Annotated in this window: 56 protein-coding genes and 1 riboswitch (2 of these 57 only partly in view); of the genes, 31 read left to right on the forward strand and 25 right to left on the reverse strand. The window is 65.0% G+C overall.

Features of this window, described 5'->3' with window-relative positions:
• The 3 genes in view from JQ507_24875 to JQ507_24885 are tightly spaced (at most 20 nt apart) and all read left to right on the forward strand, a layout consistent with a single transcriptional unit that may run on beyond the window.
• A protein-coding gene (locus JQ507_24875; protein QRI68147.1) for an autotransporter-associated beta strand repeat-containing protein crosses the window boundary here: on the forward strand, window positions 1–3,288 show its final stretch. Its footprint begins 3,681 nt before the window's first position; the window shows 3,288 of its 6,969 coding nt (coding positions 3,682–6,969); its start codon lies beyond the left edge, outside the window; it ends in the stop codon at window positions 3,286–3,288.
• Between the two features lie 20 nt (window positions 3,289–3,308).
• Complete coding sequence (locus JQ507_24880; GenBank protein ID QRI68148.1) at window positions 3,309–4,097, forward strand: SapC family protein; 789 nt, start codon at window positions 3,309–3,311, stop codon at window positions 4,095–4,097.
• Window positions 4,097–4,747 (forward strand): invasion associated locus B family protein, encoded by a 651-nt coding sequence (locus JQ507_24885; protein ID QRI68149.1) that lies wholly within the window; start codon window positions 4,097–4,099, stop codon window positions 4,745–4,747. The genes JQ507_24880 and JQ507_24885 overlap by 1 nt, the downstream gene beginning before the upstream one ends.
• Window positions 4,748–5,144: 397 nt before the next feature.
• Here JQ507_24885 and JQ507_24890 read toward each other — a convergent pair whose 3' ends face one another.
• Both JQ507_24890 and JQ507_24895 read right to left on the reverse strand, forming a co-directional pair.
• Window positions 5,145–5,663 carry a PRC-barrel domain-containing protein gene (locus tag JQ507_24890; GenBank protein ID QRI68150.1) on the reverse strand — a complete coding sequence of 173 codons (519 nt, stop codon included), beginning with the start codon at window positions 5,661–5,663 and terminating at the stop codon, window positions 5,145–5,147.
• A gap of 373 nt (window positions 5,664–6,036) precedes the next feature.
• On the reverse strand, window positions 6,037–6,414 hold the full coding sequence (locus JQ507_24895; protein QRI68151.1) for a PRC-barrel domain-containing protein: 378 nt from the start codon (window positions 6,412–6,414) through the stop codon (window positions 6,037–6,039).
• Window positions 6,415–6,700: 286 nt separating this feature from the next.
• Between JQ507_24895 and JQ507_24900 the strand changes: the two genes are divergently transcribed.
• Complete coding sequence (locus JQ507_24900; GenBank protein QRI68152.1) at window positions 6,701–7,438, forward strand: response regulator; 738 nt, start codon at window positions 6,701–6,703, stop codon at window positions 7,436–7,438.
• 2 nt (window positions 7,439–7,440) lie between these two features.
• Window positions 7,441–8,799 (forward strand): HAMP domain-containing protein, encoded by a 1,359-nt coding sequence (locus JQ507_24905; protein ID QRI68153.1) that lies wholly within the window; start codon window positions 7,441–7,443, stop codon window positions 8,797–8,799.
• A gap of 45 nt (window positions 8,800–8,844) precedes the next feature.
• Here the strand turns inward: JQ507_24905 and JQ507_24910 are convergent, their stop codons facing one another.
• Window positions 8,845–9,054, reverse strand: a complete 210-nt coding sequence (locus JQ507_24910) for a hypothetical protein (protein ID QRI68154.1) — start codon at window positions 9,052–9,054, stop codon at window positions 8,845–8,847.
• Between the two features lie 374 nt (window positions 9,055–9,428).
• Between JQ507_24910 and JQ507_24915 the strand changes: the two genes are divergently transcribed.
• From JQ507_24915 to JQ507_24945, 7 genes are all read left to right on the forward strand, one after another.
• Complete coding sequence (locus JQ507_24915) at window positions 9,429–9,953, forward strand: lytic transglycosylase domain-containing protein (protein ID QRI68155.1); 525 nt, start codon at window positions 9,429–9,431, stop codon at window positions 9,951–9,953.
• 59 nt (window positions 9,954–10,012) lie between these two features.
• Window positions 10,013–10,155: riboswitch (TPP riboswitch) on the forward strand.
• Complete coding sequence (locus JQ507_24920; protein QRI68156.1) at window positions 10,143–11,156, forward strand: FAD-dependent oxidoreductase; 1,014 nt, start codon at window positions 10,143–10,145, stop codon at window positions 11,154–11,156. It overlaps the preceding riboswitch by 13 nt.
• Window positions 11,147–11,344, forward strand: coding sequence for a sulfur carrier protein ThiS (gene thiS, locus JQ507_24925; GenBank protein QRI68157.1), 198 nt, complete (start codon window positions 11,147–11,149; stop codon window positions 11,342–11,344). The genes JQ507_24920 and thiS overlap by 10 nt, the downstream gene beginning before the upstream one ends.
• A gap of 173 nt (window positions 11,345–11,517) precedes the next feature.
• On the forward strand, window positions 11,518–12,300 hold the full coding sequence (locus JQ507_24930; protein QRI68158.1) for a thiazole synthase: 783 nt from the start codon (window positions 11,518–11,520) through the stop codon (window positions 12,298–12,300).
• Window positions 12,287–12,895: a thiamine phosphate synthase gene (locus JQ507_24935; protein ID QRI68159.1), complete on the forward strand. Its 609-nt coding sequence runs from the start codon at window positions 12,287–12,289 to the stop codon at window positions 12,893–12,895. The genes JQ507_24930 and JQ507_24935 overlap by 14 nt, the downstream gene beginning before the upstream one ends.
• A gap of 203 nt (window positions 12,896–13,098) precedes the next feature.
• Complete coding sequence (gene thiC / locus JQ507_24940; GenBank protein ID QRI68160.1) at window positions 13,099–14,997, forward strand: phosphomethylpyrimidine synthase ThiC; 1,899 nt, start codon at window positions 13,099–13,101, stop codon at window positions 14,995–14,997.
• 120 nt (window positions 14,998–15,117) lie between these two features.
• Window positions 15,118–15,837 (forward strand): hypothetical protein, encoded by a 720-nt coding sequence (locus tag JQ507_24945; protein QRI68161.1) that lies wholly within the window; start codon window positions 15,118–15,120, stop codon window positions 15,835–15,837.
• A gap of 185 nt (window positions 15,838–16,022) precedes the next feature.
• On the opposite strand, the gene JQ507_24950 is transcribed toward JQ507_24945, so the two are convergent.
• Window positions 16,023–17,693, reverse strand: a complete 1,671-nt coding sequence (locus tag JQ507_24950) for an NAD(P)/FAD-dependent oxidoreductase (protein ID QRI68162.1) — start codon at window positions 17,691–17,693, stop codon at window positions 16,023–16,025.
• Between the two features lie 155 nt (window positions 17,694–17,848).
• Here JQ507_24950 and JQ507_24955 point away from each other — a divergent pair, with 155 nt between their 5' ends.
• Window positions 17,849–18,244 carry a hypothetical protein gene (locus JQ507_24955; protein ID QRI68163.1) on the forward strand — a complete coding sequence of 132 codons (396 nt, stop codon included), beginning with the start codon at window positions 17,849–17,851 and terminating at the stop codon, window positions 18,242–18,244.
• Between the two features lie 304 nt (window positions 18,245–18,548).
• Window positions 18,549–19,058, forward strand: a complete 510-nt coding sequence (locus JQ507_24960) for a mismatch-specific DNA-glycosylase (protein ID QRI68164.1) — start codon at window positions 18,549–18,551, stop codon at window positions 19,056–19,058.
• 159 nt (window positions 19,059–19,217) lie between these two features.
• Here the strand turns inward: JQ507_24960 and JQ507_24965 are convergent, their stop codons facing one another.
• Window positions 19,218–19,652 (reverse strand): hypothetical protein, encoded by a 435-nt coding sequence (locus JQ507_24965; protein QRI68165.1) that lies wholly within the window; start codon window positions 19,650–19,652, stop codon window positions 19,218–19,220.
• A 214-nt stretch (window positions 19,653–19,866) separates the two neighbouring features.
• On the opposite strand from JQ507_24965, the gene JQ507_24970 reads away from it, so the two are divergent.
• Genes JQ507_24970 through JQ507_24980 form a run of 3 tightly spaced genes read left to right on the forward strand, consistent with a single transcriptional unit; the run spans window position 19,867 to window position 21,165 of the window.
• Complete coding sequence (locus tag JQ507_24970; protein QRI68166.1) at window positions 19,867–20,292, forward strand: YeeE/YedE family protein; 426 nt, start codon at window positions 19,867–19,869, stop codon at window positions 20,290–20,292.
• A 2-nt stretch (window positions 20,293–20,294) separates the two neighbouring features.
• A complete protein-coding gene (locus tag JQ507_24975) occupies window positions 20,295–20,774 on the forward strand; it encodes a YeeE/YedE family protein (GenBank protein ID QRI68167.1) in 480 nt (159 codons plus the stop codon).
• A gap of 4 nt (window positions 20,775–20,778) precedes the next feature.
• Entirely contained in the window at window positions 20,779–21,165 is a 387-nt protein-coding gene (locus tag JQ507_24980) for a RidA family protein (GenBank protein QRI68168.1), read from the forward strand.
• Window positions 21,166–21,355: 190 nt separating this feature from the next.
• Here JQ507_24980 and JQ507_24985 read toward each other — a convergent pair whose 3' ends face one another.
• Window positions 21,356–22,117: an SOS response-associated peptidase gene (locus JQ507_24985; GenBank protein QRI68169.1), complete on the reverse strand. Its 762-nt coding sequence runs from the start codon at window positions 22,115–22,117 to the stop codon at window positions 21,356–21,358.
• A 62-nt stretch (window positions 22,118–22,179) separates the two neighbouring features.
• On the opposite strand from JQ507_24985, the gene JQ507_24990 reads away from it, so the two are divergent.
• The 5 genes from JQ507_24990 (at window position 22,180) to JQ507_25010 (ending at window position 24,673) form a co-directional block, all read left to right on the forward strand.
• Window positions 22,180–22,680 (forward strand): hypothetical protein, encoded by a 501-nt coding sequence (locus JQ507_24990; protein ID QRI68170.1) that lies wholly within the window; start codon window positions 22,180–22,182, stop codon window positions 22,678–22,680.
• A 39-nt stretch (window positions 22,681–22,719) separates the two neighbouring features.
• The gene (locus tag JQ507_24995) at window positions 22,720–23,139 is read left to right on the forward strand and encodes an NUDIX hydrolase (protein QRI68171.1); all 420 of its coding nucleotides are present in this window, start codon (window positions 22,720–22,722) and stop codon (window positions 23,137–23,139) included.
• Between the two features lie 85 nt (window positions 23,140–23,224).
• On the forward strand, window positions 23,225–23,602 hold the full coding sequence (locus JQ507_25000) for a TIGR02301 family protein (protein ID QRI68172.1): 378 nt from the start codon (window positions 23,225–23,227) through the stop codon (window positions 23,600–23,602).
• A complete protein-coding gene (locus JQ507_25005; GenBank protein ID QRI68173.1) occupies window positions 23,592–24,248 on the forward strand; it encodes an HAD family hydrolase in 657 nt (218 codons plus the stop codon). The genes JQ507_25000 and JQ507_25005 overlap by 11 nt, the downstream gene beginning before the upstream one ends.
• Window positions 24,249–24,403: 155 nt before the next feature.
• Complete coding sequence (locus JQ507_25010) at window positions 24,404–24,673, forward strand: hypothetical protein (GenBank protein QRI68174.1); 270 nt, start codon at window positions 24,404–24,406, stop codon at window positions 24,671–24,673.
• A 12-nt stretch (window positions 24,674–24,685) separates the two neighbouring features.
• On the opposite strand, the gene JQ507_25015 is transcribed toward JQ507_25010, so the two are convergent.
• Complete coding sequence (locus JQ507_25015; GenBank protein QRI68175.1) at window positions 24,686–26,020, reverse strand: dihydroorotase; 1,335 nt, start codon at window positions 26,018–26,020, stop codon at window positions 24,686–24,688.
• Between the two features lie 129 nt (window positions 26,021–26,149).
• Here JQ507_25015 and JQ507_25020 point away from each other — a divergent pair, with 129 nt between their 5' ends.
• The 5 genes from JQ507_25020 to JQ507_25040 all read left to right on the forward strand — a co-directional run bounded on the left by JQ507_25020 (window position 26,150) and on the right by JQ507_25040 (window position 31,700).
• Complete coding sequence (locus JQ507_25020) at window positions 26,150–27,031, forward strand: folate-binding protein YgfZ (GenBank protein QRI68176.1); 882 nt, start codon at window positions 26,150–26,152, stop codon at window positions 27,029–27,031.
• Entirely contained in the window at window positions 27,028–27,654 is a 627-nt protein-coding gene (locus JQ507_25025) for a DNA-3-methyladenine glycosylase I (GenBank protein QRI68177.1), read from the forward strand. The genes JQ507_25020 and JQ507_25025 overlap by 4 nt, the downstream gene beginning before the upstream one ends.
• Complete coding sequence (locus JQ507_25030) at window positions 27,651–28,262, forward strand: HD family hydrolase (protein QRI68178.1); 612 nt, start codon at window positions 27,651–27,653, stop codon at window positions 28,260–28,262. The genes JQ507_25025 and JQ507_25030 overlap by 4 nt, the downstream gene beginning before the upstream one ends.
• A gap of 115 nt (window positions 28,263–28,377) precedes the next feature.
• Complete coding sequence (locus JQ507_25035) at window positions 28,378–28,884, forward strand: protein tyrosine phosphatase (protein QRI68179.1); 507 nt, start codon at window positions 28,378–28,380, stop codon at window positions 28,882–28,884.
• A gap of 110 nt (window positions 28,885–28,994) precedes the next feature.
• Window positions 28,995–31,700, forward strand: coding sequence for a DUF2339 domain-containing protein (locus tag JQ507_25040; GenBank protein QRI68180.1), 2,706 nt, complete (start codon window positions 28,995–28,997; stop codon window positions 31,698–31,700).
• 121 nt (window positions 31,701–31,821) lie between these two features.
• On the opposite strand, the gene JQ507_25045 is transcribed toward JQ507_25040, so the two are convergent.
• The 7 genes from JQ507_25045 to JQ507_25075 form a co-directional block, all read right to left on the reverse strand.
• Window positions 31,822–32,058 carry a hypothetical protein gene (locus JQ507_25045; protein QRI68181.1) on the reverse strand — a complete coding sequence of 79 codons (237 nt, stop codon included), beginning with the start codon at window positions 32,056–32,058 and terminating at the stop codon, window positions 31,822–31,824.
• Window positions 32,059–32,320: 262 nt separating this feature from the next.
• Window positions 32,321–32,899: a hypothetical protein gene (locus tag JQ507_25050; GenBank protein ID QRI68182.1), complete on the reverse strand. Its 579-nt coding sequence runs from the start codon at window positions 32,897–32,899 to the stop codon at window positions 32,321–32,323.
• Window positions 32,900–33,086: 187 nt separating this feature from the next.
• Entirely contained in the window at window positions 33,087–34,073 is a 987-nt protein-coding gene (locus JQ507_25055) for an oxidoreductase (GenBank protein QRI68183.1), read from the reverse strand.
• Window positions 34,074–34,118: 45 nt separating this feature from the next.
• Window positions 34,119–35,363, reverse strand: coding sequence for an MFS transporter (locus tag JQ507_25060; protein QRI68184.1), 1,245 nt, complete (start codon window positions 35,361–35,363; stop codon window positions 34,119–34,121).
• Between the two features lie 191 nt (window positions 35,364–35,554).
• Window positions 35,555–37,045, reverse strand: coding sequence for a cell wall hydrolase (locus JQ507_25065; GenBank protein ID QRI68185.1), 1,491 nt, complete (start codon window positions 37,043–37,045; stop codon window positions 35,555–35,557).
• 406 nt (window positions 37,046–37,451) lie between these two features.
• On the reverse strand, window positions 37,452–40,367 hold the full coding sequence (locus JQ507_25070; protein QRI68186.1) for a pyruvate, phosphate dikinase: 2,916 nt from the start codon (window positions 40,365–40,367) through the stop codon (window positions 37,452–37,454).
• 91 nt (window positions 40,368–40,458) lie between these two features.
• Window positions 40,459–40,614, reverse strand: a complete 156-nt coding sequence (locus JQ507_25075; protein ID QRI68187.1) for a DUF3096 domain-containing protein — start codon at window positions 40,612–40,614, stop codon at window positions 40,459–40,461.
• A gap of 233 nt (window positions 40,615–40,847) precedes the next feature.
• Here JQ507_25075 and JQ507_25080 point away from each other — a divergent pair, with 233 nt between their 5' ends.
• Complete coding sequence (locus JQ507_25080; protein ID QRI68188.1) at window positions 40,848–41,207, forward strand: DUF1236 domain-containing protein; 360 nt, start codon at window positions 40,848–40,850, stop codon at window positions 41,205–41,207.
• 368 nt (window positions 41,208–41,575) lie between these two features.
• Here the strand turns inward: JQ507_25080 and JQ507_25085 are convergent, their stop codons facing one another.
• From JQ507_25085 to JQ507_25120, 8 genes are all read right to left on the reverse strand, one after another.
• Entirely contained in the window at window positions 41,576–42,673 is a 1,098-nt protein-coding gene (locus tag JQ507_25085; GenBank protein ID QRI68189.1) for a hypothetical protein, read from the reverse strand.
• Between the two features lie 118 nt (window positions 42,674–42,791).
• Window positions 42,792–43,385 carry a class I SAM-dependent methyltransferase gene (locus tag JQ507_25090; GenBank protein ID QRI68190.1) on the reverse strand — a complete coding sequence of 198 codons (594 nt, stop codon included), beginning with the start codon at window positions 43,383–43,385 and terminating at the stop codon, window positions 42,792–42,794.
• 3 nt (window positions 43,386–43,388) lie between these two features.
• Window positions 43,389–45,485 (reverse strand): glycine--tRNA ligase subunit beta, encoded by a 2,097-nt coding sequence (locus JQ507_25095; protein ID QRI68191.1) that lies wholly within the window; start codon window positions 45,483–45,485, stop codon window positions 43,389–43,391.
• Window positions 45,485–46,420 (reverse strand): glycine--tRNA ligase subunit alpha, encoded by a 936-nt coding sequence (locus JQ507_25100; protein ID QRI68192.1) that lies wholly within the window; start codon window positions 46,418–46,420, stop codon window positions 45,485–45,487. Before JQ507_25100 ends, JQ507_25095 begins: the two co-directional genes overlap by 1 nt.
• 118 nt (window positions 46,421–46,538) lie before the next feature.
• Window positions 46,539–46,730, reverse strand: a complete 192-nt coding sequence (locus JQ507_25105; protein QRI68193.1) for a hypothetical protein — start codon at window positions 46,728–46,730, stop codon at window positions 46,539–46,541.
• A 114-nt stretch (window positions 46,731–46,844) separates the two neighbouring features.
• Window positions 46,845–47,768: a S49 family peptidase gene (locus tag JQ507_25110; GenBank protein QRI68194.1), complete on the reverse strand. Its 924-nt coding sequence runs from the start codon at window positions 47,766–47,768 to the stop codon at window positions 46,845–46,847.
• Window positions 47,769–48,011: 243 nt separating this feature from the next.
• Window positions 48,012–48,815, reverse strand: coding sequence for a methyltransferase (locus JQ507_25115; GenBank protein QRI73503.1), 804 nt, complete (start codon window positions 48,813–48,815; stop codon window positions 48,012–48,014).
• Window positions 48,816–48,831: 16 nt separating this feature from the next.
• The gene (locus JQ507_25120; GenBank protein ID QRI68195.1) at window positions 48,832–49,059 is read right to left on the reverse strand and encodes a DUF2007 domain-containing protein; all 228 of its coding nucleotides are present in this window, start codon (window positions 49,057–49,059) and stop codon (window positions 48,832–48,834) included.
• 135 nt (window positions 49,060–49,194) lie between these two features.
• Here JQ507_25120 and JQ507_25125 point away from each other — a divergent pair, with 135 nt between their 5' ends.
• Complete coding sequence (locus tag JQ507_25125) at window positions 49,195–50,205, forward strand: polyprenyl synthetase family protein (GenBank protein QRI68196.1); 1,011 nt, start codon at window positions 49,195–49,197, stop codon at window positions 50,203–50,205.
• A 189-nt stretch (window positions 50,206–50,394) separates the two neighbouring features.
• Here JQ507_25125 and JQ507_25130 read toward each other — a convergent pair whose 3' ends face one another.
• Together JQ507_25130 and JQ507_25135 are read right to left on the reverse strand one after the other, a co-directional pair.
• The gene (locus tag JQ507_25130) at window positions 50,395–51,708 is read right to left on the reverse strand and encodes a cation:dicarboxylase symporter family transporter (protein QRI68197.1); all 1,314 of its coding nucleotides are present in this window, start codon (window positions 51,706–51,708) and stop codon (window positions 50,395–50,397) included.
• Window positions 51,709–51,773: 65 nt separating this feature from the next.
• A complete protein-coding gene (locus tag JQ507_25135) occupies window positions 51,774–53,138 on the reverse strand; it encodes an adenylosuccinate lyase family protein (protein ID QRI68198.1) in 1,365 nt (454 codons plus the stop codon).
• Window positions 53,139–53,256: 118 nt separating this feature from the next.
• On the opposite strand from JQ507_25135, the gene JQ507_25140 reads away from it, so the two are divergent.
• Window positions 53,257–53,991 (forward strand): GntR family transcriptional regulator, encoded by a 735-nt coding sequence (locus tag JQ507_25140; GenBank protein ID QRI68199.1) that lies wholly within the window; start codon window positions 53,257–53,259, stop codon window positions 53,989–53,991.
• 31 nt (window positions 53,992–54,022) lie between these two features.
• Here the strand turns inward: JQ507_25140 and JQ507_25145 are convergent, their stop codons facing one another.
• A complete protein-coding gene (locus JQ507_25145; GenBank protein QRI68200.1) occupies window positions 54,023–54,862 on the reverse strand; it encodes an AraC family transcriptional regulator in 840 nt (279 codons plus the stop codon).
• Between the two features lie 237 nt (window positions 54,863–55,099).
• On the opposite strand from JQ507_25145, the gene JQ507_25150 reads away from it, so the two are divergent.
• A protein-coding gene (locus JQ507_25150; GenBank protein QRI73504.1) for an ABC transporter substrate-binding protein crosses the window boundary here: on the forward strand, window positions 55,100–55,830 show its 5' portion. It continues 511 nt past the right edge of the window; only the first 731 of its 1,242 coding nucleotides appear in the window; its start codon is at window positions 55,100–55,102; its stop codon lies beyond the right edge, outside the window.

Raw genomic sequence — 55,830 nt, forward strand, 5'->3', positions numbered from 1 at the left:
AATCTCGGCACCGGCGGCACGCTCGCCCTTCTGAACGGCACGACGCTGGCCTTCACCCAGGGCGGCGTTTACACTCACGCGATCACCGTCGGGGGCGATCCCACCTTCGATGTCGCCGCGGGCCAGACCGTGACGCAGAGCGGCGTGATTTCGAATGGGTCGAGCCCCGGCGATGTCGTCAAGACCGGCGCGGGCACGCTGACCTTGATCGCGAACAATACTTATACCGGCGGCACGACGATTTCGGCGGGCACCCTGCAACTCGGCAATGGAGGGAATACCGGCTCGCTTCTTGGCGATGTCGTCAACAACGGCACGCTCGCCTTCAATCGCTCGGACATGGCGACCTACTCCGGCAATATCTCCGGCACGGGCACAGTGCAGCAGATAGGCATGGGCACCACGATCCTGACCGGCACGAACAGCTACACCGGCGACACCCTTGTCTCCAGCGGGACGTTGCAATTTGGAAACGGCAGCGCGGGCGGAAGCAACAATCTCGGCGGCAACCTGACCGTGACCGGCGGCACGCTGGCGATCCAGACACCGGCGACCGCAAATGTCGCGCGGGCTGTGACCTTTGCCGACAACACCACGCTCTCGATCGTCGCGGGCACTAAGAGTCCGGCGCTATCGGCGGGCAGCGTTTCGATCGGCAGCGGCGTCACCTTCAACATCGGCGGCATCGACAGTGCGAGCCAGCTCGACAAAGTGCTGATCGACACCCGTTCCGGCATCAGCGGCGACTTCGCCAACGTCACCGTGGGCGGCTTTAGCGGCACGGTGGACTATCTCACCGTCTCGACTCACAAGTCAGCCGACAATTTGCAATATCTCGCCAGCTACGGCCTGAGCTGGTTCGCCGGCAACAATCTCGCCCGCGGCACCTTCACGCTGACCAACGCGACCGACACATTCACGGTCGGAACAGCGCTCACCGACCAGGCCGCCAATCCCGCGACCGGCTGGAACGGCTCGTCGCTGATCAAGGCCGGCGTGGGCACGCTCACCCTAACCGCTGACAACACCTATACCGGAGGCACCACCATCGCCGGCGGTGTGCTGTCGGTGTCGCGCGACGCGAATCTCGGCGCGGCGCCGGGCGGCCTGACCTTCACCGGCGGCACGCTCGCGACTACCGCGAGCTTCGATACCGCCCGTTTGATCGCGCTGACGCAGGCCGGCAACTTCGACGTCGCTAATGGAACCGAACTCGGTCTGACCGGCGTGGTTTCCGGAGGCGGCAATCTCGTCAAGCAGGGCGGTGGCACGCTGCGGCTCGATAACGGAGCCAACGCCTACGGCAACACCCTTGTCGCAGCCGGCACGCTGATCGGACATGCCGGCTCGATCTCAGGCAACATCGGCAATGCCGGCACGGTGATATTCAATCAGGCAACGGACGCCAGTTTCGCCGGCGACGTTGGCGCACTCAATGGCACGCGCGGTACGATGGTCAAGCGGGGCGCTGGCACGTTGACCTTGACCGGCATGTCCTCGCTCGACTGGACGATTTCGGCAGGAAGCCTTGTCTCTTCGGCCGGACGCTTCGGCGGCAACGCCGCCATCGCTTCAGGCGCGTCCTTCACCTTCAACCAGACTGCCAACGCCGCCTATGCCGGCGTGCTGTCGGGCAATGGCGGCTTCAACAAGACCGGCACCGGCCTGTTGAACCTTACCGGCGACTCCTCCGCATTTTCGGGCACGACCTTGGTTCAGGTCGGCACGCTCGCGGTGAACGGTCTGCTCGGCGGCATGCTCGATGTGCTTGCCGGAGGCCGCCTTCAGGGCATCGGCACGGTCGGCAGCACCACCGTCAATGGCACGGTCGCACCGGGCAACTCGATCGGGACGCTCACCATTGCCGGTAGCATCACCTTCAATCCTGGCTCGATCTACGAAGTAGAGATTAACGCACAGGGGCAATCCGACAAGATCGTCGCTTCGGGCACGGCAACGATCAACGGCGGCACGGTGCAGGTGCTGGCCGGCGCAGGCAACTACGCGCCGCAAACGAGGTACAATATCCTCACAGCGACCGGCGGGCTCACGGCCAACAGCACCTTCTCCGGCGTGACTACCAATCTGGCCTTCCTCACGCCCTCGCTCAGCTATGACGCCAGCAATGTCTGGCTGACGATGACCCGTAACAATATAGACTTCAAAGCCATCGGCGTCACGCCCAACCAGATCGCCGCAGGCGGCGGGGTCGAAAGCCTCGGCTTCGGCAATTCGATCTACAATGCCGTGTCGAACCTTTCCGCCCCGCAGGCGCGGTCGGCTTTCGGCCAGCTCTCGGGCGAGATCAACGCCTCGGCGAAGACGACGATGATCGACGACAGCCGCTTCGTTCGCGGCGCCGTCAACGACCGCATCCGGGCCGCCTTCGACCGTGTCGGCGCCGCGAACGGCGCGGTCACGACCTATATCGACGGCAAACCGGTCACCGTCGCTGCGACCACGGACCACCTTGCGGTCTGGGGCCAGGGTTTCGGCTCCTGGGGCAACACCAATGGCGACGGCAACGCCACGCGCCTCAACCGTTCGATCGACGGTTTCTTCATCGGGGCGGATGCGCCCGCTTTCGACAACTGGCGCTTTGGCGCGGTGGCCGGCTATAGCGCCACCCACTTCGACGTGAAGGATTACCGTTCATCCGGCTGGAGCGACAATTATCATGTCGGCCTCTATGGCGGCACGACCTGGGGCGCTCTCGCTTTCCGCACTGGCACGGCCTTCACCGTTCACGACATCACCGCGACCCGCAGCGTGATCCTCCCCGGCCTCAGTGACACGCTGACGGGCCACTACAACGCCGGTACGGCCCAGGTCTTCGGTGAGCTCGGCTACGGCATCAATGCCGGCGCTGCCCGGTTCGAGCCCTTCGCCAACCTCGCTTATGTGAGCCTGCATACCGACGCCTTCACCGAGAAGGGCGGCGCGGCGGCGCTGACGAGCGCAGCCACCGCAACGGATACGACCTTCTCCACGCTCGGCCTGCGCACATCGACCACTTTCGACATTGGCGGAACCGTTCTGACGGCGAGAAGCGTGGTCGGCTGGCGTCACGCTTTCGGGGACGCCACGCCGTTCTCGACGATGCGTTTCGCAAGCGGCGGTGACTTCACCATCGGCGGCGTTCCAATCGCCCGCAATGCCTCGGTGGTCGAGGCCGGCATCGACTACGCGCTGTCGCCCAAGGCCACCCTCAGCGTCACCTATGGTGGCCAGTTCGGCTCCGGAGTTTCCGATCAGTCCGGCCGCTCCAATTTCAACGTCAAATTCTGAGCTGCAATCCAAGGTTGACGATGACCAAAAATACGCACGCAGCAACAGGGGCGCCAACGCTTCCTCTCTTTTATAAAGACCCGGTGCTCCTGCGCTTCGAGGACCACGGCGATGTGGGGCTCGCTCCGCCCGCCGATTTCGGGTTCGCGAGCGAGGCCGTCGTCATTCCGCTTTGCGTTGGCGAGTTCGTTCCCGCCATGCGCCACTATCCGATCGTCTTCGCGGCGGACGGTTCGGCTTCGCCACTTGTTGTCGTCGGCATTCGGCAAGGTCACAACCTCTTCGTCGAACGCGACGGAGGATGGCGCGCGGGCACCTACATTCCGGCCTATGTGCGCCGCTATCCTTTCATCGGTGTCGAGACGCCCGACAAGGCGCAGCAACTCCTGACTATCGACCGGAAGTCGAACCGTTTCGTCGCCTCGGCATCGGCGCGGACGGACGCGGAACGCCTGTTCGGCGCGGACGGCAAGCCGACTTCGACGGCGCAGTCGGCCATGGCCTTCTGCCAAGCCTACCATGCCGATATCGTCAATACGCTCGCCTTCGCAAAGGCGCTTGGCGAGGCGAAGCTTCTTACTCCGAACCACGTTCAGATGCAGTTTCCCGACGGCGGTCAACAGACGCTCGACGGCTTCTGCGTGGTGGATGAGAAGGCATTCCGGGCATTGCCTGCAAAAACAGTCGCCGACTGGCACGCTAGAGGCTGGCTTGATCTCGCCACGCTGCATCTAGCTTCGCTTCAGAATTTTCAAAGCCTGCTCGGCCTCAATGCGCAGCGCGCAGACGAACGAAAGGCGCTCGCATGATGAGCCGCAAAGTCTGCCTTATTGGAATCTCGTCCGCCGCCGCGATCGCGGCAGGCGTGACGCTGTACCTCGTGCCCGAACTTGCGTCTTCGACGCCTTCCCAGGCCGCATCCATCACTGACAATCGCGACGAGCCGGCGCCCCAACGCTTCCAACTGGCTCAGGCGCAATCCGGAAGCCAACCCGCCGGCGCAACGGCATCGTCCCTGCCGGGCGGCGCGTCCTCCCTCAACGAGACCTACAAGGACTGGGGCGTGGTCTGCGCACAAGACGGCAGCACAAAGCGCTGTGCGCTGTCGCAGCTCCAGTCCCAGCAAAACGGACAGCGGGTGCTGGCGATCGAACTGAATGCACCGTCGGGTAATACCGTGTCGGGCACTCTCGTTCTGCCATTCGGCCTCGCGCTCGACTCCGGCGTCACTTTCCAGATCGACGACAAGCCAGCCCTGTCGCCAATCCGCTTCCGGACCTGCCTGCCGGCCGGTTGCCTCGTCAATGTCACCTTCGACGCGGCCACGCTGGTGGCCGTTCGGGCGGGCACGGCACTCAAGGTCAAGGCCGTCGCCGATGGCGGGGCTCTGGCAAATTTCTCGATCTCGCTTCAGGGCTTCAGCACCGCGCTTGATCGCGTGGCGGCGCTGGCCCGCTGATGACGATCATTATGCGCCTGGCCGGGTAAACCTCGATCGCCGCCTATCCGGGTGACCGGAACGACCAGGCCGCCCTTCAGCGGCCATGGCTTTATGTCAGATTTGGTCCTTATAATCGTGCTGGAGGCGCCGCAGCTGGAGCGTTAACCGTCAACCGTCAACAAATGTCGGTCTCGGTCTAAACCTGTCCTCCTCTGAAGCAGAAAAAGCCCCGCCGGCGACGGCGGGGCTTTTCATTTCCGATGTCCGCCAGGGAGACCGATCCTCGGCCGCCCACTCCGCGATCATCTGAGGACGCCTCCGCGAACGGCGTCGCGAGGCGTCCCTTGGGTTGACTCGGCTTTTACGCTTTTGACTCACGTTCTACGCAGTTGGACATTCGGGCGCACAATCCGCGTTAGTCGGTCGAGTACTTGAACTCCGGCATCGCCTTCAGCTCATCCTTGGTCGCGCTGAACACCGCGTGATCCGGGTACCAGGGATTCGGCTTCGACGCCGTCGCAGCAGGCGCCGCGCCGGTGGTGGTCTGCTTGGTCGTGCTGCCGGTGTTGGCGGCACTGGTCAAAGAGACCGGCTCGTTGACGAACTTCACCTTGTCGATCGGCACGGCGACCAGATGCTCGCCGACGCCAAGGAAGCCGCCGACGCCGATCACGACCGCCTTGATGGTACCGCCCTTGTCCATCAAGAGGTCGTTGATCGAGCCGACGCTCTCGTTGCCGTCATTGTACACGCTGAGGCCGACGACCTTGGACGCGCGCCATTCGCCCGTGTACGCGGTGGGCGTCGTGGTCGACGTTGTCGTCGACGCCGCAGGAGCCATCTTGTCGGCCCTCTCGGCGGGTGTCTGCGCAACCGCGACGGTTGCGAGCAGGGCGGAACCGGCGACGCCGGCAACGATGGATTTGATCAACATTATGCGCTCTCCTCAGTTCGCAAAATCGATGCCGGGAGAACCCGTGATGTAGGCGTCCGTTCCTATTTCGCGTGCGCTCAAAAGCCGCCCCGATGCCTGCGAACGCGATCCTGGAACGCCATGAATACGACGCGGCAAGCAGCGCGTGCGTTTCCAACGCATGGAACGTCGCGCTCCTTGACGAACGCGACCGTCACCTCTCAATTGGGTTTGCGGTTGAGCCTCACGACTGCGCCGGACCCGCAGTCCCGGATGTGACGATGTTTGGCTCACTAAGTCGTCCCGGCGAACCGCGCTGCACAAGCCGGCACGCGCCCACGCTGCGGCATCGTCGATCGACATGCGTCGATCACGCGCACGCCCAGCCCTGCGATCAGAAGCCGCCCCAATAGGGCGGCACGCCGTAGAAGCGATGCAGCTCGACTTCCTGCGAACGGTCGCCCCAATCGAAATCCTTGTCGGCGCGGAACGACGGCGCGCGCTTCAGCTCGTCGTCCTCGATGTCGAGCTCGTAGGCTTCGAATTTCGGGTTGTAGTGCAGCCGGCCCCACGGCAGCGGAATCAGATTGGTTCCGATCCCGAGGAAGCCCCCAAAGCTCAGCACGGCGTACGACACCTTGCCCGAGATCTTGTCAATCATCAGCCGCTCAATGTGGCCGATCATGTCGCCATTGGCCCGGCGCACCGCGGTCCCCTCGACGCGATCGCTGGCAATCAGTTGATGCGGCCTCGTCCTGACCTCGACAGCCATCTCACCCTCCCTGGCCTGAAAGAGAAACAACGCATCGCCGGGGGAACCGGTTCCGCCGCTGGATATGGCAGCTGCCCTTCCCTTTTCCGGTGACCGCAGCAGCGCAGGACGGTGCCATGCCGAAGGCGACTTCGATCTGTATTTCAACGCACTAGCTGGATGACAGAACGATAACTTTTCTCCGCACCGCCGACCTGTTAACTCGTTATTCCGGGCAAAATTTCAGACATATACTGAAACAAAATTCCTGAGCCGCTTCCCCCGAATCACGGACAAAAGAGTCGGTATGACCCAGGCTGCGCCCAATATCCTCGTCGTCGAGGACGACCGCGAAACGCGATCCCTGATCGCAAAATATCTCCGCACCAATTCCTGTCATGTCACGACCGCCTCCGACGGCCGCGAGATGGCGAAGGCCATGACCGACCACCGGGTCGATCTCCTGGTGCTCGACGTCATGCTGCCGGGAGAGGACGGCCTCAGCCTGTGCCGCAAGGTGCGCGCGGAGTCGCAGACGCCGATCATCATGCTGACCGCGCGCGGCGAGGATGTCGACCGCATCCTCGGCCTCGAGATGGGCGCCGACGACTACCTGGCCAAGCCCTTCAACCCGCGCGAGTTGCTGGCGCGGATCAACGCCGTGCTGCGCCGCCAGGCCGCCGCGCGCAACGCCAGCGCGATCGAGGGCGCGACCACGCTGACCTTCCTCGGCTGGCGCATCGACATCCGCCTGCGCGAGCTGCGCAATCCCGAAGGCGCGCGCGTCGCAATGACCAGCGCCGAGTTCGACCTGCTGCGCACCTTCTGCGAACGACCCGGCCGCGTGCTGTCGCGTGACAGCCTGCTCGACCTGACGCAGGGCCGCAGCGCCGGTTCGTTCGAGCGTTCGATCGACGTGCTGGTCAGCCGTATCAGACGCAAGATCGAGCCCGATCCGCAGGAAGCCACCATGATCAAGACGGTGCGCTCCGGCGGCTATGTGTTCACTCCGAGGGTGGAGGCGGTTGCCGCCACGAGCAACTGACCATGAAGCTGCTGCGTGTGCTGAGTCTGCGGGGGATCGGCGCCCAGATGGCGGCGCTGGTCGTCGTCTCGATCGTCGCGCTGCACCTGATCATCACCGCGACCTTCCTGATCCATCGCCCCGACCGGCCGGAGCCGTCGGATCGCTGGCACACCCAGCTCGCCGCCGCCGCGCAACTGCTGGGACATGCCCCGGCATCGGAGCGGCCGCGGCTGCAGGCCGATATCATCAGGGCCTTCCCGCAGCTTGCGATCAGCGACCTGTCGGCCGATATCGGCCCGCTCACCGAAACCGAAACGCCGAGCCTGCATGCGCTGCGCCGGCTCGGTGCCGGCTACCATGTCTTCTCGCTGCCGCGCGAGGCGGGCAGCACGCCGCATGAGGGCGAGATCCGCCGCGTCGCGATCCGCCTGCCGGATGGCGCCATGTTCGCCGCGAACCTGATGCCGGATCAGCACATGCGGCCGTTCTGGGGCGGGCCCTGGATGATGACGGTGCTGTTCGCCGTCATCAGCGTCACCCTGCTCGGCCTGTGGGCGGCGTGGGCGCTGACCGCGCCGCTGTCGTCCTTCGTCAAGGCCGCAGAGACCTTCAGCCTGAACGGCGCCGCCGCGCCGCTGCCCGAGCGCGGCCCCGAGGAGATCCGTTCGCTGGCCAAGGCGCTGAACCGGATGCGCGAGCGCATCACGGCACTGATCGACGACCGCACCAAGATGCTGGCCGCGATCAGCCACGACTTGCGCACGCCGATCACGCGAATGCGGCTGCGCGCCGAATTCATCGAGGACGAGACCCATCGCCACCGCATGCTGCGCGACCTCGACCAGATGCGCTCGATGCTGGAATCGGTGCTGTCGTTCCTGCGCAACGACCGCAAGCTCGAGGAGATGACGCTGGTCGACATCGCAAGCACGCTGCATCTCGTCACCGACCAGTTCGCCGACATGGGCCACAAGGTCAGCTACGAGGGTCCGCAGCATGCGATGGCGACCGCGCGGCCCGCCGATCTGCATCGCAGCATCACTAATCTGGTCGACAATGCCGTGCGCTTCGGCGGCGAAGTCACCGTCCGGCTCGACGTCGAGCCGGAGCGCCTCGTCATCGACATCGAGGACGACGGCCCCGGCATTTCCGAGGCGCACAAGGCGAGCGTGCTGGAGCCGTTCGTGCGCGGCGACCAGGCGCGCAACATGGATGAGGCCGAAGGCTTCGGCCTCGGCCTGTCGATCGCCAACGCCATCGTGCTCGCGCATGGCGGCACGCTGTCGCTGCACGATCGCAAGCCGCACGGGCTCGTGGTCCGGATCGAATTGCCGGCGCGGCAACAGCAGTTGCAGCAGCCGCAGAAGTCCGCGGCCTGATCAGCTGCGGCTGACCGGCGACGCAACGGACCGGCGACTAACGCATCAGGCGGCGAGTGGCGTGAGCTGCGTCAGGTCGTAGATCGCGACGGCCTCGAAGCGGTAATTGCAGGCGCGGCAATTCCACAGGAACGACGTGCGTCCCTCGCTGTGCTCCACCCAATCGGGGCGTGCAATCGGCTTGCCGCATTGCGCGCAGGGATTTTCGCGAGGCATGTAGCCAATGTCCTGACGGACTGAATCTTGACGATTCATGGCGCATCTCCCGAATGTTGTTTCTTGCGTGCTTTGGAATGGGCAGACGTGCTGACTCACCGCGCGCGCTCTGCCTTGCCACCAAGTGTAAACCTTCATCGAGTCGTTTGCACGACAATCAGCTGTGGATAGCGTGCATCAAAGCGCGGCCGCGAAAACTGAAAGCCAGGATGTGACAGAACAATTCCTGGCTGAGTCGATCGAAGCAGACAATTTGAAGCATTTCGCAATCGCGTCGTCCGCCTCGCCCAGATCCGGACAATCACGGACGCAGAACGTTCGCTGATGCGAAGGTTTTGCCACATTCCTGCCCGCTCGCCGTACCAATGAGACCGCAGAACCGACGCGCATTGATTACCCCGAGCGTATCAGACATGAAGACCGTTCAGACCCTTAGCTGCCTTGCCGCGATCGCGTGGCTTGTGTCCTGCGCCGGCGCGCAGGCGCAGTCTCGCGCGCAATATGAGGCGATGGTGGCAGCCGAGGCGCAGGCCAATCTGGTGCCGGAAGAGCTGGTGCATCGCGTCATCGTCCGTGAGAGCAAGTACCAGCCGCATTTGATCGGGCGCGGCGGCGCCATCGGCATGATGCAGATCAAGCTCGCGACCGCCCGTGGGGTCGGCTACACCGGTACCGCCGAAGGTCTGCGCGACGCCGCGACCAACCTCCGATACGGCGTCAAATACCTCGCCGGCGCCTACCGTGCCGCCAACGGCGATTTCGACCGAGCCGTGCGTTATTTCGCGGGCGGGTATTACTACGTCGCAAAGCGGCAGCGCGGCGGCCACCTCAAGGAGGCGATGCATGGCGCCGCCGGTGCGCCGCCGAAAGAGCTCGCCAGGCAGGATCAGGTGGCGGCCGAACCCGCCGAGCCGAAGCCGGAACAGGCCGAAAAATAACCGATCGCGGCCCCCCGCTGGCATACACGTTGACACGTCAGCCCATCCGCCTACATTAGGGGCGTTCCGAGGGGTGCTCCGAAGGAGGAGCTGAGATACCGCAAGCTTGGGCCTCGCCATCAGGCGAACAGTCCGGGACCGCGGTGACCCTTTGAACCTGATCCGGGTCATGCCGGCGAAGGGACAGGGATGTATCAGACGTTGCGACCGCGGGGGGATTCCCCCGTCACCATCATCGGCGCAGGCATAACCGGCGCCTGGCATGCGCTATTGCTCGCAGAGGCCGGACGTGCCGTCACCCTGCATGAGCGCAGTGACGCGGCGATGACGGAATCCACAAGCCACTGGGCCGGCGGAATGCTGGCGCCCTGGTGCGAGGAGGAGGCCGCGGAGCCTGTCATCACCCGCCTCGGCATTCGCTCGCTCGCGCTGTGGCGACAGCATCTCCCGGAAACCCCATTCAACGGCTCGCTGGTGGTGGCGCATCCGCGCGACCGCGCCGATTTCGAGCGCTTTGCCCGCCTCACGTCAGGCCATCGCCGGCTCGATGCCGAGGGCGTTCGCGCGCTCGAGCCGGCGCTCGAGGGCCGCTTCGGCGCCGGCCTGTTCTATCCCGAGGAGGGCCATGTCGAGCCGCGCCGCGTGCTGCCGCGGCTGCATGCCGCGATCGCCAAGGCCGGCGGCGCCATCAAGTTCGGCAGCGATGCCGAAGCTGACGATCTCGACGGCCTCGTGATCGACTGCCGCGGGCTTGCCGCACGCGACCGCGAGCCGAGCCTGCGCGGCGTCAAGGGTGAGATGATCATCATCGAGACGTCGGAGGTCGAGCTGTCGCGCCCGGTGCGGCTGATCCATCCTCGCTGGCCGCTCTACGTGATCCCGCGCGGCGACGGCCGCTTCATGCTGGGCGCGACCACGATCGAGGCCGAGGACAATGGCGTCAGCGTGCGCTCGGCGCTGGAGCTGCTGGGGGCGGCTTACGTCGTGCATCCGGCGTTCGGCGAGGCGCGCATCGTCGAGTTCGGCGCCGGTTTGCGTCCGGCCTTTCCGGACAATCTGCCGAAAATCAGGATCGAGCAGGAACGCATCACGGTGAACGGACTCTACCGTCATGGCTTCCTGCTGGCTCCGGCGCTGGCCGAGCTGACGCTCGCCTATCTCCAGCGCGGCGAAATCGACAATGAGGTGATGCTATGCGCGTGATCGTGAACGGCGAGCAGCGCGAGATCAACGCAGCGAGCGTCGACGCGCTGCTGGCCGAGCTCGACTACGAGGGCAGCCATTTCGCGATCGCGCTGAATTACGACGTGGTGCCGAAGAGCCGCTGGGCCGAGACTGCACTGAAAGCCGGCGACGAGATCGAGATCATCACGCCGCGGCAGGGAGGGTGATGTGATGACTGCACGCGCTCTCCTCCCGTCGTCCCGGCGCAGGCCGGGACCCATAACCACGACCGGTTATTGGCGGAAAGAACGACGCCCCGCGTGCCTCGTTGAAGGGCCGCGGCGTATGGGTCCCGGCCTTCGCCGGGACGACGGCACGGTTTGAGGAGACACCACGGACCATGGTCACCTTCTACGGCAAATCCTTCCCGTCCCGCCTGCTGATCGGCACGGCGCTCTACGCCTCGCCTGCGATCATGCAGAACGCGATCCGCGCCTCCGGCGCCAGCATCGTCACCGTATCGCTCCGCCGTGAAGCCGCTGGCGGCAAGACCGGCGATGCGTTCTGGTCCTTGATCCGCGAGCTCGGCGTCACCGTGCTGCCGAACACCGCGGGCTGCCGCAGCGTGCGCGAGGCGGTCACCACTGCCAAGCTCGCGCGCGAATTGTTCGGCACGCCCTGGATCAAGCTCGAGGTGATCGCCGACAACGACACGCTGCAGCCCGACGTCGTCGGCCTGGTCGAGGCCGCCACTGTCCTGATCAAGGACGGCTTTGAAGTGTTCCCCTATTGCACCGAGGATTTCTCGGTCGCCTCGCGCCTGGTCGAAGCCGGCTGCAAGGTGGTGATGCCGTGGGCAGCTCCAATCGGCAGCGCCAAAGGCATCACCAACCGCGACGCGTTGAAACTTCTGCGCGACCGCCTGCCCGACATCACGCTGGTGGTCGATGCCGGCTTGGGCGCGCCGTCGCATGCGGCACAGGCGCTCGAGCTCGGCTATGACGCCGTGCTGCTCAACACCGCCGTCGCAAAGGCCGCCGACCCGGTTGCGATGGCCAATGCCTTCCGCCTCGGCGTCGAGGCCGGCCGCACCGCCTATGAAGCCGGGCTGATGGAAGCCCGCGACTTCGCCTCCCCCTCCACCCCTGTCGTTGGGACCCCGTTCTGGCATGCCGTATCCTGATCCGTTCTATCCCGTCGTCGACAGCATCAACTGGGTCGAGCGACTGACCAAGCTCGGCGTCGGCACCATCCAGCTGCGCGCCAAGGACCTCGACGATTCCGCGGCGTTGCAGATCGTCACCGACGCGCTGGCCGTGACGAAGGGCACGCCCACAAAGCTCGTGGTCAACGACTACTGGCGCGCGGCTGTTGTCGCCGGTGCCGAGCATCTGCATCTCGGCCAGGAAGACCTCGCCGACGCCGACCTCGCCGAGATCCGCAAAGCCAAGCTCACGCTCGGTATCTCCACCCATGACGATGCCGAACTCGCCACCGCGCTCGCCGCCAAGCCGGACTACGTCGCGCTCGGCCCGATCTTCTTCACCACGCTGAAGTCGATGCGGTTCGAGCCGCAGGGCATTCCGAAGATCACCGAGTGGAAGAAGCGGATCGGCAATATCCCGCTTGTCGCGATCGGCGGCATCAAGTTCGAGCAATCAGCCGAGATCTTCGCCGCCGGCGCCGATTCGATCGCCGTCGTCAGTGACGTCACCCAGAACGCCGACCCCGACGCGCGGGTGCGGCAATGGCTCGGCATCCCTGCGGAGGCCGCGTGATGCAAACTCTCGTCCCACACACTCTGCTGTCATCGCCCGGCCTGTGCGCAATTGCGCACATGGACCGGGCGATCCAGTACGCCGCGGCGTCTCCGTATCGCCCCGCGGCCTCTGGAATACTGGATCCCCGCTTTCGCGGGGATGACAGCGGTAATTGTTTCTCGCGCAGCAATGCCAACGAATTGAAGTAAGGAGGATCCCTCATGAACATCCGCTCCAACCCCGACACCACGCTCCCCGCCGTCACCACCGGCTCGCTGCCCGCCTCGCGCAAGATCTTCGCGACGCCCGCAAGCGCGCCCGACGTTCGCGTGCCGCTGCGCGAGATCATCCTGTCGGAAGGCGCCGGCGAGCCGAACCTGCCGGTCTATGACACCTCGGGTCCCTACACCGATCCGGCCGTCACGATCGACGTCAACTCCGGCCTGCCGCGCAATCGCCTCGCCTGGGTGAAAGAGCGCGGCGGCGTCGAGGAATATGAGGGCCGCACCATCAAGCCGGAGGACAACGGCAATGTCGGCGCATCCCACGCCGCCAAGGCGTTCACCGCGCACCACAAGCCGCTGCGCGGCCTCGACGGCCACAAGATCACCCAGCTCGAATTCGCCCGCGCCGGCATCATCACCAAGGAGATGATCTACGTCGCCGAGCGCGAGAATCTCGGCCGCAAGCAGCAACTCGAGCGTGCCGAAGCCGCGCTCGCCGATGGCGAGAGCTTCGGCGCCTCGGTGCCGGCCTTCATCACCCCGGAATTCGTCCGCGACGAGATCGCGCGCGGCCGCGCCATCATCCCCTCCAACATCAACCATGCCGAGCTCGAGCCGATGATCATCGGCCGCAACTTCCTGACCAAGATCAACGCCAATATCGGCAACTCGGCGGTGACGTCATCAGTGGAGGAAGAAGTCGACAAGATGGTGTGGGCGATCCGTTGGGGCGCCGACACCGTGATGGACCTCTCGACCGGGCGCAACATCCACACCACCCGCGAATGGATCCTGCGCAACTCGCCGGTGCCGATCGGCACCGTGCCGATCTACCAGGCGCTGGAGAAGTGCGACGGCGATCCCGTCAAGCTGACCTGGGAGCTCTACAAGGACACCCTGATCGAGCAGTGCGAACAGGGCGTCGACTATTTCACGATCCACGCCGGCGTGCGGCTGCCCTACATCCACCTCACGGCGAACCGCGTCACCGGCATCGTCTCGCGCGGCGGCTCGATCATGGCGAAGTGGTGCCTCGCGCATCACAAGGAGAGCTTCCTCTACACCCATTTCGACGAGATCTGCGACCTCATGCGCAAGTATGACGTCTCGTTCTCGCTCGGCGACGGCCTGCGGCCGGGCTCGATCGCCGACGCCAACGACCGCGCGCAATTCGCGGAGCTCGAGACGCTCGGCGAGCTGACGAAAATCGCGTGGGACAAGGGCTGCCAGGTCATGATCGAGGGTCCCGGCCACGTGCCGATGCACAAGATCAAGATCAACATGGACAAGCAGCTCAAGGAATGCGGCGAGGCGCCGTTCTATACGTTGGGCCCGCTGACGACCGACATCGCGCCGGGCTATGACCATATCACCTCGGGCATTGGTGCTGCGATGATCGGCTGGTTCGGCTGCGCGATGCTCTGCTACGTCACGCCGAAGGAGCATCTCGGCCTGCCCGATCGCAACGACGTCAAGGTCGGCGTCATCACCTACAAGATCGCAGCCCACGCGGCTGACTTGGCCAAGGGCCACCCGGCTGCGCAGCTCCGCGACGACGCGCTGAGCCGCGCCCGCTTCGACTTCCGCTGGCAGGACCAGTTCAACCTCGGCCTCGATCCCGAGACCGCGAAGAACTTCCACGACGAGACCCTGCCGAAGGAAGCCCACAAGGTCGCGCATTTCTGCTCGATGTGCGGCCCGAAGTTCTGCTCGATGAAGATCACCCAGGACGTCCGCGACTACGCCGCGACGCTCAACGACCCCTCGGGCGTCGGCGCATCGATGTCAGGCACCATCGAGGACGGCATGGCGACGATGAGCGCCAAGTTCAAGGAGATGGGCGAGAACCTGTATCTCGACGCGGAGAAGGTGAAGGAGAGCAATCGGGTGTTGTGAGGCATGCGACGGTCAGGCGGCTTCGGTAATCTAAGCTAGGTATCACTGAAGCCGCACATTCTCCATTTGATTAAGCCCCTTTCGGCGCTATCTTAGGTAGTCATGAAGGGGGCCTAGCGCATGGCACTATCAGACATCTACTACGTAACCGTATCAATTTCAGCCGTCGCAGCAACGGCCGCATTTATTATCTCACTCATCGATCAAGCTCGCGAGCGGCGCAATTTAGCGATCCAGAAATGGCAACGAGCTGTGATTCAGCAAATATTTCAGGGAACAGTTCGCGTCTTGTCATTCGACGAGATTGCACAACGATATAGAAACGAGGCCGTTGGTTACGGCAAGTACAACCTTAAGGCAGAGGAGCTCTCGCCGCAGGCGTTGCGGCTCGTACTCTTGGAAATGGTGGAACAAGATATCCTCGAGCAAAGGAAAGAGGACAAGTACAGCCTCAAATCATTTGACAGCGGCGTCGAGAGCTACAAAGAAGCCCAGGCTGAGCTCATGAATAACCACAACAGCGCTATGGCGGCGTTGCAGAAATCGAACGCGGCTACCATGATCTCCGAAATGACTAACCAGCTGCAAACTCACATGGCGTTCGCGACGCGAATATCCAACGACGTCTTCAATATCATAGGGGATGAACCTTTTCGATATGCTGTCTCCGATCTTTCAATAAAAGTATCTCAGAAAATGAATGCTCCTATTGATGTGGTGCGGGGAATAGTGATGGAGCTGATTGCTCGCAAGATGCTTGAGGCGAACGACCGCGGAAAGGTCGGCCTTGGTACTAACGTCAACCGGTCAGGCATGACCGATCTTGAAAGAGAGGACTGACTTCACGTTGCGCCATTTATTCAACCGAACGATCGCGATCGACGATTTTCTGTGTCCGTTGTGCGCTATGTTCGGTCGGCTCCTCCCGGCGCTGCCGACCGGGCGAGTGGAGTCACTCGCAAGAATGTAGCCCGGCTATGCGAAGTGACGTCTGGGTATTTAACCGCACATTGCCTCTCTCGAAGCTAAGCCGACGTACCAACCGCCGCCCCTTGCACGTTGCGCTGCGAGCCACCGCCAAATGCGATCTCCTGATACCCTCCCGCCGCCACGCCGTTGATGATCCCCAGAAACTTCGGTGTCCCTCCGTTGTACACGAAGTAGCGCACAGTCCCCTCTTCGTGGCCGGCGACGTTGGAGTTGTAGCCCGTGAACCAGGACTTGGCTTTGCGCATCAGCATGATCTCGTACATCTTGACGACATGCGCGGTCCAACGCTGCTCGGCTTCCAGCGTGGCGTCGGCGCGGGTCAGGCCGCGGTCCCACATGTATTGCAGCAGGTTGGTGCACCAGTTGACGCCGTTCTCGATGCCGCGCGGGAAGTTGGTCGACGCGGAGGCGCTTTGCGGGCCGGTCGGCATCAGCAGGTTCGGGAAGCCGTGCACGAGCATGCCGAGGAAGGTCGACGGCGCCTGCTTCCATTTGTCGGCGAGGCGTTCGCCGCCGATGCCCCTGATGTCGATCAGATCGTAGGCGCCGGTGATGGCGTCGAAGCCGGTGGCGTAGACGATGATATCGAACTCGTAGTCGCGCGCCGTGGTGCGCAGGCCGGTCTCGGTGATCCGCACCAGCGGCGTCTCGCTGAGATCGACGAGATGGACGTTGTCGCGGTTGTAGGCCTCGAAATACCGCGTCTCCAGCGGCAGGCGCTGCACCCCAAATCCGTGATCCCGCGGGATCAGTTTTTCGGCGACCTTGGGATCGTTCACGCGCTGCCGGATGCGGCCTGCGATATATTCCGACAGCTCGGCGTTGGCGGCTTCATCCATGAAGATCTCGCGGAAGTTCGCCAGCCAGATGCCGAAGCCGGGCTCGTCATAGAGCTTGTCCCAGGTCTTGAGCCGCTCCTCGCGGCTGACCTCGTAGAAGCCGCGCTTGTCGGGGCCGTGCACAAAGCTGCCCGGTGTCAGTGCGCAGGCGGCAAAAATCTCGTCATAGCGCGCGCGGATGTCGGCCATTTCAGCGTCCGATATCTCGCTGTTGTTGAGCGGCGCGCTCCAGTTCGGCCGGCGCTGGAACACGGTGAGTTGGCCTACCTTGTCGGCGATTTCGCCGATCAACTGGATGCCGGTGGCGCCGGTGCCGATCACGGCGACCTTCTTAGCCGTTAGATCGACCGGCTCGTGCGGCCAGTAATAGGTATGGAACGAGCGACCCTTGAAGTCCTCGATCCCGGGCACGCGCGGCATGGTCGGCGCCGACAATAGCCCGATCGCGAGCACCACGAAGCGGCAGGTCAGTTCGCGGCCGTCACCGAGCCTGAGTTGCCAGAGATCGCGCGTCTCGTCGAACTGCATGGCCTCGACCTTGCAATTGAACTGCATGTGCCGGCGCAGGTCGAACTTGTCGGCGACGTAGTTGAGGTAGCGCAGATTCTCGGGCTGGCCGGAGAAGCGCTCCTTCCAGTGCCACTCGTCGAGCAGCTCGCGCGAGAACGAGAAGCCGTAGGTGTAGCTCTCCGAGTCGAAACGACAGCCGGGATAGCGGTTCCAGTACCAGGTGCCGCCGAGATCGGGCGCGGCTTCCAGCACGGTGGCATCGATGCCGAGATCGGCGAGCCGCTTGATCTGGTAGATGCCGGCGACGCCGGCGCCGACCACGATCACCTCGTAATGGGTTTTCGCCTCTCCCGTCATGCTCCGCTCCAAAATTCTTCTTGATCTGTTGGGCTGGATTACAGACCCTTTTGCCGGATCAGGCAACCGGGCGCGGCGCGCGCGACTTGCGTTGAGACGCTGCGAGCGCCACATCGATCACTGCATTGCAATGCGCGGAAATCCGGACGAGCGACATGGACGACAATCTCACCGGCGTCTGGGACGGCAGCTACGTTCAGCCTGGCGGCATGGTCACGTTCCTGGCGACGCTGATCGATGCCGGCGGCGCGCTCGGCGGCAGCGTGACCGAGCCTTGCGTCGCACCGGGCTGCCCGATCAGCACTCACGATGCTTCGCTGTCCGGTCACCGCTCCGGCAGCGCGGTCACATTCGTCAAGCGCTACGAGCCGGCCGGTTACGGCTACGGCACCGTGCACTATGAAGGCGCGGTCAATGCCGACGCGACCGAGATCGACGGCCGCTGGAGCATCCACGGCACGGCGTTTTCGGGACGGTTTTTGATGGTGCGTGCGACGGGGCCGGCGCAGGCGGTGACGACCGAAGACGAGACCAGGGAGCCGGTGCGCTAGCGCGTATTGGGACGCCAAATGCGCGGGCCCGGCGGGCGAGGGAATGCTCACGCGATTTCGGAATATTGGAAATCTATCCCTGATTTGCCCGACGTGTCAAGGTGTCGTATCGGACGGCGGCAGCCGCCGGCTCCTTTGCATGGGGTTGTTTTCGATATTTTGGCCCCGCGCATCTGCGGCGAACGGCTCGGCGCGGCTGCGATCCGACCTCCCCGCAAGCGAGAGAGGGAGCGCAGCGCTGTCGCTATTCGACCTGATCTCATCACACGTTAACGCGCGTATGCTCTGCTCGGTCTCCCATCAGATGCCTGACAACAATTCCCACCGCCTCCCCGACCAGCTCCGCGCCGATCTCCGTCTGGTGTTCGTCGGCACCGCGGCCAGCACGCGCTCAGCCGAGGTCGGGCACTACTACGCGCATCCCGGCAACCGGTTCTGGCGCGCGCTGCACGAGGCCGGCATCACGCCGCGGCACTATCGGCCGGATGAGTTCGCGGCGCTGCTATCGCTCGGCATCGGCTTCACCGATCTCTCCAAGACCGGCGCCGGAATGGATCACGAGATCGCGCGACAGTCGTTCGATGTTGTGGGCTTCAGAGCGAAGATCGAGACCTATCGCCCGAGGACCATCGCGTTCACCAGCAAGAAGGCGGCGAGCCTGTTTTACGACAGGCCGACCAGCGCGCTTGCGCTCGGGCGGCAGCCATCAACGAGCGGCTTCCCTGACGTGTTCGTGCTGCCGTCACCATCAGGAGCGGCGTCCGGGCATTGGAGTTTGCAGCCGTGGCGCGAGCTCGCCGAGTGGATCACGTAGACGAATTTTTCGTCATTCCCCGGTGCGCAATTGCGCACCTGAGGGCGCGCTACTCGGCGCGAGCCCGGAATCCATTGGGCCGCACAGTTAGTGGATAAATGGATTCCGGGCTCTCGCTCCGCGAGCCCCGGAATGACAAGGCCAAGAATCGAACCTCACCTACTCCTTCAACGTGATCGCGAGCCCGCTGAGGTCGACATTGGCCATCAGGCCGATCTGCTTGCCGCTCAGCTCGAGCACCGCGCCGTTCTGGTTGGTCAGCAGGATGCCGCGCACGCCGGCGCCGAGCGCAACGCCCATGCCGGCCGCGGCGTAGACGCCGGCGATGTCCTGGGCGCGGCGGATATTGCGCACCCGGCCCTGCAACGTGGTCTGGGAGCCGCCGAACACGAGGCCGTAGTCCAGCCCGCCGGCGGTGAGCCCGTAGGTCTGCCCCTTGAAGGTCAACACGCCCTTGCCGGCGGAGCCGCCGAAGATCCAGCCGCCCTTGAAGATGACGAGCGTCACGGCGCCCTCGTCGGCCAGCGCAGCGGACGATCCGGTGAGCAGCGCCAGCGCGAACAGCACGGCGCGGGCGGCGGATGACAGTCTCATGGGGGTTCTCCGGACGAAGTGAGGCGAGATGCGAATCGCGGCAATCCAGCCGACGGGCAGGCACCCTTGAAACGCCTGCGAAACATGCGGGATTGCGCTTGTTCCTGATCAGGCGAAGTCTATCATCGCCCGCGCAGCCGCGCGACGCTGGCGCATGCACGCCGACCGCTTTGCCGGATCGCTGAGGAGTTTGCGCAACAGAGGCCCCGCACCGATGCACGATTTCACCCCATTTTCCGGCCTCGCCGGCGGCGCGCTGATCGGCCTCGCCGCGGCGCTGCTGATGCTGCTGACCGGGCGAATCGCAGGGGTTACCGGCATCGTCGGCGGCCTGCTCCAACCCGATACCGCCGACCGCGGCTGGCGCGTCGCGTTCATCGCAGGACTGATCGCAGCGCCCCTGATTGCGGCCTTGTTCGGCGCGCCGCTGCCGCGGCCGGCGATGAACGGCAGCCTCGTCGTGATCGCGATCGCGGGCGTGCTGGTCGGGTTCGGCACCCGCATGGGCAATGGCTGCACCTCGGGCCACGGCGTCTGCGGCTTCGCGCGGCTGTCCGGCCGCTCGATCATCGCGACGTTCATCTTCATGACGGCGGCGATCGCAACCGTCGCAATCGTCAGACACGGAATCGGAGGCTAGCGATGCAGGTTCTCGCAAGCTTCCTTTGCGGCCTGATCTTCGGCGCGGGCCTTTTGATCTCCGGCATGACCGATCCGCAGAAGGTGCTCGGCTTCCTCGACCTGTTCGGCGCCTGGGATGCGACGCTCGCCTTCGTGATGGCGGGCGCGGTCGCGGTCGCGGCGTCAGGCTTTGCGCTCGCGCGGCGGCGCGCTGCGCCGGCGTTCTCGCCACGCTTTGTCTGGCCTGACCGCAACGACATCGATGCGCCGCTGGTTGGCGGCGCAATCCTGTTCGGCATCGGCTGGGGCCTCGCCGGCATCTGCCCCGGCCCCGCGCTGGTCAATCTCGCCGGCCTCTCGCTGCCGATCGTGGCGTTCGTCGCAGCGATGCTGGCCGGCATGATCGGCCAGAATCTGTTCGGCAAGACTTTGTGGCGCTCGCGCACGATGGCGCCGCGCGCCGCCGAACCTTCCTCTCTTCCATCTCGTGCAGACGGGTGACCTCATGACAACGATCAAGCACTTTCCTCCTCCGCCCGGCATCCAGGCGCCGCCGCTTTCGTTCGGCGCCCGCGTCGGCGATCTCCTGTTCATCTCGGGCATCCCCGGCTTCGACGCCAACCGCGAGCTGCCTGACGGCTTCGAGGCGCAATTCGCCAACGTCGTCACCAATTTCAAGCGGGTGCTGACCGAGGCGGGCGCGACGATGCGCGATCTCGTCAAAGTCAACGTGCTGCTGACCCGCGCCAGTGACGTCGCCACGATGAACGCGCTCTATGCCGGCGCGTTCGGCCCCGCGCCCTATCCCGCACGCACCACTTGCGTCGTGGTGGCGCTGCCCAATCCGAAGATGCTGATCGAGATCGAGGGCGTGGCGTCGGTGAAGACATAGCCGCCCATCCACCGCCGTCGTCCTGGCGAAAGCCAGGACCCATTACCCCAAATGTCGGTTGTTGCGCGACGCTGGGGCCGCGATCCCGCTTGCGATCAAATGCGGTGGTTATGGGTCCCGGCTTTCGCCAGGACGACGACGTGGAGATGCCCGCGCCTGTATGCGTGCACTTTCCACACAGCATCGGCCGCTAGAACAACGACCCCTGCCCGTCATCTTCCCGCGGCGCCGTCTTGCGCACTGCCACCTTCTTCGCCGCCGGCGCGTCTTCCGCGGCGATCTCCTCCGCGGTCATCGGCAGCAGCAATTGCGCGTCGTCGTTGGCGACGGCGTTGACGCGCATCGTCACCCGGTGCCAGGCGAACTCGCCGACATCTGGCCCCTTCAGCAGCGGCATCACGTCATCGACATCGTTGGGCAGGCAGTCGAGCCAGCGTGCGAATTGCTCGGGCCGGATCGTGACGGGCACGCGGTGATGCAGCTCGGCGAGATCGGGGCTCGCCGGCGCAGTGACGATCGCCACCGTGTCCTGCTCCTCGCCGTTCGGCCCCATCCAGGTCTCGGCCAGCGCCGCGAAGGCGACCGGATGGCCATCGCGGCGGTGGATGAAGAACGGCCGCTTGCGGCCGCCGGCATCCTGCCATTCGTAATAGCCGTCGGCCGGGATCAGCGCACGGCGCCGCTTGATCGCGTTCTTGAAGGCGGGCTTCTCCCGCACCGTCTCGGAGCGCGCGTTGATCAAGAGCGAGAATGTGCGGGGGTCCTTGACCCAGGACGGGATCAGGCCCCAGCGCATCAATTGGAAATGCCGGCCGCCGTTTTGCAGCAGCACCACCGGGATCGGCTGGGTCGGCGCAACATTGTACCGCGGCGGAAAATTCGGCTGCTCGATATAGCCGAACATTTCGCGCAAAGCCGCCGGCGGCGAGGTAATGACAAAGCGTCCGCACATATCCCGTCCAGAGTGGTATCTGTTTATTCAGCCTTAACTTGGACCGTTAAAGACTGCGACCAATGACCTCAACGGCCGCCATAGCGGGCTCTTCCCCGCGACCGACGTACCCCGACGAGGCGCGGGCGGCTTTGTTGCGCGCCGCCAACATCAATCCCCGCACCGGGCTTGCGACCGACTACCTCAATCACTTCAACGAAGCCATCATGTTGCTGGAGATGGTGCCGGACCTGCCGGAATGCGCCGACGATTTCCTGGAATGGCAGCCGCTGTCCTATGCCGAGCATTTCACCGCGTCCAACTTCAAGGCGCGTGACCTGGCGATCGAGTCCTACGAGACCGCGGATGCCGGGATCCGGGCCGAATTCGACCAGCTGACCGACAGCATGACCAGGATCCTGACCGAGGTCGGCGCGGCGATGCGGCAATTGCAGCAGGACAAGAGCCGGGTCGCGCTCGCCGAGCAGGCCATCGTCTGGGTCAAGCCGCTGGTGATGCAGACCGCCGGTGTCATCAACGGCGCCGCAGAGGCCGATGTCGACAGCATCATGGCGGGCGCCTGAGATATCGGGCATGGTTGTCCGCGAAACTGGTGCTGCCCTTTGAGCTCTGCCGAACCCCCGATCCGCCCACAGCTTGCCGTATCAGGCGTGATTTTCCGCGACGGCCGTGTGCTGCTGGTCCGCCGCGCCCGCTCGCCCGGCAAGGGCTTCTATTCGCTGCCCGGCGGCCGGGTCGAGTTCGGCGAGACACTGCACACCGCCCTGCACCGGGAGATCGACGAGGAGACCGGCCTGAGGGTCGATATCCTGGGTCTCGCCGGCTGGCGCGAGGTGCTGCCGACCGGCCCCGGCACCGGGCACTATATGATCATGACCTTCGCGGCGCGCTGGGCCTCGCGCGAGCCCGTGCTGAACGACGAGCACGACGATTTCAGATGGCTGGTGCCGGAGGCGATCGGCGACCTCAAGGTCACCGGCGGCCTGCACGAGGTCATTGCGGCCGCCCAGCGGCTGGTTTGAGACCTGTTTTGCGGGCTTCGGAGAGCTCTGCCGCCTTGCCTCGGGCGCATTGAGGGGGCATACCACGGCGATTCTGGAACTCCTGATGATCAGAGCCCTTCTCGCCGTTGTGATCCTGATGTCGGCATGCCTTGCGACGCCCGCCCGGGCGCAGGATGCGGCCGCGCCGTTCGATGGCGATTTGCAGCGGCTGGCCGAGATCCTCGGCGCCCTGCACTATCTGCGCGGCATCTGCGGCTCCAACGAGGGCGCCAAATGGCGCAACGAGATGCAGGCGCTGATCGATGCCGAAACCCCCTCGGGCGACCGCCGGGCGCGCATGGTGGCGGGCTTCAATCGCGGCTACAACGGCTTCCAGCAGACCTACCGGACCTGCACGCCGGCAGCTTCCGTCGCGATCCGCCGCTACATCGAGGAAGGCTCGAAAATCTCGCGCGACCTGACGGCCCGCTATGCCAACTGAACGCGCGATCTTCTTCGACCTCGACGGCACCCTGACCGACCCGAAGCCCGGCATCACCGGCTCGATCCAGTACGCACTGGCAAAGCTCGGCCGGCCGGTTCCCTCGCAGGACGAATTGACCTGGTGCATCGGGCCGCCGCTGCGGGCGAGCTTTGCCATGCTGCTCGGCGGCGAGGAGCTCGCCGACCGCGCCGTCGAGCTCTACCGCGAGCGATTCGGCGATGTCGGGCTGTTCGAGAACAGCGTGTATCCCGATATCGCCGAGGTGCTGGCCGAGCTGCGCGGGCGGCCCGGCCGGATCTTCGTGGCGACCTCGAAGCCGCATGTGTTCGCGAGCCGGATCGTGGCGCATTTTGGCCTCAGCGGTTATTTCGACCACGTGTTCGGCTCGGAACTCGACGGAACCCGGGTCAACAAGGTCGACCTGCTCGCGTATGCGCTGGAGCAAACCGGGGCCGATCCTGCGCGGGCCTTGATGATCGGCGACCGCAGCCACGATGTGATCGGCGCGAATCGCAACGGCATCCGTGCGGTCGGCGTCACCTATGGCTACGGCACGCCGCAAGAACTGACCGAGGCCGGCGCCAGCCATCTCTGCGCCTCGCCGCGCGCGGTGCTGGACCATATCCACAGCTCATTTGGCTGATCGCGGCGGGGATGTCCGAAATTCCCCTTTAAATGCGGTGGCGGCCGTTAACCTTTTCGAAAGATGTGGGCTAGGCGGTACCCGCATGCGTGATACATCTCGCCGGTCGCAGTGGTTCGCTCCTCGGACCGCGCGCATTCATTTTGCAGAGTTTCATGCGCCATCCAGCGTCTTTCCCCCTTCACCACGAAGACCCGCGTCCCGACCACGAGCAGAAGCAGGCCGCGCTGAGTTATCTGAACGAGGCGTGGGCGGAAGCGCGTCACGAGGGCGTCGACGGCGACTGCCTGGCGCAGGCGAGCCTGTTCGCGGCGCTCGCCGAGCTCGTCAACACCTATGGCGAGGACGCGGTGGCGAAGTTCGCCGAGGGCCTCGCCGCGCGCGTGCGCAACGGCGAGTTCTCGCTGGCGCTTGCCAGGCAGTAATCGACGACAGCGTTAGGGTTTCAACGTCTCGAGGAACCGGACCGGTTCACCTAGCGACGGCGTCGTGACTTCGCCCTGCCACATCACCTGCTTGCCGCGCACGAAGGTGCCGACCGGCCAGCCCTGCACGCGCACGCCGTCATAGGGTGTCCAGCCGGCGCGCGAAGCGATCCATTTGTTGGTGATGGTCTCGCTGCGCTTGAGATCGACGACGGTGAAGTCGGCATCGTACCCCGCCGCGATGCGGCCCTTGCAGGCGATGTTGAACAGCCGCGCCGGACCGGCACTGGTGAGGTCGACGAACCGCTGTAGCGACAGCCGCCCGGCATTGACGTGATCCAGCATCAGCGGCACCAGCGTCTGCACGCCGGTCATGCCCGAAGGCGAAGCCGGATAGGTCTTCTGCTTCTCCTCCAGCGTGTGCGGCGCGTGGTCCGAGCCGAGCACGTCGATGATGCCCTGCTCGACGCCGTACCAGATGCCGGCGCGGTGATCTGCCGCGCGCACCGGCGGGTTCATCTGCGCCAGCGTGCCGAGCCGCTCATAGCATTCGGGTGCCGCCATCGTCAGGTGATGCGGCGTCGCCTCGCAGGAGGCGACATCCTTGTGGTCGCGCAGATAGAGGATCTCTTCCTTGGTCGAGATGTGCAGCACATGGATGCGCTTGCCGGTCTCGCGCGCGAGATTGACCAGCCGCTCGGTCGCCATCAGCGCCGCGGTCTCGTCGCGCCACACCGGGTGCGAGCGCGGATCGCCCTCGATGCGCAGCGGCTTGCGCTCGTTGAGGCGGTATTCGTCCTCGGCGTGAAACGCGGCGCGGCGCCGGATCACCTTGAATATCCGCCGCAGGCTTTCGTCGTCCTCGACCAGCAGCGCGCCGGTGGAGGAGCCGATGAACACCTTGACGCCAGCGCAGCCCGGCGCGCGTTCGAGCTCGGGCAGGTCCTGCACGTTCTCGCGGGTGCCGCCGATGAAGAACGCGAAGTCGCAATGCATGCGATGATGGCCGCGCTTGATCTTGTCGGTGAACGCTTCTTCAGTCACCGTCAGCGGGTTGGTGTTCGGCATCTCGAACACGGCGGTGACCCCGCCCATCACGGCGCTGCGCGAGCCGGTCTCGAGATCTTCCTTCTGCGTCAAACCGGGCTCGCGGAAATGCACCTGGGTGTCCATGACGCCGGGCAGGATGTGCAAGCCCTTGCAGTCGATCACCTCGCCGGCCGAGGCCTGGCTGAGCGAGCCGATCGCGGCGATGCGGCCGCCCGCGATACCGATATCGCGCACGCCCTCGCCGTCCTGATTGACCACGGTGCCGGATTTTAGAATGGTGTCAAAACGCTGATTCATCGGTCCTCGGCGCCCGCTTTCCACAGTCGCGCGGGCCTTGTTCGGCGCACTCTAGCGCCTTAGCTTGGCAGGGGATATCCGCGACGACCGCGTTTCCCAAGGAACTTGGAAAAAGAGCCAATTTTGCGAATGAAAGCAGCGTTTCTTCCAGATCGGGGCGTGATCAAGGTCTCTGGCGAGGACGCCCGCAACTTCCTCAACGGGCTCATCACGACCGACGTCGAGCAGCTGGCCCCGGGGCAGGCCCGGTTCGGTGCGCTGCTGACGCCGCAGGGCAAGATCATCGTCGACTTCCTGATCACCGAGATACCCACAGGGCACGGCGGCGGCTTCCTGATCGACGCGCCGCGTGCGCTCGCCAAGGGGCTCGCCGACAAGCTCGGCTTCTACAAGCTGCGCGCCAAGGTCGTGGTGGAAAACCTCTCCGACAGCCTCGGCGTGCTGGCGGCCTGGGATGGCGAGCCGGCGGCGACCCCCGATCTCGCATTCGCCGATCCGCGCAACGCAGCGCTAGGCTGGCGCATCCTGATCCCGGAAGACCTCAAGCAGAAGCTCGCCGATCTGATCGGCGCCGATCTCGTCGACTCCAGCGCCTATGAGGCGCACCGGATCGCCACCGGCGTGCCGCGCGGCGGGCTCGACTTCATGTATGGCGACGCCTTCCCGCACGAGACCAATATGGATCACCTGCACGGCGTCGATTTCGACAAGGGCTGCTATGTCGGCCAGGAAGTGGTGTCGCGCATGCAGCACCGCGGCACAGCACGCACCCGCACGGTGAAGATCATCCTCGATGGCCCCTCGCCGGAGTCCGGCGCAACGATCCTCGCCGGCGACAAGCAGGTCGGCACCATCGGCTCGACCGCCGGCGAGAAAGGCCTGGCGCTGGTGCGCATCGATCGCGTCGCCGACGCGCTCGACGCCGGCCTTCCGCTGACTGCGGGCGGGCTGTCGCTGCATCTCGCCGAGCCGGACGTCGTCCGCATCCCACCCAAGCAGACCGTCGCATGAGCCGTACCGCGCAACTGCATCCCGACGGCAAGACGCGTTGCCCGTGGCCGGGCGAGGACGCGTTCTACGTCGCCTATCACGACAATGAATGGGGCGTGCCGGAATATGACGACCGCGCACTCTACGAAAAGCTGATCCTCGACGGCTTTCAGGCCGGCCTGTCCTGGATCACGATCCTGCGCAAGCGCGACAATTTCCGTAAAGCGTTCGACGATTTCCAGCCCGAGAAGATCGCGCGCTACACCGACAAGAAGGTGCACGCGCTGATGAACGACGCCGGCATCGTCCGCAACCGCGCCAAGATCGAAGGCGCAGTGGCGAGTGCCAAGGGCTATCTGGAGATCATGGACAAGGGCCCCGGCTTCTCCAAATTCCTGTGGGACTTCGTCGACGGCAAGCCGAAAGTCAACCAGTTCAAGACCACGGCGAGCGTACCGGCTTCGACGCCGGTCTCGATCAAGGTCTCCAAGGAGCTCGGCGCGCGCGGCTTCAAATTCGTCGGCCCGACCATCGTGTACGCCTTCATGCAGGCGACCGGCATGGTCAACGATCACCTCGTCACCTGCTTCTGCCACGAGACCTGCAGCGGCAAGCTGCGCACGCCGCGGCTCAAGAAGAAATGACGGCGCGCAAATCGACGGAGACAACCCGCGCCTGGCAGCGGATGTTGTCGGGACGCCGGCTGGACCTGCTCGACCCGTCGCCGCTCGATATCGAGATCGTCGACATCGCGCATGGGCTGGCGCGGGTTGCGCGCTGGAACGGCCAGACCTCGGGTGCGCACATCTTCTCGGTGGCCCAGCACACGCTGCTGGTCGAAGCAGTGATGCGCCAGCAGATTCCGCGCGTCGACATCAGCCATCGGCTCGCGGCGCTGCTGCATGACGCACCGGAATATGTCATCGGCGACATGATCTCGCCGTTCAAGGCGGTGCTCGCGGGCGAATACAAGGCCGTGGAGAAGCGGCTGCTGTCGGCGATCCATATCCGCTTCGGCCTGCCTGCGGTGCTGGCGGACGAGATCACCCAACAGATCAAGGCCGCCGATCGCGGCGCCGCCTATCTCGAGGCGACGCATCTGGCGGGATTTTCGCAAGCCGAAGCCAAACGGCTGTTCGGCCGCGATCCGGAATTGCCCGAAGCGACCGAGCGCGACTATCTGACACCGTGGACCGCAGCGCGGGCCGAAAAGCAGTTCCTCGAGCGCTTCAACGCATTGCACGCCTCGTAGGCGCGGCATCGCGAGCCGTGCCGCGGTTGCGCCGCAAAATGCCGATGGACATGGCGCCTTTGCCCATCGGGGAGCAGCCGTTATAATCGGGCTCACCTAACGCCCAAGGACCACCATGCTTCACGTCTGCTCGCTCGCTGCGCTCTCCGACACGGTTCGTGCCACCGGCGCAAGCCATGTGCTGACCGTGATGGCCAATGTCGATCAGGTGCAGCGGCCGCCCTCGGTGCTTCCGGCCAACCATCTGAAGGTATCGATGGACGACATCGTCGAACAGATGGACGGCTTCGTTGCGCCGAACGAGACCCATATCGAGCGCGTGCTGAGCTTCGTGCGCGGCTGGGATCGCCGCGCACCGATGGTGGTGCATTGCTACGCCGGCATCAGCCGCTCGACCGCGAGCGCATTCGCTACGGTCTGCGCGCTCAATCCGCACCGGGACGAAATGTCCATCGCCCGGCTGATCCGCGAGGCCTCGCCGATCGCGGCGCCCAACCGCCTGATCGTCAGCCTCGCCGACAAGGCGCTGGGGCGTGACGGCCGGATGCTGCGCGCGCTCGATGCGATGGGTCCCGGCAGCATGAGCGTCGAAGGCCGGCCGTTCCACATCGATCTGGAATAGCACGGCCTGCGCGGCCCGATCGCTTGAACTTCCAGTCCTCTCAACTGCACTACTAGGTTGCGACGGGCGGCCGGCTGGCCGATGGTTCGGCGCGTCCTACCGGAGGCCCAATGTTCGATTCGCCGTTCGATTTCCTGACCCTCGTCATCGCCGTCGTTGCGATCATTTTCTCGCGCAAGGCGCTGGGCCAGATCGCGGTGCTGCAGCGCCGGCTGGATGCGATCGAGGCGGCCGGCACAGCCGCCGCGCGGACAGTCGTACCGCCGCCGCTGGCGCCGCTCGAGGCGTTCGAGCAGACGCTTTCGACGGCGCCTCCGATCGCGCCGCCGCCACTTCCCGAGGCGATCGCGAGCGAGCCGGAGGCGCATGCGGAGGCAGCCACGGACGCTGCAAGCGCCGCCCCGCCGCCGCTGCCCGAACCGCCGGCCCCGCCGCAGCCGGCGCCCGGTTTCGAGGAGACGCTGGGCACGCGCTGGGTGGTGTGGATCGGCGGCCTGACGCTCGCGCTCGGCGGCTTCTTCATGGTGCGCTATTCGATCGAGGCCGGCCTGCTCGGCCCCGGCGTGCGCACGATGCTCGGCGGGTTGTTTGCGCTGGCGCTGCTCGGCGCCGGCGAATGGACACGGCGCAAGGAGAGCATCTCCAACATCGCGGCGCTGCCGATCGCCAACATTCCGGCGATCCTCACCGCGGCCGGTACCGCCGTGGCCTTTGCCACCGTCTACGCCGCCTACGCGCTGTACGACTTCCTCGCGCCGGCAACCGCCTTCATCCTGCTCGGCATGGTCGCGCTCGGCACGCTTGCGGCCGCGCTGCTGCACGGGCCGGCGCTCGCAGGACTCGGCATCGTCGGCGCGTTCGTCACGCCGCTCCTGGTCTCATCAGACAAGCCCGACTTCTGGTCGCTCTATGTCTATCTCGCGATCGTCACGGCGGCGGCGTTCGGCCTCGCGCGTATCCGGCTGTGGCGCTGGCTCGCGGTCACGACCATCGCCTTCGCGCTGCTATGGACCTTCCCCTGCCTGCAATGCGGCGAGGAGATGATCGCACCCCACGTCTTCCACGTGATCGCGGGCTTCGTGCTGGCGGCTCTGCTAGTGGTCTGCGGCTTCATGTTCGGCCCCGACGGCGATGGCGAGGAGATCGAGCCGATTTCCTCCGCCTCGCTCGCCGCCTATCTGTTCGGCGCGATGCTGATCGTGCTCAACAGCGCGCACGCGGACACCGCGATGATCGGCTTCGGCCTGCTGACGGCCGGAAGCCTTGTCGTGGCCTGGCGCGCCCCCGCCGCGACTGGCGTGATCGCCGCCGCGTCGGCGTTCGTCTTCATCGTGTTCGGCGAATGGGCGGTGCGCCGCAATGTCGACATGCTGGTGCTGCCCGGTGGCGCGATGCCGGGCATCGGCCCGTCCGCGACCGACGGCTCGGCCTCGCTGCATCTCGTCACGGCAGCGCTGTTCGCGGCTGCCTTCGGCATCGCCGGCTTCCTCGCGCAACTGCGTTTTGCCAACACGAAGGTCACGGTGACCTGGGCCGCCGCGGCGGTGTTCACGCCGATCGCGCTCTTGGTCGCGCTCTATGCGCGGATCGCACATCTCGATCGTTCGATCCCGTTCGCGGTCCTGGCCGTGCTGCTGGCCGCAGCCTACGCCGCTGCGACCGAAGCATTGACCCGGCGCGGCGAACGGCCGGAGTTGTCTTCGTCGATCGCGCTCTCGGCGACCGGCGCCCTCGCCTCGCTGGCGCTTGCGCTGACCTTCGCACTCGACAAGGGCTGGCTCACCATCGCGCTGGCGCTGGTGTCGATGGGCACGGCGTGGCTGTCGGTGCAGCGGCCGATCCGGTTCCTGCGCTGGCTTGCCGCGATCCTCGCCGCCATCGTCGTGCTGCGCATCGGCTACGAGCCGCGGATCGCCGGCGATGCCGTCGGCACCACGCCGATCTTCAACTGGCTGCTGTGGGGCTATGGCGTTCCGGCGCTGTCGTTCTGGGCCGGCAGTCATTTCCTGCGCCGCAACGGCGACGACGTGCCGCTGCGGATGGTCGAGTCGGCGGCGATCCTGTTCACGGTGCTGCTCGCCTTCATGGAGATCCGCCACGCGGTCAATGGCGGCGACATCTATTACACCAGCGCGGGACTGACCGAGGTCGCGTTGCAGGTCGGCGTGGCGCTCGCGATGGCGATCGGGCTGGAGCGGCTGCGGCTGCGCAGCGGCAGCATCGTGCACAATGTCGCCGCGGTGCTGCTCACCGTCTTCGCCGGGCTTGCCGGTCTGTTCGGGCTGCTGGGGCTGGAGAACCCGATGCTGTGGTGGCAGGACGTCGGCGGCAGTTTCATCAACCTGCTGCTGCTCGGCTATGCGCTGCCGGCCGTGCTGGCGCTGCTGCTGTCCTACGCGGTGGCGGGCCATCGTCCGGCTGCATACGCCAACACGATCGCAGCGGGCGCGCTGGTGCTTGCGCTCGCTTACGTCACGTTCGAAATCCGCAGGCTCTATCACGGACCGGTGCTGACGCGCGGCGAGACCACGGGCGCGGAGCAATACAGCTATTCGATCGCCTGGCTGGCATTCGGCGTTGCGCTGCTCGGCATCGGCATCGTCGTCAATTCGCAGCGGGCGCGGCTGGCATCCGCCGCAGTGATCGGGCTGACGATCCTGAAAGCCTTCCTGGTCGACATGTCGACGCTCACCGGAGTCTACCGGGCGCTGTCGTTCATGTGCCTCGGCATCGTGCTGGTCGCGATTGGCTGGCTGTATCAGCGGATCCTGTTCCGCAGGCGGGCGGCTCTGCCTGCGCCACAGGCGGAGAGCTAGACCATGATCCGGAAAAGTGCGAAGCGGTTTTCCGAAAAGATCATGCTCGAACAACGAGCTAAAGCGCCATGACGATTCAACCCAATCGCATCGCGCTTTAGGTTGCAGCAGCGAACATTGGCTATCGATCGACGGATTCCGCAACCAGGCGAATCCGGAACACCGGCTTTCTGCCCTCGTCGAGCAGTTCCATGTGCCATTCGCTGTTCTGCTTCATGTTGCGCGAAATGCTGCCGAGGAAATTGCCGCAGACCTTGGTCATCTCGGCCCAGGCCACGTCGCGGCTCTCGAACTCGGTCGCGTGATCGGATCCACCGGCGTAATCGCCGTCACTGATCCGGAAAAAATACTGCGCCATATGACTACTCAAATCGGTGTCTCCACCATCCGCCTCGCGGCAATGAACGCTAGCTATTGAGTAGCTATCAAGGCGTGGCGACCGCCATCCGTATGACTACGGCTCGGAGCATATTCCCGCTAGCGCGCAGATGAGACGTCAGGGCATTTTCGAGTGAAGCCGGTCCCGCACTTGATGCGGGATGGATACCGGTTCGCGTGAAGAAAACGCGTCAAAACAAGAATCTAGAGCCTCGTTCCGACTTGATCGGAACGGATAGGCCCTAGTCGGTGGAGCGGCGCAATTCCGGCGCGCTCTCGACCTTGGCGGGCTCGGCCTTGACCGGCTCCAGCTTCGCGCTTCCGACCTGTGGTGTCTCGACGCGCGACACTTCGGTCGGTGTGGCATCGGCGGATCGGGTGCGCGGGTGCAGCGTGCGCGGACGCGCCGCCGCGCGCGCCATCAGCATCTGCTGGCCGCCCTGGTGATGGAAATCGCAATAGGCGAAGCCCATGCCGGAGACCGAGCCGCGGAACGAGCGGTCGTCCTGCTTGTCGAGATTGAAGCACGGTTCGAACGGAATGCCCTTCAGGGAGGCGCAAACGCTCTGACCGCGGATTTGCAGCGTATTGCCGGGCAGCCGCACGTGGCGGATCGGGCCGGAGCCGGAGAACTGGATCGAGCCTGCCGCGCCGAGATCGTCGAGGATACGGCCGGCGCCGCGGGTGCCATCGAAACAGGTGAACGCAAACACCTTGCCGGCGACGAACCTGCGGGCCTCATCGGCGTTCATGCTGCCTGCGAACGCCGGCACGACCATTGCCCCGGCCGTAACGGCCCCCAACACCAAACGCGCAAGCATGAGCTACTCCACTTACGAGCGCGGGCACCCGCTCCTTGTTGAGCATGATCCCCGCTACCGACGCTTCTCGGCGTCTGCGCGAGGAAACCCGGCCCCCCGGGATCATGCCGCAAGCCTCTTTACCCGCTGCTTACCATACCAACAGTGGCAACATTGGAGCAGCTTGGTTGGTAAAGTCTGAACGTCCTCAGACTATTTTTACCACGATGCGGCCGCGGACCTCGCCGGCGAGGATTTTCGCGCCATAGGGCACGACCTCGTCCAAGGCGATTTCATGTGTGATATCAGCCAGTTTCGCCTTGTCCAGATCGTGGGCCAGGCGCTGCCAGGCGGTCCTCCTGAGCTCGATTGGGCACATCACGGAATCGATACCGAGAAGGCACACACCCCGCAAAATGAAGGGCGCGACCGACGACGGCAGGTCCATGCCGGCCGCCAGGCCGCAGGCCGCGATGGCGCCGCCATACTTTGTCATCGAAAGCAGATTGGCGAGCGTGGTCGATCCGACGCTGTCGACGCCGCCGGCCCAGCGCTCCTTCGCGAGCGGCTTCGGCGCACCTGACAGCTCGGCGCGGTCGATCACCTCGGTGGCGCCGAGCCCCTTGAGATAATCGGCCTCCGACATCCGGCCGGTCGACGCGATGACGTGGTAGCCGAGCTTGGAGAGCACGGCGATCGCGACCGAGCCGACGCCGCCGGCCGCCCCTGTTACCACGATCGGGCCGCTCTTCGGGGTCAGGCCATGCTTCTCCAGCGCCAGCACCGACAGCATCGCGGTATAGCCGGCAGTGCCGACCGCCATCGCATCGCGGGCCGAGATACCGTCAGGCAGCCGGACCAGCCAGTCGCCCTTGACGCGGGCCTTTTCGGCGTAGGCGCCGAGATGGGTCTCGCCCATGCCCCAGCCGTTGCAGAGGACCTTGTCGCCCGCCTTCCAATCGGGATGACTGGATTGCTCGACCGTGCCGGCGAAATCGATGCCGGCGATCATCGGAAAACGGCGCACCACCGGCGCCTTGCCGGTCAGCGCGAGGCCGTCCTTGTAGTTCAGCGTCGACCATTCGACGCGGACGGTGACGTCGCCGTCCATCAATTCCGCGTCGTCGAATTGGGTCAGTGCGGCGGTGGTACCCTTGTCCGCCTTGTCGATCCTGATTGCCTTGAACGTCGCCACGATGAGCACTCCCCGTATCTTGGTTTCGGGGGAGTGTTTAACCCATCAGGCAGGCTGCGCAACCGGGCGTGCGACGGGAGCCTCGACGATCGGCAGGTTGATCAGGGCTGACAGCACGCCGAACAGCACCGACAGCCACCAGATCGGGGTGTAGGAACCGAACTGCTCGAACACGACACCACCGAGCCAGACACCGAGGAAGCCGCCGACCTGATGGCTGACGAAGGCGAAGCCGTAGAGGGTGGAGAACCAGCGGGTGCCGAACATCAGCGCCACCAGCGCCGAGGTTGGGGGCACGCTCGACAGCCACAGCAGCCCGGAGACCGCGCCGAACGCGATGGCCGAGAACGGCGTCACCGGGAAGGAGATGAAGGCGACCGTCGCCAGCGCGCGTGAAAAATAGATCACCGAGAGCAAATAGCGCTTCGGAAAGAAGTTCTGCAGCCAGCCGACGCTGAGCGAGCCGACGATGTTGAACAGGCCGATCGCGGCGACCACCCAACCGCCTGTCGTCGCCGGAATGCCGCGGTCCGCCAGATAGGCGGGCAGATGGATGGTGATGAAGGCGAGCTGAAAGCCGCAGGTGAAGAAGCCGAGCACCAGCAGCACGTAGGAGCGATGGCCGAACGCCTCCGCCAGCGCCGTCCTGAACGATTGCTGATCGGCGGGCGCCACATCCTTCGTCGCCGCAGGCGGCGTCGCGAGCGCGAGCGAGAGCGGCAGGATCAGCAGCATCAGCGCGCTGAACACCACGAGCGCGGTCTGCCAGCCGAAATTGTCGATCAGGGCGACGCCGAACGGCGCAAACAGGAACTGGCCGAACGAGCCTGCGGCGGTGCCGGCGCCCAGCGCGATGCCGCGCTTTTCCGGCGGCAACAGCTTGCTGAACGCTGCCAGCACCAGATTAAACGACGAGCCCGACAGGCCGAAACCGATCAGCACGCCGGCGCTGATGTCGAGCGACAATGAGCTGGTCGAGTAGCGCATCAGCAGCAGGCCGGCGGCGTACAGCAGCGCACCGACGATCATGACGCGCAGCAGCCCGAAGCGGTCGGCAATGGCGCCTGCGATCGGCTGGCCGAGGCCCCACAGCAGGTTCTGCAGCGCGATGGCAAGGCCGAACACGTCGCGGCCCCAGGCAAACTCGCGGCCCATCGGCTGCACGAAGAAGCCAAGGCTGGAGCGCGGTCCGAAGCTCAGCAGCGCGATCGCACAGCCGCACACGATGATCACAAGCGGCGTGCGCCAGGTGCCGGACGCCGGTCGGAGATCTCCTGCCGTAACAGCCATGTCGTCTTCCCCCGGATCTGCCGCCCGGGGAACCGGCCCCGCCGAACGTTACCAGGAGTTAATGCATATGCATGAAAACCCCAAGAGGGGCGGGAGAAAAATATTCGCCTGCAAGGCTGCCCTGCAGAATCCGAGAGGATGACGAGCGTCATTCCGGGGCACATCGCACCCGGAACAGGAAGCCGACCGCGCTACCGCTTGGCGCTGGCCTGCTCGGCCGAGCTCCGGGCGGCCTCGGCGAGCTGCGCCGATATCTTGGCGGTCTCGGCAGCGCTGCCCCAGCTCGGCGCATCGCTGCCGTCGCCCCAGGCGCGCGGGCGATAGAAGGTGTGGACGCCGAACTTGTACGTCTTCTTCATTTCGCTGACCCAGGACGGCCGCACCCAATAGGCGTGGTAGTGGGTCGAGCGGTCGACTTCCGGCAGCCACAATTTGCCGTCGAGCATCGCCTTCGCGATCTTCTTCGCACGGTCCCACATGTCGGGCTCGCGGACGACATCAGGGATGTTGTCGCAGGCGAAGGTGAACTGACAGGCGTAGTGACGGTTCTTGTTCTGGTAGACCACGCCGCACACCGTCTCCGGATATTTGCCGGAGAAGGCGCGGTTCAGCACCACCTGCGCGACCGCGATCTGGCCGCGCACCGCTTCGCCGCGCGCCTCGAAGTAGACGGCTTCCGACAGGCACTTCTCCGACTTGGCGCGCGACTTCGTGTCGAACAGGCCGAGCCGTTCCGCCGGCGTCTTGGTGTGCTGGTCGTCGACGTTGACCTCGCCCTTCGGTGCGATGCTCTCGCCCATCTCGCCGGCCTTGACCGGACCGTCGGCATCGACCGGCAGTGACGCCATCACCTTCATGTCGGGATCGGGCTGAGCGGCCGGCTGCACGACGACCGGCGCCTCACCGGGTTGCCAGCGCTCGAGATTTTCCGGCGTGCCGAGCGACGAGCCGAAGAACAGGCTGGCGGTCTTGAATGCAAACGGGTCGCGCTCGTGCGCCGCATCGGCAGGCGCCGCCGCAGGTTTCCCAGGCGCAGGCTTCAGGTCGTCGAGCGGGTTGGCCTCGAGCGACATCGACACGTCGGATTGCTGCGGCGACGGCTTGGCATATTGCGGCAGCGGCGGCGCGCGCAGCGCCTCCTGCAATTCCGGATCGAGCGGTGCGTTGTCGGCAAGTGCGCCGCCGCTCGTCGCAGCCGCGGTCTTCATGCCCCTGACCGACGAATTCGATGTCGCGGGATCCTCGTTCGAAGGAGCCGCGCTTGCAGGCTCCGCGGGTTCGACCTGATCCGGCCGCCTGACGACGAGACGATCGCCCTTCAAGGTGCGATCGACCTTGGGAAAATCGGATGCCTGATAGCGCGGCGGCGGCGTGGTGATCGGATTGCGAGTGACAGCGCCGGTGACGTCGGCGCTGGAGTCCAGCCTCGCGAGCAGGATTTGCGGGTCCTGCGGCGCGGAGGTTCCGATCGGACGGCCGAAGCTGTAGGTCGCGACCTGGATGGAGCCGACCGCGGACGCGAAGACGCGCTTCTGCCAGCGCTCGGCAACGCCGGGCTGCCGGGCCAGGAGCGAGGCAATATCCTGATATCCGATCTCGGTCGGCATCAGTGCGAAGATGCAAAGACCGAGACCGAAGAGCGCGAGACGGGCGCCCTTCGGCTGGTTACGCGACACAAACATCGTACGCTCACGCAACGCTTACTGAGTGCAATCGAACGCGGTACATCCGCGCAATTCGACCTTTTCCGTTGCTAATCTGTTTAGGTTGCCGCGGAGTTAATCGGCGTTGCAAGCGCGCTACACTCAAGCGATCGCGTGCGCAGCGCGCGCCGTATCACTCGCATTGGTAAATGCGCGGCGCATGAAAGTCGTAAACAACGGATCAACGGAGATGGTGAACGAGACGTTACCCGTCCCTCAGCCGTCATTGCGAGGAGCGGCAGCGACGAAGAAATCCATTCTTTCCGCACAACCGGCACGATGGATTGCTTCGCTCCGCTCGCAATGACGGTGGCTATTGAGGGCGCTAAACAAAGAGGCCGGGACGTGGTCCCGGCCTCTGCATTATCTGAACCCGATCGATCGCTCACGCCTGGCTGGCGATCTCCTTGCCGAGCGCGGCCTGCGCGGCGGCGAGGCGCGCGATCGGCACGCGATAGGGCGAGCACGAGACGTAGTCGAGCCCGACCTCGTGGCAGAACGCGACCGAGGCGGGATCGCCGCCGTGCTCGCCGCAGATCCCGACCTTGAGGCTCGGCCGGGTCTTGCGGCCACGCGTGACGCCGATCTTGACCAGCTCGCCGACACCGTCGCGATCGACCGAGATGAACGGATCGATCGCGAGAATGCCCTTGGCGACATAGGTGCCGAGGAAGCTCGCGGCGTCGTCGCGGCTGATGCCGTAGGTGGTCTGCGTCAGGTCGTTGGTGCCGAACGAGAAGAACTCCGCGGTCTCGGCCACCTGGCCGGCCATCAGGCAGGCGCGCGGCAGCTCGATCATGGTGCCGACCTGGTAGGTCAGCTTGACGCCGGTTTCCTTCATCACCGCACCTGCGGTGGCATCGATCCGCGCCTTGACCAGATCGAACTCGGCCTTGGTCGCGATCAGCGGCACCATCACCTCGAGGCCGACCGGCTTGCCGGTGCGCTTGCCGGCCTCGACGGCCGCCTCGAAGATCGCGCGCGCCTGCATCTCCGCAATCTCCGGATAGGCGATCGCGAGACGGCAGCCGCGGAAGCCGAGCATCGGGTTGAACTCGGACAGTTCGCGGGCGCGGTCGGCGAGCTTGCGCGGATCGGTGTTCATGGCGCGCGCCACTTCCTCGATCTCGGCCTGGGTATGCGGCAGGAACTCGTGCAGCGGCGGGTCGAGCAAGCGGATCGTGACCGGCAGGCCCTTCATGATCTCGAACAGCTCGACGAAGTCGGCGCGCTGCATCGGCAACAGCTTCGACAGCGCGGCGCGGCGCGACTGCTCGTCCTCGGAGAGGATCATCTCGCGCACGGTGCGGATACGGGTCTCCTCGAAGAACATGTGCTCGGTGCGGCAGAGGCCGATGCCTTCGGCGCCGAACTTCACCGCGGTGCGCGCGTCATCGGGCGTGTCGCCGTTGACGCGGACGCCGAGCTTGCGGACCTCGTCGGCCCAACCCATCAACGTGCCGAACTCGCCGGACAGTTCCGGCTCGATCATCGGCATGCGGCCGGCCAGCACCTGGCCGACCGAGCCGTCGATGGTGATGACATCGCCGGTCTTGAAGGTGCGCGAACCGATGCTCATGGTGCCGCGGCCGTAGTCGACACGGATGGTGCCGCAGCCGGAGACGCAGGGCTTGCCCATGCCGCGCGCGACCACCGCCGCGTGCGAGGTCATGCCGCCGCGGGTGGTGAGGATGCCTTCCGCGGCGTGCATGCCGTGGATGTCTTCCGGGCTGGTCTCGATGCGGACCAAAATCACCTTACGCCCGTCGGCCTGCAGCTTGGCGGCTTCATCCGACGAGAACACGATCTCGCCCGAGGCCGCACCGGGCGATGCCGGCAGGCCGGTCGCGATCACGTCGCGCTTGGCGGCGGGATCGATGGTCGGGTGCAGCAGCTGGTCGAGCGAAGCGGGATCGATCCGCGTCACCGCGTCCTTGCGCGAGATCAGGCCCTCATTGGCGAGCTCGACCGCGATGCGCAGCGCAGCCTTGGCGGTACGCTTGCCGCCGCGGGTCTGCAGCATCCACAGCTTGCCCTGCTCGACCGTGAACTCCATGTCCTGCATGTCGCGGTAGTGCTTCTCGAGCAGCGTGTAGATCCGCGTCAGCTCCTTGAACGCGTGCGGCATCGCGGCTTCCATCGACAGCTTGTCGGAGCCGCTCTCCTGACGCGCCTCTTCGGTGATGTCCTGCGGCGTGCGGATGCCGGCGACGACGTCCTCGCCCTGGGCGTTGATCAGGAACTCGCCGTAGAGCTTGCTCTCGCCGGTCGACGGGTTGCGCGTGAACGCAACGCCGGTCGCCGAGGTCTCGCCCATGTTGCCGAACACCATCGCCTGCACGTTGACCGCGGTGCCCCACGACTCCGGAATGTCGTGCAGCTTGCGATAGGTCACCGCGCGGGCGTTCATCCAGGATGAGAACACGGCGCCGATCGCGCCCCACAGCTGGTCGTGCGGATCCTGCGGGAACTCGTGGCCGGTCTCCTTGGCCACCGCCTCCTTGTACTTGCCGACCAGCTCGACCCAGTCGTCGCCGGTGAGGTCGGTGTCGAGCGAATAGCCCTGGCCGTCCTTGAAGGTGTCGAGGATATCCTCGAAATGATGATGCTCGAAGCCGAGCACCACGTCCGAATACATCGTGATGAAACGGCGGTAGCTGTCATAGGCGAAGCGGCGGTCGCCGGAGAGTTCGGCGAGCGCTTCGACAGTGCGGTCGTTGAGGCCGAGATTGAGCACGGTGTCCATCATGCCCGGCATCGAGGCGCGCGCCCCCGAGCGCACCGAGACCAGCAGCGGGTTCTTGGCGTCGCCGAAGGTCTTGCCGGTCAGCTTGCCGACATAGTCGAGCGCCTTCTCAACCTGTGCTTTCAATTCCTTCGGATACGTCTTGTCGTGATCGTAGAAGTAGGTGCAGACCGAGGTCGGTATGGTGAAACCGGGAGGCACCGGGAGGCCGAGATTGGCCATTTCCGCCAGGTTGGCGCCCTTGCCGCCGAGCAAGTCGCGCAGGGTCGCCTGGCCCTCGGCTTTGCCGTCGCCGAACGTATAGACCCACTTGCCGGCCTTGATCGCAACCGGGGCAGCCTTCTTCGGCGCAGCCACCGCCTTCGCCGGCGCCTTGCTGGCGGGCTTTGCGGCCGGTTTGGCGGCGGCTTTCGGCGCCGCCTTCAGAGCGCTCTTCTTCAGCGCCTTGCGCGCCGGCGCGGCCTTGCGGGCGGCGGCCGAGGGCTTTGATTTCGCTGCTGTTTTGTCAGCAGTTTTCGCAGCAGGTTTCTTGGACTTCGCGACGGCTTTGGCCATGTCAGACAACAATCCGGAAGGAGGGGTCGAAGATGCGCGCCTTACACCATTTTGGGGGGTTCCGCGCAAGCCGCGAAACCCCGCTTTCCCGCTACAGGTGCAGCCAGCGCAGCAGGCCCATCCCCACGAGCCCGACGAAGATCAGGTAGATCGCGACGATATAGTTGAGGAGCCGCGGCATGATCAGGATCAGGACGCCTGCAGCCAGAGCGACGATAGCAGGCAGATGCCCAGCAGTGATGGTCATTGAAGTTTTCTCCGGCAGTTTTTGGAGGTGCGAATCGAGCGGCAGTTTATCCGCCGAGGAGGTTCCCCACATCAAGACGTCTGGCATAGCAACAGGTTCCCGCAACTCACGAAAATTGCCCCAAATTGCCGCGTATGTGGCGGCGACTTTTCCGGAACATCACCACGTCAGCTGCATTGGCTCGCCATGCGCATCGGCGAAGGCCGGCGCGCCGCAAGAGAATGGAGCGAGCCATGCGAAACAGGATACTTGCCGTTGCAGCGGTCGCTGCTGCGATCACGGTGCCGGCTGTTGCCGCACAGGCCCAGACCGTTGGCGTTGTCCGCGGAGGCCCGCCGGTTGCAGTCGAGGATGACGAAGGCATTGCGATCGAGCAGCGCCCGGCATTCCGCGAATACATCGTGCGCGAGCGCGTACCGAACTACACCGTTACGGATCGGGTCGTGGTCGGCACCGTGCTGCCGGACGCCGGCGTGACCTATTACGACGTGCCGCAACGGTTCGGCGCGACGCCCTATCGCTACACCGTCGTGAATGGTGAGACCGTTCTGGTCGAGCCGCGCTCGCGACGGATCGTTCAGGTGGTCGAGTAGGCCTGCGTCAACTCGGTAGCCTGAACGACAGTCCGGTCGGTAGCCTGAACGACAGTCCGGGCGCCGCGCAAGCGGATGTGCGCGCAGATCGACCGGACCAGAAAGCCCCGCCCGGCCTTCCCCACCGGGCGGGGCTTTTCCGTCGTGTTGCGATGAACTCTGGAAGCGTGATGGGTGAGCTGGATCAACGGCGGAGGTTCAGCTCTCCTTTGGGAGAGGTCGGCGCGTAGCGCCGGGTGAAGGGTTGCGGTGCCTCGTTAGAGCAGCGGCCCCTCACCCGATTTGCTTCGCAAATCGACCTCTCCCCACGGGGAGAGGTGAAGCAAGTGCGTGGTCGAACCAATTCGATCCAACTCATCTTCCTCGGCTTACGATTTCAGGATCGAGAGCAGCGTCGAGGTCGACTTGTAGCTCTTGACCGCGGCGTCCTGGAAATCCTTCGTCCAGTTGGCCGCCTGCCGCTCCTCTGCACTCATCGAGGAATATTTCTTGAGGATGCCGAGTGAGAACTGGCGCGGATCGCCGGCCGACTGGCTCTGCTTCAGCGCGTCGAGCACGGCAAGACGGGTCCGCGTGTTGAGTTCCTGCTTGGCCGCGAAGATCTCCTCGCCGGAAAACTTCTTGTCCTGGTTCAGCGAGATCGCCGACAGCGAGCGGTTGTCCAGCGAGGACAAATCGGCAAGCTGTCCGGTCTTGCGCCTGGGATCGTAGACCAGCTCCTTGCCGCTCTTCGCCGCCTCGCTCTTCTGCCGGTCGAGGAAGGCGCGCACGTCGCTCGCCACGCTGGAGAAGTCGCGCGCATTGCCGGTCGTGGGCGGGGCGGTCCCGGCCAGCGCGGCGGCGATCGGATCGCCCGTGATCCCACTTGGCGCCTTGTTGGGATCCTGCTGCGTCGCCTGATAGCCTTTCAGCACCGCAGCGCGTTGGCTGGCCCAGGTCGCGGTGGCCTTCTCCTCGTCGCTGGCGCCATCGAGATAGTCGAGCGCCGCCTTGTAGCTGACGCTGTAGTCGCCGGTCAGGCGCGTGGTCGCAAGCGACGGCGCCAGGGCCTTGTCGAAGCGCTGCTTCAGTTCGGTCGCGGCGACCGCCTGCTCGTCCGGCGTGAACTTGCCGCCATTGTTGGTCGAAATCGCAAACAGCGAGCGGCGGTCCAGCGTCGAGAGATCGATCGTGGTCTTGCCGTCGACGATCGGCTTCTTCACCCCCGCGACCGTATAGAGCCGATCGAGCGTCGTGCGCGCATCGCTGGTGACGGTCGCGAAATCCGGCAGCGCCTTGGCGAGCCGCGCGCGGGCGGCGTCCGACAGCGTGAGGTTGGTTGCAGCCCCCGAAGTCAGGGAGGCCGAAAGATCGCCGGCGGTGCCGTCACCCGACAGGGTCGCCGCCAGCGAGGGTGTCGCGGCGGCCCGCGCATAGGCCGAGCCATATTGGGCGTAGGGATTGGGCGAGGTGCCGATCGAGGTCATCGGGGAGGTCCCTGCATTGGCGCGAGGGGCGACTTCTTAAGAAATCGTTGATCCGCCAGGACCTTCGCAGGGCATGGTTAACAAATTGCAAATTGTGTCGAAATATTTCCAAAGATGGCTAGTTGCGCTTCCGGGCAATGACGCGGTGAATGACCTTTCCGGAGGACGCGCTGACGACCTCTGTATCGAGCAGCAGTTCAGCCGCCGCCAGTTCAGTGCGCACCAGCGCCGCATCGAAGGCGGCATAGAGCCGCCCATGCGCATCGCGCGCGTCGTCGCCTTCTGTAACACGCCAGCTCAGATAGAGCACGCCGCCGGGCTTCACGAGTTCGAGCATGCGGCGGACCGACGGCGCGATCAGCGCGTGGTCGAGGTGCATGATCACGGTCTCGCACAGCACATTGTCGAAGCTACAGGCCGCGATGCCGGAAAGCTCCGGCAGTTCGGCACGCGCAAAGCGCAGCGCCGGATAGCGGGCGCGAGCTTCCGCAAGCAGGCCCTCGGAGGCATCAAAGCCCTCCGCCGGAAAGCCGTTGGCATTCAGCCACGCCACCTCGCGGCCGCTGCCGCAGCCGATATCGGCGGTCGCGCCGCCCTTGATGAAGAATTGCCCGACGATCTCCTGCAGATCGCGAGGGGCCGGCTGGTCGTGCCAGTCCTGCGCAAACGCCGCCGCCTCCTTGTCGTAAGCGGCGAGCGTTGCGCGATCCATCGGTCAGCCCTCGATCCTGGAGAAATCCGCCACCGCGCGCGTCGCGGCACGGATCTCGTTGAGCAGCTTCAGACGGTTTTCGCGCACCTTCGGATCGTCATCGTTGACCTTGACCTTGTCGAAGAACGCATCGACCGCAGGCCGCAGCTTCGCCATCGCGCTCATCGCGGCGGCGAAGTCTTCCTTGGCGACCGCGGCGGAGGCCTCGGCCTTCACCTGATCGATCGCTTTCGCGAGCGCCTTCTCTTCATCCAGCTTGTAGAGCGCAGCGTCCGGCGCACCGTCGAACGTGCGCTTGTCCTTCTTCTCCTCGATGCTGAGGATGTTGCTGGCGCGCTTGGTGCCGGCGAGCAGGTTCTTGCCGTCGTCACTGTCGAGGAATTTGCCGAGCGCTTCCACGCGGCGAACGACGAGCAGCAGATCGTCCTGACCGCCAAGCGAGAACACGGCATCGACGAGATCATGCCGCGCGCCCTGGTCGCGGAGCTGGACCTTCAGGCGGTCGGCGAAGAAAGCGAGCAGATCGTTCGGCAACGTCTCGGCATCGGCCTCGACCGACAGTCCGCGCAAGGCCGATTTGGCCGTCTTCAGGATCGGCAGGCGCAACGTGTTCTCGACGATCAGCCTGATTGCGCCCAGCGCCGCGCGGCGCAACGCGTACGGATCCTTCGATCCCGTCGGCTTCTCATCGATTGCCCAGAATCCAGCCAGCGTGTCGAACTTGTCCGCCAGCGCCACTGCAATGCTCACCGGATCGGTCGGCACGCGATCGGTCGGCCCCTGCGGCTTCCAGTGCTCCTCGCTCGCGGCGGCAACGGACGCATCCTCACCCTGCGCCAGCGCGTAGTATTTGCCCATCAGGCCCTGAAGCTCGGGGAATTCGCCGACCACTTCGGTCAGCAAATCCGCCTTGGCGAGACGCGCGGCGCGTTTTGTCTTCTCGACATCGGCGCCGACCAGCGGCGCGATCTCGGCTGCCAACGCCTCGATGCGCTTGATGCGCTCCGCCTGCGTCCCGAGCTTCTCGTGGAACACGATCTGCTCGAATTTCGGCAGCCGGTCCTCGAGTTTCGTCTTCAGATCAGTCTCGTAGAAGAACTTCGCATCCGACAGCCGCGGGCGGATCACGCGCTCATTGCCGGCGACGATGGTCTTGCCGCCGTCGGGCGCCTCGATGTTGGCGGTCAGCACGAACTTGTTGGTCAGCTTCCCCGTCTTGGGATCCCTGACCACGAAGCACTTCTGGTTGTTGCGGATGGTGGCGCGGATCACTTCGTCCGGGATGACCAAGAATTCCTTCTCGAACGATCCCATCATCACAACGGGCCATTCGACGAGACCGGAGACCTCATCGACCAGCACCTGGTCCTCGACCAGTTCGAGGCCCTGCGCGAACGCCAGCTCCTTGGCGTCCTCGACGATGATGTCCTTGCGCGCCTGCGGATCGAGGATGACTTTGGCGGCCTTCAGCTTGGCCTCGTAGTCCTCGAAGCGGCGCACCGGGATCGCACCCGGCGCCATGAAGCGATGGCCGTAGGTGGTCTGCCCGGCCTCGATGCCGTCGACCGAGAATTTCACGACATCGGGCTCCTCGGTCTCCAGACCGAAGGTCGCAATGATCGAATGCAGCGGCCGGACCCAGGACAGCGAGCCTGACTTGGCGGAGCGCGCGCCCCAGCGCATCGATTTCGGCCAGGGGAAGGTGCGGATGATCACCGGCAGGATTTCGGCGATGACGTCGATCGCGGCACGGCCCGGCTTCTCGATCAGCGCGATGTAGAAGTCGCCCTTCGCATCTTTCTGGATCTTTGCTTCATCCAGCGACTTCAGACCGGTCGCTTTCAGAAAGCCCTGCACCGCCCCATCGGGGGCGCCGATCTTCGGGCCGCGACGCTCAGACTTCAGGTCCGGCTGGCGCGCGGGAATCCCGTGCACGGTCAGCGCCAGGCGACGCGGGGTGGCGAATGCCTTGGCGCCCTCATAGACGAGGCCTTCGGCGACGAGCTTGTCGGTCACCATGCGGCGCAGATCGTCGGCCGCCTTGGCCTGCATGCGCGCGGGAATTTCTTCGGAGAACAGTTCGAGGAGAAGATCGGGCATCAGACCGCCCTGCCCGTTTCAGTGTGGATCCAAGCTTCGCCGCAGGCCTTCGCCAGGTCGCGCACACGCCCGATATAGCTCTGCCGCTCGGTCACCGAGATGACGCCGCGGGCGTCGAGCAGGTTGAACACGTGGCTCGCCTTGATGCACTGGTCGTAGGCCGGCAAGGCCATCAGATGTTCCTTTTGATTGCCACCGTCACGCCAGCCGGCGGCGAGATATTTGCGGCAGGCCTCTTCCGCCATCCTGAACTGCTCGAACAGCATCGCGGTGTCGGCGTATTCGAAATTGTGCCGCGAATATTCCTGCTCGGCCTGCAGGAAGACGTCGCCATAGGTGACCTTCTCGGCGCCTTCGCGGCCGTTGAAGTTGAGGTCGTAGACGCGGTCGACGCCCTGCACATACATCGCGAGCCGCTCGAGCCCGTAGGTGAGTTCGCCCGCGACCGGCGCACATTCGACGCCGGCGACCTGCTGGAAGTAAGTGAACTGCGAAACTTCCATGCCGTCGCACCAGCACTCCCAGCCGAGGCCCCAGGCGCCCAGCGTCGGGCTCTCCCAATCGTCCTCGACGAAGCGGATGTCGTGGATCGCCGAATCGATCCCGATCGCGGCCAGCGACTTCAGGTACAGCTCCTGAAGGTTCGGCGGCGACGGCTTCATGATCACCTGGAACTGGTAGTAGTGCTGCATCCGGTTGGGATTCTCGCCGTAGCGGCCGTCCTTCGGCCGCCGCGAGGGCTGCACATAGGCCGCGTTCCAGGGTTTTGGGCCCAGCGCGCGCAAGGTGGTCGCGGGATGGAAGGTGCCGGCGCCCATCTCCATGTCGTAGGGCTGCAGGATGACGCAACCCTGCTCGGCCCAGAACCGCTGGAGGGCCAGGATGAAGCCCTGGAACGAACGTTCCGGGCGCATGTGGTCAGGCAGGGCGTCCATCGTTGGAATCGATCTCGCGAGGGGGTGTGAAAACGCGCGGGACCGTATCGGCGGCGGCCAATGGAATCAAGGCGATGCCGGAAAATCCGGCACCGCCAATCTGCGGAATTTGAAGCTGCTAGCCCGGGCGATACGCCCCGGTCACGGGGTCGCGGCGCAGGGTCTTGATTTCGCTCGCACGCGAGGCCTCGGCCACGCGGGACAATCGCGCCTCTTCCAGTTCCTGGTTGATCCGGACGGCCGTCTTGTATGCCCAGCGGACCACGGCCAGGCCACCCAGGACGCCTGCGAATGCAATCAGCGGCGGCATCGGTCGATCCTTGTCGTTCACGTCTGTCAGGCCCCAATACCCTCATTGTCGCGCAAGGCGGCCTGCGCCGCAATCGCGGTTTTGGGGCTAAATGGCGCGCTCAAATCCGCGTGTTCAGAGCCCGAATCTGGCCCAAATCGCCCGCGTCTCGACCGCCGAGATCAGGTCGTCCGGCAAACTCGCGAAGCCGTCCAGCGCCGCCAGCGAGCCCGCCCCGGGCGCCCGCCGGCCGAGCAGGCCGGACAGCATGCCGCTGGCGGGTGCGATCACCGGGGTCAGCACCTTCTCGCCATAGCGGGCCCGCAAGGTCGCGCGGAGATCGCCAATGCCGTCGGCAAGCCCGAGCCCAACCGCGGTCTCGCCCGCCCAGTACTCGCCGGTGAACAGCTCGTCGTCGGGCCCCTTCAGGCGGCTGCCGCGGCTCTGCTTCACCAGGTTGATGAAGGTCGCATGGATCTCGCGCTGGATCGTCTTCAGCCGGGCGACGTCGTCGGGGTTTTCGGGCAGGAACGGATCGAGCATCGCCTTGTGGCTGCCGGCCGTATACAGCCGCCGCTCGACCCCGATCTTCTTGATCGCCTCCTGGAAGCCGAAGCTGCCGCCGACCACGCCGATCGAGCCGAGGATCGAGGACGGATCGCAATAGATCTCGTCGCCCGCGCAGGCGATCATGTAGCCGCCGGAGGCCGCGACGTCCTCGGCGAACACCAGCACCGGCAGTTTCTTCTCGGCTGCCAGTTGGCGGATGCGCAGATAGATCTGGCGCGACTGCACCGGCGAGCCGCCCGGCGAATTGATCACCAGCGCCACCGCCTTGGCATTCCGCGTACCAAAGGCGCGCTCCAGCATCTTGGCGACGCCGGCGAGCGTCATGCCGGGCCGCAGCGGCGTCACCGCGCCTATCACGCCCGACAGCCGCACCACCGGCACCACGGCCGTGCCGCGCCGGAAACGTGCGGGCAACATTCCTTGCACGCGTTCGAGCAGTCCCGAACGTCCGCCGGAATGGCCGCGGCGATCACTTATTTGTTCACTCATGCCGTTACCTCGAATTAACCACTTTTTATCACGCCACTGTCATTGGTTTCCGTGGAACGCGTTTTGCATTTTGTCATTGGGGAAGCAACGCGCGGGCGGAGAGGAATTCATGAAGATCTATCTGCTGATTGTGCTGATCGGTACGCTCCTGACGGCGATCCGGTTCACATCGACGCCGGAACGCCAGTCGGAAACGGCTTCGCAGTGATTTAGTGCCAGTGACGCGGGCAGTACCGCGGCCCGTCAGCGCCGCGCCAGCGGCAATTCTCCCTTTCCAGCCAAGATCTCCTGCACCCATTTGTTGGGCACGCCTGCCCCATCATTGAGCAACAGCGCGGCATGCAGCCGCGTCGGCGCCCGGCCGCCCTTGGTGGCCCGCACCAGGATTCGGATCGCCGGCGACGTCGCGTCAGCATGAACCGGCAGCAGCTCGAGGCTGCCGAAGCCGCGGTCCAGCGCCGCCAGCACGTCGGCAATCCCGTCCGCGCGCCAGATCATCGCAAGCTGCCCGTTCGACCTGAGAAGTCGCCGCGCGGCATGAACCCAGTTCGCCAGCGTGGTCGCGGTCGCGACGTGGGCACGCTCGCGTACGCCGTCCGGCGAGGCGCGGTGCCGGGAGGGATCGTTGAACGGCGGGTTCATCAGCACGACATCCGCGCTGTCGGGCGCAAGGCCGGCCGCGGCAAAGGCCGGCGCGTCCGCTTCGACATCGAGGATGACCACCTCGGCCATAATCGCGTTGGCACCGGCATTATTCCGGGCAAGCTCGGCCATTGCCGGGTCGATCTCGACCAGGACGAGGTCGATCCCCCTCACCCGCCGTGCCACCGCGAGCCCTGCCGCGCCGACGCCGGCGCCGAGATCGACGACGCGGTCACCTGACCGGGCCGGGGTTGCTGCGGCGAGCAGGATCGCGTCATGGCCGGCACGGTGACCGCCTTTCGGCTGCCGCAGGCGCAACTGCCCACCGAGGAATCCGTCTTCGGTGATCTCGGCGGCCGGAAACTCCTTCTTTGACGCGTTTTCTTTACGCGAACCGGGGTCCATCTCGCTTGGAAACGCTCTAATCATCGGCCCGCAATTCGTGGCCGAGGCCGGCATCGGTCAGCAGCTGGCGGGCCTCGTGGTTGTCGTCCTCATGCACCAGGATCCGCCGCGGCAGCACGCCGAGCGAGCCCTCGATGATGCTCATGTTCTGGTCCAGCACCAGATGATGGATGTTAGCGCTGTCGAGCAGCGCCCCGATGGCGGAGACCAGCACCACGTCATTGGTCCGTACCAATTCCCGCAAAACCCACTCTCCTATCGGCCCGGTTGTGCGGCCAATGCGTCACATGTCAACAACTTCGTGGCCTTGCCGCAAACCTTCGCAGTTTCTATTGTTATAGCTGAGCATAGTGCGAATTCGGCAAAATTGGAGACCAGCGTGGCGGTTATTGTACCCTTCGAAAGCCCGTCCAATGCTTCGATCGACGGGCTGGTGGGACTTGTCGCCGCCGACATGGAGCGCGTCAACGCGACTATCATTTCGCGAACCGGCTCCGAGGTCACCATGATCCCCGAGGTCGCCAACCATTTGATCTCCTCCGGGGGCAAGCGGTTGCGCCCGATGCTGACGCTCGCGATGGCCCAGCTCTCGGACTACACCGGCGACGGCCATATCAAGCTCGCCGCCGCGGTCGAGTTCATGCACACCGCGACCCTGCTGCACGACGACGTGGTCGACGAAAGCGAGCTGCGCCGCGGCAAATTGTCCGCGCGGATGCTGTGGGGCAATGAGGCCAGCGTGCTGGTCGGCGACTTCCTGCTCGGCCAGGCGTTCCGCATGATGGTCGAGGTCGGCTCGCTGCGCGCGCTCGACATCCTCTCGGCCGCCGCCGCCACCATCGCCGAGGGCGAGGTGATGCAGCTCGCCGCCGCCAAGAACACCGCGACCACCGAGGACGAATATCTCGCCGTGATCCGAGGCAAGACCGCGGAGCTGTTCGCGGCCGCCTGCGAGGTCGGTCCGGTGATCGCCAACCGGCCGAAGGCGGAGCAGACCGCCTGCCGCTCGGTCGGCATGAATCTCGGCATCGCCTTCCAGCTCGTCGACGACGTGCTCGACTATGGCGGCAAATCCGCAAAACTCGGCAAGAATGTCGGCGACGATTTCCGCGAGGGCAAGATCACGCTGCCGGTGGTGCTCGCGTTCCGCCGCGGCAACGACACCGAGCGCCAGTTCTGGATCCGCGCGCTGGAGCGCGGCGAGATCGGCGCGAGCGATCTCGACCACGCGATCGGGCTGATGACCAAGCACCGCGCCCTCGAGGACACGATCAGCCGCGCCCAGCACTATGGCGCGATGGCGGTCGACGCGCTGGCGCTATTCCCGCCCTCGCCGATGAAGACCGCGCTGGAACAGGTCGTCGCGTTCTGCCTGGCAAGATCGCACTGACCGCGGCACATCAACGGTGTCGTCCCGGCGAAGGCCGGGACCCATAGCCACAGGGTTGAGTTGTCGAAGAAGGCTGCGGCCCCAGCGTCGCGCGACAATGAGTATTGGTGGTTATGGGTCCCGGCCTTCGCCGGGAGGACGGCGAGTCCATGGCACCGTCAGGCAACTCAGTCGCAACGCCGCGCCCGCTCAAGCCACGTCGACCTTCATGCGCAACACCCGTTGCGACACGGCCTCGTCGAACTCGCCGCAGAGCTTGGCGGTGACGACGGTCGCGACCGCGTTGCCGATGACATTGGTGGTCGCAACCGCAATCGACATGAAGCGATAGACGCCGAACAGCACCGCCAGTCCTTCGAGCGGCAGCACTCCGGTTGCAGTGACCGTTGCCGCGAACACGACGAATGTGCCGCCGGAGACCGTCGCCGCGCCCTTCGAGGTGATGAGCATCAGCGCGAGGATGCCGAGCTGCTGGCTGAAGTCGAGCGGCACGTTGTAGGCGTTGGCGAGGAACAGGACGCCCATGGACATATAGATCGACGTTCCGTCGAGATTGAACGCATAGCCGGTCGGCAACACAAGACCGGCACATTGCCGCGAGCAACCGAGCTGCGGCAGCTTTTCCAGCAGCCGCGGCAGCACGCTTTCCGACGACGCCGTGCCCAGCACGATGAATATCTCGTCCCGGATGTAGCGCAGGAAACGGAACAGGTTGATCCCGAACAGCGCGCAAACCGTTCCCAGCACCGCGACAATGAACAGCGCCACCACGGCATAGAAACTGAGCACGAGGTAGATCAGGGACAACAGCACTGCCGTTCCGCTCGATCCCACCGCGAATGCGACGGCGCCGAAGGTTCCGATCGGCGCGAACGACATGATGATGTGAATGAACTCGAACAGCACCTCGGACATGCGGTTCAGCCCGGCTTCTATCGGCTGGCGCTTGTCCGATCTCAGGCGCAGCAGCGCCGCGCCAAAGATGATGGCGATGGCGAGGACTTGCAGCAATTCGCCGCGGGTGAACGCGCCGAGGAAATTGTCGGGGAAGATGTTGAGGATGAAATCCAGCGCGCCTTGCGGCTTTCCCGGAGCCGCCGGCGGCTTCACGCCGGCGCCGGCCGTCGCGGTCGCGATGCCCTTGCCGACGCCCAAAAGATTGCCGGCAACGAGTCCGAACGCGAGCGCAATCGTCGATACGATCTCGAAATAGATCATCGCAACCAGGCCGACCTTGCCGACCCGCTTGAAGTCTCCGGCCGACACGATTCCGGCTGCAACGCACAGGAACACCAGCGGCGCCACCGCGGTCTTGATCAGACGAAGGAAGATGTCGCCGAGTATCTCGAGTTCGATCGCCAGAGACGGGAACAGGAAGCCGACGGCCGCGCCGAGGATCATGGCGATGATCACCTGAAAGCCGAGGTTCCTCCAAAGCGGTTGCTTCGAAATCGGCGCAGGCGTCGACGTTTGGAGCCCGAGCGAGGCGGCGGCCGTAGACATGGATTTCCTCCGAATGCGCGTTGGTCGCGTCTATTGATGAACGGGCGATGCCGGACTGGCGCGCGTCAGCGCGCCGCGCTGGCCAGCACGCGGTCGACCATCTCGGGCGCAAGGCCGAGATAGTTGCGGGGCGATGTGAGCCGCTCGATCGTCGCCCGATCGATGCGCGAGGAGATTCTCGGATCGGCCGAAAGCGCGTCGGCGAGCGATATGTTCTGCTCGTTGGCGCGACGGCAGGCGTCGTAGACGACGTCGTGGGCGTCCTGGCGCCCGAGCTGCGGCGCAAGGCCCATCATCACGGCTTCCGCCACGATGAGACCGCGGCTGATGTCGAGATTCGTCGCCATCCGCGCTTCATCGACGATCAGGCCCCCGAGCGCGAACTTGGCCTGGTGCAAGGCGCCGGCCGTCAGGACGAAGCTTTCGGGGATCGCCATCCATTCGGCATGCCACGGTCCGGTCGCGCGCTCGAAGTCCTGGATCGTGGCATCGAGCATCAGGCCGGCATGCTGGCGCACGCCCTTGGCCGCCGCCAGCATGAGCTCCGACGAGATCGGATTGCGCTTCTGCGGCATGGTGGAGGACGCACCGCGGCCCTTCACAAACGGCTCGTAGACTTCGGCGAATTCGGTCGAGGTCATCATCATGATGTCGAGGGCGATCTTGCCGAGCGAGCCGGTCACGAGGCCGAGGAAGTTCACGGCTTCCGCGAGGGCGTCGCGCGCCACGTGCCAGGTCGAAACCGGCACCCCCAGCCCGAGTTCTTCGCAGAGCGCCTGCTGGACATCGAGGCCTCGGCTGCCAAGCGAGGCCAGCGTCCCGGCGGCGCCGGCGAATTGGCCGACCAGCACGCGTGGCCGCAGTTGCGCGAGCCGTTCGGCGTGGCGATCGAACATCGCAAGCCAGATCGCGCATTTGTAGCCGAACGTGACCGGCAGGGCCTGTTGCAGGTGGGTGCGGCCGGCCATCGTCGTGTCGCGATGCCGCTTGGACAGACCTGCGAGAATCCTGCGCAGCTCCGCGATGTCCTGCTCGATGATGTCAAGGCCGTCGCGCACCTGGAGGATCACGGCGCTGTCCATGATGTCCTGCGTGGTCGCGCCCCAGTGCACGTAGCGGCCGGCGTCGCCGCATTGCTTTGCCATCTGATGCACGAGCGGCAGGATCGGATAGCCGACGATGTCGGTTTCCTGGCGCAGCAGATCGAAATCGAGCGCCGCAACGTCGGTCCGCTCAGCGATCTCGTCGGCCGCCTCGGAGGGAATGACGCCACACCGCGCCTCCGCCTTCGCGAGCGCGATCTCGACCTCGGCGTAGCGGGAAATCAGCGCGTAGTCCGAGAAGATCTCGCGCATGCGCGGCGTACCGAATGCGTCACGAAACAGGATCGAGTCGAGAACAGTCGTGGCGGTCGGAATGGCGGCGTGCATGAGGGCCTCCCAAAGGCTTTTTTATGTCCGGACATAATCTTGTATTTTATGTCCGGACATAATGTCAAGGGCGTGCTACCCTCGGACCGTCGGATTCGGACTGGGGGAACGTTCCAGGATGGCTGAGACCCGCTACGCGCAGGTGGCGCGCGATCTCGCAGAAGGCATTGGAAACGGGCGGTTTCCCGTGGGCTCGGTGCTGCCGAAGGAGCTCGAACTGTGCGAGCAATACGGCGCGAGTCGTCACACCGTGCGGGCTGCGATCCGGGAGTTGCAGGACCTCGGTCTGGTGTCGCGCAAGAAGAAGGCAGGGACCAGGGTCGAGGCGGCGTCGCCGTCGCGCGGCTACCACCAATCGCTCGCCTCGGTCGAGGACCTCGTCCAGTTCGGCATCGAACACACCCGCGTCGTCCAGGAGATCAAGGATATCGTTGCCGACAAGGCTTTGGCGCGCGACCTCGGTTGCGCGGCCGGCAGCAAATGGCTCCGCATCTCCAGCCTGCGCATGAGCGCGTCATCCGGGTCGACGCCGATCGGCTGGACCGACGTGTATGTCGATCCTGCCTATGCCGAGCTGCGCGACATCGTACGCGACCACCCGCACGCACTGATCAGCGATTTGATCGAGCAGCGATATGGCCGGCGCATCGCCGAAATCCGCCAGGACGTGCAGGCCGTCCAGCTGAACCCGGCCTCGGCGAAGGCGCTGGGAGAGAATTCAGGCGCCGCGGCGCTGCGTATCCTCCGGCGCTATCTGGATCAGGCGGGCGACACCGTCGAAATATCCGTGACCGTCCATCCGGCGGACCGGTTCACATTCTCGATGCGGCTGCGCCGCGATCGCTCGAGGTGAACGCGGAGCTTCTCGCCAGACGAGGCCGACACTACTCCTTCACCGGCACCCAGATCTCGAGCCCGCCGACGCCGGTCGATGCATCGAACCTCTCGTCGTAGCGCTCGAAGTTCGGCGCGTCCGCGACCTTCATGCCGGATTGCGGCAGCCAGCGATTCCAGATCGTGTTGACGGTGCGGCGGATGGTCGAGATGTGGTCGGCGTGGGTGAACACCACGTATTTCTGCGCCGGGATCCGGACCCGCGCGAACTCGCGCGGCAGATCGGAGAAATCGGCGACCTCGACGCCCGCGATGTAGTCGAAATTGCCGGCATCGTCGCCGTTGCAGCAGACCCCGTAGGCGCCATGGCCGACCTGGCGCGGAATATGCGCGCATTGCTGGTGGAAGCCGCTCCACTGGTTCGGAATGCCGGCCGTGCTGTCATTGGCGTGGTTGTAGCGCTCGCCGACGCCAGCGACGAGAAAGGCCTTGCCGGTCGCGATGCGCGGCGGATCGAGGTGATCGAGGGCGGTCGAGATCATGGTGATCGGCTCCTGGAGCTTGAGCGTCGTCAGGCACGTCGTCGCGCGCACCGTCTCCGGGGTGACGCCGAAATGGTCGCGAAACGCGCGGGTGAATGCTTCGTGGGAGCCGTAATCCGCATCCAGCGCCAGCGTGAGAATGTCGGGCGCACCGGCCGCAAGCTCGCGCGCGGCCTCGCTGAGGCGGCGCGCCCGCACGTAGCGCATCACCGAGAACCCGGTCGCTTCCGCGAACGCCCGCACCAGATGGAAGCGCGAGACCCCGGCGACGGCAGCGATGTCGTCGAGCGTCAGCGACCTGTTGAGATGGCCTTCGATGTACCAGAGTGCCTTCTGGGCTGGATTCATGGACGACGGCTTTCCTGAAAAGCTCGGGCATCATGCACGGCCGCCGCGCGCGGCGTTTGACAGTCCTTGCTGCGCGGCGGCGAAGCCGAGATTTCGCTCTGCGAAATTCTACCGCAAAGCCGTCACTGGCAACAGCGTTGCAATCGTGCATACTCGCAGTTGCATCGATCCGACGGCTCATCAAGCTGCCCGAAAATCAAGACTGCACGAGCCGCGGCCAGCATGTCAGGGAGGACAATGATGCACCACCACCGCTTGAGCTATGCCAACTGCGTCAAATCTGCAGTGCTTGCGGGGCTTTTGACGATCGCCGTCGCAAGCGCCGCCAACGCACAAAAGAAATACGATCCGGGCGCAACCGACACCGAGATCAAGGTCGGCAACATCATGCCCTATTCGGGCCCGGCGTCGGCCTACGCCACCATCGGCAAGACCGAGGCGGCCTATTTCAACAAGCTCAACAGCGAGGGCGGCATCAACGGCCGCAAGGTCAATTTCATCTCCTACGACGACGCCTACTCGCCGCCGAAGATGGTCGAGCAGGCCCGCAAGCTGGTCGAGAGCGACGAGGTGCTCCTGATCTTCAATCCGCTAGGCACGCCGGGCAACACCGCGATCCAGAAATACATGAACGCCAAGAAGGTGCCGCAGCTGTTCGTCTCCACCGGCGCCGCCAAGTGGAACGATCCGAAGAATTTTCCGTGGACCATGGGCTGGCAGCCGAGCTACCAGGTCGAAGCGCGCATCTATGCCAAATACATCCTGCAGAAATATCCCGGCAAGACCATCGGCGTGCTGTATCAGAACGATGATTTCGGCAAGGACTATCTGATCGGCCTGCACGACGGGCTGGGCGACCAGGCCAAGAAGCTGATCATCGTCGAATCCTCCTACGAGACCTCGTCGCCGACGGTAGATTCGCAGATCGTGCAGATCAAGGGCGCCAACCCCGACATCTTCGTCAACAT

It is taken from the genome of Bradyrhizobium sp. PSBB068, from assembly GCA_016839165.1.
Taxonomy (GTDB): Bacteria; Pseudomonadota; Alphaproteobacteria; order Rhizobiales; family Xanthobacteraceae; genus Bradyrhizobium.

Excerpts from the sequence above, each read along its gene's own strand:
- JQ507_24905 (QRI68153.1), top strand. The coding sequence starts at position 7,441 with ATGAAGCTGCTGCGTGTGCTGAGTCTGCGGGGGATCGGCGCCCAGATG.
- JQ507_25005 (QRI68173.1), top strand. The coding sequence starts at position 23,592 with ATGCCAACTGAACGCGCGATCTTCTTCGACCTCGACGGCACCCTGACC.
- JQ507_25090 (QRI68190.1), bottom strand. The coding sequence starts at position 43,385 with ATGGATCGCGCAACGCTCGCCGCTTACGACAAGGAGGCGGCGGCGTTT.
- JQ507_24985 (QRI68169.1), bottom strand. The coding sequence starts at position 22,117 with ATGTGCGGACGCTTTGTCATTACCTCGCCGCCGGCGGCTTTGCGCGAA.
- JQ507_24900 (QRI68152.1), top strand. The coding sequence starts at position 6,701 with ATGACCCAGGCTGCGCCCAATATCCTCGTCGTCGAGGACGACCGCGAA.
- JQ507_25110 (QRI68194.1), bottom strand. The coding sequence starts at position 47,768 with ATGAGTGAACAAATAAGTGATCGCCGCGGCCATTCCGGCGGACGTTCG.
- JQ507_25100 (QRI68192.1), bottom strand. The coding sequence starts at position 46,420 with ATGGACGCCCTGCCTGACCACATGCGCCCGGAACGTTCGTTCCAGGGC.
- JQ507_25060 (QRI68184.1), bottom strand. The coding sequence starts at position 35,363 with ATGGCTGTTACGGCAGGAGATCTCCGACCGGCGTCCGGCACCTGGCGC.
- JQ507_25130 (QRI68197.1), bottom strand. The coding sequence starts at position 51,708 with ATGTCTACGGCCGCCGCCTCGCTCGGGCTCCAAACGTCGACGCCTGCG.
- JQ507_25040 (QRI68180.1), top strand. The coding sequence starts at position 28,995 with ATGTTCGATTCGCCGTTCGATTTCCTGACCCTCGTCATCGCCGTCGTT.
- JQ507_25035 (QRI68179.1), top strand. The coding sequence starts at position 28,378 with ATGCTTCACGTCTGCTCGCTCGCTGCGCTCTCCGACACGGTTCGTGCC.
- JQ507_25000 (QRI68172.1), top strand. The coding sequence starts at position 23,225 with ATGATCAGAGCCCTTCTCGCCGTTGTGATCCTGATGTCGGCATGCCTT.
- thiC (QRI68160.1), top strand. The coding sequence starts at position 13,099 with ATGAACATCCGCTCCAACCCCGACACCACGCTCCCCGCCGTCACCACC.
- JQ507_25080 (QRI68188.1), top strand. The coding sequence starts at position 40,848 with ATGCGAAACAGGATACTTGCCGTTGCAGCGGTCGCTGCTGCGATCACG.
- JQ507_25065 (QRI68185.1), bottom strand. The coding sequence starts at position 37,045 with ATGTTTGTGTCGCGTAACCAGCCGAAGGGCGCCCGTCTCGCGCTCTTC.
- JQ507_24970 (QRI68166.1), top strand. The coding sequence starts at position 19,867 with ATGCACGATTTCACCCCATTTTCCGGCCTCGCCGGCGGCGCGCTGATC.
- JQ507_24895 (QRI68151.1), bottom strand. The coding sequence starts at position 6,414 with ATGGCTGTCGAGGTCAGGACGAGGCCGCATCAACTGATTGCCAGCGAT.
- JQ507_25030 (QRI68178.1), top strand. The coding sequence starts at position 27,651 with ATGACGGCGCGCAAATCGACGGAGACAACCCGCGCCTGGCAGCGGATG.
- JQ507_24935 (QRI68159.1), top strand. The coding sequence starts at position 12,287 with ATGCCGTATCCTGATCCGTTCTATCCCGTCGTCGACAGCATCAACTGG.
- JQ507_24945 (QRI68161.1), top strand. The coding sequence starts at position 15,118 with ATGGCACTATCAGACATCTACTACGTAACCGTATCAATTTCAGCCGTC.
- JQ507_25075 (QRI68187.1), bottom strand. The coding sequence starts at position 40,614 with ATGACCATCACTGCTGGGCATCTGCCTGCTATCGTCGCTCTGGCTGCA.
- JQ507_24990 (QRI68170.1), top strand. The coding sequence starts at position 22,180 with ATGACCTCAACGGCCGCCATAGCGGGCTCTTCCCCGCGACCGACGTAC.
- JQ507_25140 (QRI68199.1), top strand. The coding sequence starts at position 53,257 with ATGGCTGAGACCCGCTACGCGCAGGTGGCGCGCGATCTCGCAGAAGGC.
- JQ507_24890 (QRI68150.1), bottom strand. The coding sequence starts at position 5,663 with ATGTTGATCAAATCCATCGTTGCCGGCGTCGCCGGTTCCGCCCTGCTC.
- thiS (QRI68157.1), top strand. The coding sequence starts at position 11,147 with ATGCGCGTGATCGTGAACGGCGAGCAGCGCGAGATCAACGCAGCGAGC.
- JQ507_24950 (QRI68162.1), bottom strand. The coding sequence starts at position 17,693 with ATGACGGGAGAGGCGAAAACCCATTACGAGGTGATCGTGGTCGGCGCC.
- JQ507_25015 (QRI68175.1), bottom strand. The coding sequence starts at position 26,020 with ATGAATCAGCGTTTTGACACCATTCTAAAATCCGGCACCGTGGTCAAT.
- JQ507_24960 (QRI68164.1), top strand. The coding sequence starts at position 18,549 with ATGCCTGACAACAATTCCCACCGCCTCCCCGACCAGCTCCGCGCCGAT.
- JQ507_25045 (QRI68181.1), bottom strand. The coding sequence starts at position 32,058 with ATGGCGCAGTATTTTTTCCGGATCAGTGACGGCGATTACGCCGGTGGA.
- JQ507_25105 (QRI68193.1), bottom strand. The coding sequence starts at position 46,730 with ATGCCGCCGCTGATTGCATTCGCAGGCGTCCTGGGTGGCCTGGCCGTG.
- JQ507_24975 (QRI68167.1), top strand. The coding sequence starts at position 20,295 with ATGCAGGTTCTCGCAAGCTTCCTTTGCGGCCTGATCTTCGGCGCGGGC.
- JQ507_24920 (QRI68156.1), top strand. The coding sequence starts at position 10,143 with ATGTATCAGACGTTGCGACCGCGGGGGGATTCCCCCGTCACCATCATC.
- JQ507_24910 (QRI68154.1), bottom strand. The coding sequence starts at position 9,054 with ATGAATCGTCAAGATTCAGTCCGTCAGGACATTGGCTACATGCCTCGC.
- JQ507_24880 (QRI68148.1), top strand. The coding sequence starts at position 3,309 with ATGACCAAAAATACGCACGCAGCAACAGGGGCGCCAACGCTTCCTCTC.
- JQ507_25095 (QRI68191.1), bottom strand. The coding sequence starts at position 45,485 with ATGCCCGATCTTCTCCTCGAACTGTTCTCCGAAGAAATTCCCGCGCGC.
- JQ507_25050 (QRI68182.1), bottom strand. The coding sequence starts at position 32,899 with ATGCTTGCGCGTTTGGTGTTGGGGGCCGTTACGGCCGGGGCAATGGTC.
- JQ507_25020 (QRI68176.1), top strand. The coding sequence starts at position 26,150 with ATGAAAGCAGCGTTTCTTCCAGATCGGGGCGTGATCAAGGTCTCTGGC.
- JQ507_25025 (QRI68177.1), top strand. The coding sequence starts at position 27,028 with ATGAGCCGTACCGCGCAACTGCATCCCGACGGCAAGACGCGTTGCCCG.
- JQ507_25085 (QRI68189.1), bottom strand. The coding sequence starts at position 42,673 with ATGACCTCGATCGGCACCTCGCCCAATCCCTACGCCCAATATGGCTCG.
- JQ507_24965 (QRI68165.1), bottom strand. The coding sequence starts at position 19,652 with ATGAGACTGTCATCCGCCGCCCGCGCCGTGCTGTTCGCGCTGGCGCTG.
- JQ507_25135 (QRI68198.1), bottom strand. The coding sequence starts at position 53,138 with ATGCACGCCGCCATTCCGACCGCCACGACTGTTCTCGACTCGATCCTG.
- JQ507_24955 (QRI68163.1), top strand. The coding sequence starts at position 17,849 with ATGGACGACAATCTCACCGGCGTCTGGGACGGCAGCTACGTTCAGCCT.
- JQ507_25070 (QRI68186.1), bottom strand. The coding sequence starts at position 40,367 with ATGGCCAAAGCCGTCGCGAAGTCCAAGAAACCTGCTGCGAAAACTGCT.
- JQ507_24915 (QRI68155.1), top strand. The coding sequence starts at position 9,429 with ATGAAGACCGTTCAGACCCTTAGCTGCCTTGCCGCGATCGCGTGGCTT.
- JQ507_24980 (QRI68168.1), top strand. The coding sequence starts at position 20,779 with ATGACAACGATCAAGCACTTTCCTCCTCCGCCCGGCATCCAGGCGCCG.
- JQ507_25010 (QRI68174.1), top strand. The coding sequence starts at position 24,404 with ATGCGCCATCCAGCGTCTTTCCCCCTTCACCACGAAGACCCGCGTCCC.
- JQ507_24885 (QRI68149.1), top strand. The coding sequence starts at position 4,097 with ATGAGCCGCAAAGTCTGCCTTATTGGAATCTCGTCCGCCGCCGCGATC.
- JQ507_25145 (QRI68200.1), bottom strand. The coding sequence starts at position 54,862 with ATGAATCCAGCCCAGAAGGCACTCTGGTACATCGAAGGCCATCTCAAC.
- JQ507_24930 (QRI68158.1), top strand. The coding sequence starts at position 11,518 with ATGGTCACCTTCTACGGCAAATCCTTCCCGTCCCGCCTGCTGATCGGC.
- JQ507_25115 (QRI73503.1), bottom strand. The coding sequence starts at position 48,815 with ATGGACCCCGGTTCGCGTAAAGAAAACGCGTCAAAGAAGGAGTTTCCG.